This window comes from Bacillus sp. ISO11, assembly GCF_003458115.1.
GTDB classification, from domain to species: Bacteria; Bacillota; Bacilli; order Bacillales; family Bacillaceae_G; genus Bacillus_A; species Bacillus_A cereus.
In genome coordinates this window covers 173,015-229,656 of sequence record NZ_QXCO01000005.1, presented here as the reverse complement: position 1 = coordinate 229,656, position 56,642 = coordinate 173,015, and the positions used below count along the sequence as shown (strand labels likewise).

Below are 56,642 nucleotides of genomic sequence, written 5' to 3'. Positions count from 1 at the left end.
AAAATTATGTATTACCAGCGCTTGAGTTAGAGGGAATTGAACGTTTAACATTCAATGATTTGACGAAAGAGCAGCGAGAATTTATAGAAGAGTATTTTGATGAGCAAATTTTTCCAGTGTTAACTCCTGTAGCTATTGATGCATATCGCCCATTTCCAATGCTATTAAACAAAAGTTTGAATTTGGCTACTCTTTTATATGATGAGAAGCAAGCGGAAGAAGAAAACAGGACGAAGTTAGGAATTGTGCAAGTTCCTTCATTACTTGAGCGCTTCATAATTTTACCTAGCGAAGGGCAAAAGCATAAATTTATTTTATTAGAAGACGTAATTAGTAGCTTTACTCATAAATTATTTACGGGATATACAGTATCATCTGTTACTCGTTTCCGTATTACACGCAATGCAGATTTAACGATTCATGAAGAAGGTGCGAGAGATTTATTAAAGGTAATTGAAAAAGAATTAAAAAAGCGTAAGTGGGGGGCTGCTGTTCGTTTAGAAGTTGGGAAAGAACACATTGATGAAAGAGTACTAGCGTTATTATATGAGGTTCTGGAAGTAAAAGATGAAGATGTATATATAATGGATGGTCCATTAGATTTAACATGTTTGTTTTCTTTATATAAAAAACTAGCTCCTTTATATGAACATCTTGTATATCCGGCTCTTATTCCGCAACCACCTCAAGATTTAGGTGATGAAGAAGATGTATTTGAAAAAGCAATTGAGCATGATATTTTATTACATCATCCTTTTGAATCATTTCAGCCGGTAGTTGATTTTGTCCGTGATGCGGCGGACGATCCGAATGTACTTGCGATTAAACAAACGTTATATCGTGTAAGTGGTGATTCACCGATTATTCAGGCGTTAAAGATAGCGGCTGAAAAGGGAAAACAAGTGACGGTATTAGTTGAATTAAAGGCAAGATTTGATGAAGAAAACAATGTTCATTGGGCTAAAGAATTGGAACAGGCAGGCTGTCATGTTATTTACGGTGTAAGTCACTTGAAAACACATAGTAAAATTACGTTAGTTGTAAGAAGAAAAAACGGAAAAATCGAAAGGTTCGTACATCTCGGAACTGGAAACTATAATGATGCAACAGCGAAGTTATATACTGATTTTGGATATATTACATCAAGAAAAGACTTTGGGGTTGATGCAACCAATTTCTTTAATTATTTAAGTGGTTATACAACAAAGCCACATTTTCATCATTTATCAGTTGCTCCATTTGATATAAGAGAGCAATTTATAGATTTAATAGATGAAGAAATCCGTTATCATAGGCAATATGGAAATGGATATATTATCGCTAAGATGAATTCATTAACAGATAAACCATTAATTAAAAAAATGTACGAAGCATCACAAGCTGGAGTAAAGGTAGAGCTCATTGTTCGAGGGACATGTTGTTTAAGACCTGGCATTCCAAATGTAAGTGAAAATATTCGTGTAGTTAGTGTTGTTGGAAGATATTTAGAACATAGCCGTATTTATTATTTCCATCATAATGGGGAGGAGAAAATATATTTATCTTCAGCTGATTTGATGACGCGAAATATGGAGAAGCGAGTGGAAATATCTTTCCCAATATTAGATATTGAAATGAAGGCACGAATTAAGGCGATTTTACAGCTTACATTAGCTGATAATGTGAAAACACGTGAACAAAATAAAGATGGTGATTACTATTATGTTATTAATAGTAGTACAGAAGAAATTGATAGCCAAGTGAAGTTGTTTAAGATGGCATATCAAAATACAGACGCTGAATAATGAAAAAAGTAAAAACCTCTTATGTTAATAAGAGGTTTTTACTTTTTTCTACTCATATGCTCCAAAAATGGAAGGATGAGTAGAAACAATAGTTTTATTATAAGAGTGTAATGAGATGGCTCGTTGAGAGAATAATATTTGAAAGAATCGTTATTTTAACTTAGTAATAGTATGGTTGCTGACATGGTCCACCGTAACAAGGATAAGGTGCTGGCGGCGGGAAAGGTGGTGGATAAGGTGGATAAAATGGTCGAGGGCCGAAAGCTAATGCTCCGCCGAGCAATCCACCAGCAATTCCAGCTAGAAAGGGAACGCCAAAAAACGGGAAGAAGCGTGAGTCGCCTACTGGACCAATAGGTGCTGAACGGACTGGAATTGGTTGATAATATGGATACATGAACATACCTCCTTTATTGGACTCACTTTTATCATATGGCAAACAAAACGTGGATGAGCGCGTACAAGAAAGGATATGTAAGAAAATAGGCGAATTATTACGAATGTTGGAGTGTGAAAATTGTGATTTCAGGTTTTGACATAAAGCGAAATGGGACACGTGTTCTTCCCAGGCCTCGATTGACATAGAGAGTTAAATCCTGAATTGTATAGAAGCCTTCAATATAGTCTTTGGCGAGTGAAGGTGTAATAATAGCTCCTAAAAAAGGAATTTGTACTTGTCCGCCGTGACTATGACCAGAAAGTTGCAAGTTGATTGGATATTTAGAAACTTTGGGCGCGATATCTGGTTCGTGAACAAGAACAATGTTATAAGTACTTTGCCGTGCATGCTCTAATGTTTTCTCTATTTTTGGTTTGCCTAATAGTATATCATCGAGACCGAAAATAGAAATTTCACTATTATCCATTAAACGAATTCTTTTTTCACTATTGAGCAATAGCTCAAATCCTGATTCACGCATGATGTGCTCATAGTATTCAGTTCCATATCCACCGTGATCATGGTTACCATAAATAGCGAATTTACCAAAGGGGGCTTGTATATTTTTTAAAATGGATGCAACGAAAGGAGTGTCAGTATACGTTTGATAATTATCAATGAGATCTCCGGTAAAAAGGACAATATCTGGATTTACAGCATTAATTTTAGAAACAACTTTAGATAAATGTTGAAGCGAGAAATAGTATCCGAGATGTAAATCGCTGAATTGAAGAATTTTCATACCATGAAAACTTTTTGGGATGAGTTGTGATTTTAATGTGTGCTGTGTAAAAGAAATGAAATGGGGCTCTATATATTTAGCATAGTAGTATCCGATGCTACTGGTTATAAATGAATAGAGACAAGTACGCATACCAATTTTTAAAAAATTTCTTCTTGTAATGTGCTTCATAAAAATATGAGTATACCTCAATGTTTTCATTCCATTTATAGGCTACTCAAATCTCCTTTCAGTTTATTTAAAATATACTTTACATAATAAAAAGTAGTATAGATTACGAAAAAAAATGAATAAAAAGAAAGTTCTTTACGCTAAAATATCAGAAAAGTTTAAAAATATAAAGATTTCTATTAAATAAAGTGATAAAATGAATGTGTATTCATTTTTTGGAGGGGATGTATGTGAAAGAAAAGGTAGTTATTATAACAGGTGGATCGAGTGGAATGGGAAAAGGAATGGCGACTCGTTTTGCAAAAGAAGGGGCACGAGTTGTTATTACAGGACGTACAAAGGAAAAACTAGAGGAAACAAAGTTGGAAATTGAACAATTTCCAGGGCAAGTATTACCTGTACAAATGGATGTAAGAAATACGGATGACATTCAGAAAATGATTGAACAGATTGATGAGAAGTTTGGTAGAATTGATGTTTTAATAAATAATGCAGCTGGAAACTTTATTTGTCCAGCAGAAGATTTATCTGTGAATGGCTGGAATTCAGTCATTAATATTGTATTAAACGGTACGTTTTACTGTAGTCATGCTGTCGGAAAATATTGGATTGAAAAAGGTATAAAAGGGAATATCATTAACATGGTAGCAACATATGCATGGGATGCTGGTCCAGGAGTTATTCATTCGGCTGCAGCGAAGGCAGGAGTATTAGCGATGACGAAGACGCTCGCTGTTGAGTGGGGACGTAAATATGGAATACGAGTTAACGCTATCGCGCCAGGACCAATTGAACGTACGGGCGGTGCTGATAAATTATGGATTTCAGAAGAAATGGCTAAACGTACGATACAAAGTGTTCCGCTTGGAAGGCTGGGTACGCCAGAAGAAATCGCTGGTCTAGCTTATTATTTATGTTCAGATGAAGCTGCGTACATAAATGGAACTTGCATGACAATGGATGGAGGACAACATTTACATCAATATCCATTTTAAAAGGGATAAAAAAATGAATATTTGATTCATTTTTTTATGGCTAAATGTGACGGAATTGTGACATATGAAAGAAAAGTGTTTACAAGAGGTCATATATACGTTATATTTAAGACCTCTTTTTTCTTCATAGTAGAATTGCTAATTCCCCTTAGCATTTTACCCCTCTAATCCCTTCAGGAAAACTGAAGGGATTTTTTATTATTTTTCCGTAAATATCATGTTATAATTTTTGAAAAGTAAAGGGAGGGAAGCACGTTGATAGATGCATTAGATGTAATGAGTAACTTGGATAAAGTCCTTCCTTATTATCAAGCTATTTTTAGTGCTGATGAGCATACTGTAATTGGATACGAAGTAGTAGGACGTATTCAAACAGAAGAGGGCATACAAAGTTTAGCTTCTTTCTTTCACGATGATTCGATTCCAAGTGAATTTCAACTGGAAGCGGATAATATTATAGTAGAAAAAGCTTTAAATCGTTATTTAGAAAGCGATCAAAAATTATTATTATTTATACATCGGAATGCTAATGTATTAATGAATGATGATGATGAAAGCTTGCTTCAACTTTTATTGAGGTATGAAGAACAAGGTTTAAATTTAAAACAAATTGTTTTAGAGATTACAGAGCATGAATGTAAAGAAGATATAGAGCAATTTAATCATTTGCTTATGTATTATCGTACATATGGTATTCAAATTTCGATTAATAAAGTCGGAACGGGCACAAGTAATTTAGAGCGTATTAGCGTGTTAGCACCTGATATTTTAAAAGTAGATTTAACGAACTTAAGGCAAACAGCACTTTTACAATCTTATCAAGATATTTTATATTCTTTATCATTACTTGCTAGAAGAATTGGTGCAACTTTGTTATATGAAGAAATAGATGCTTTTTATCAACTGCAATATGCTTGGAAGAACGGCGGAAGATATTATCAAGGTAATTATTTGAAAGAATGTTTACCTGATTTTATTGAAACGAATGTTTTGAAAGAGCGACTAGGTAATGAATGTCATCAGTTTATTCAGCATGAAAAGAAGAAGTTACAAAAAATTTATAATTTAACAGAGATGTTACGCGATCGCATTGGCGATGTTTTATCAAAACAAAAAAAGAATGAAGATATAAATGATTGGTTATTACAATTTAGTCAAAGTGTATCACAGTGTAGTTTTCGTATATTTATTTGTAATGAAGATGGTTTCCAACAATCAGGAAATGTTATGAAAAAAGATGGAGAATGGATTGTGATGCCGGATTATTATATGAAGAACTGGAGTTGGCGCCCGTATTTTCTCGAGAATATCATGAAAATGCGTTTTGAGAATAAGGCGAGGCTTTCAGATTTATATGCAGATATTGAAACGGGAGAAATGGTACGAACATTTTCTTTCCCGATTGATGATGACAACTTTTTATTTATAGATTTATCTTATGAATATTTATATGAAGAAGATGTTTTATTTTAATGCACGAAGAGATTCGTGCATTTTTTGTTTGTTTTTATCATAAATTGGTAATAGTGAAAATGGTGATGAAAATGCTGTCTATCGTTGTAAAGATTTTACGAACGAAATCTGTCCTGTCTTTGCATAATCATTGTTACAATGAATACTACAAAGACAAGTTCTTTTAAAAGGAAGGTGAAAAAATGAGGAAATATGGAATATGGCTTGTTCTATTTGTATGTGTTGCCTTTCTAGTTGGTTATAGTGTTACGACTGTTTTAGGAAAAGAGGAAGTGGAAGTCGATCGGAAAGAAGTATTTACAACGATACAAAAAGGCTATGAAACCCAGTTTTCAATTCGTGGGAAGCATTTGCCGATGAATAAGATGATAGAGACGTTATCACCGTATTTTACAGATAATTTCCTTCAAGTATTTACAGATGAAAATAGCAGAAGTGATAAACAAAGTGGTGAATATTTACTTCCGGCAAAAGAAGCACCGTTTTCTTTTAATTCAGAAACGAAAATGTCGTATGATGAAGAACATAAAAATTTATATGTATATGAGCGGACAAAAAGTGGACAGTATCAAATTGTAACATTGAAAAGGGATCAAGATAAATGGAAGCTAGCAGGATATCATGAAAGTCAGGAACTTTTAACTGAAATAAAAAGGTTGCAACAATTATAAAGTGAAACTTTTAATCAGTGGGAGGGATTACTCTTCCATCTAACTTCTTTGCTGTAGCTAAATTTGGGGTAGGAGTTTTACTACCCACAAATAGCGGGATAAGAATAGGAATAGGTATTTACCTATTCCTATTCTATATTGAGTAGTTGTTGTAACTTTTCAATTTGAAACCCTGCAACTACTTCGCCATCAATTACGACTGTTGGAGTTGAATAAGAATCATAGTCGTATAAAAGACGATTGCGAGCAGCAGCGTCTTTTTTTACGTCAAATTCTTCATATGCAACGTTATTATGCTTCAAAAATTCTTTCACAATAACACAGGGCGGACAATCGGGTTGTGTATAAACCTCAATTTTTTTCATTGTTATTCCTCCTTTTTTCTGTTTTTTATTATATTCTTCCAGTATAAAAACCGCAATAAAGAAGGGGAAATATGTTCTTTCTGTTTTTTCCTTCGCATTTCGACAAATTTTTAGTTGAGTTTCTGGCCAATAACCTTTATCCTAGAGTGTGGAACATTTTTTCTGTTATGACGGATAGAATGAGTATAGCTGTAAAACCTATTGGTAGGAAGATCAGAGAAAGGAGAGATTTCATGTCTCTACTCCAAGGAATTTTAACTCGACTTGTTAGTCTACAAGAACAAGCTGAAAGCGGTGAAGTAGCACAACGCTATTTTGAAGTGAACGGTGAGCGCAAATGTAGCGTGAAATTTTTCGATAAAAGTGAAATGTATGAGTTAGAAGTGTATCAACAAGGTGAAAAACCTCAAGTGTATCAATTCGATAATATCGACATGGTTGCAATTGAGATTTACGATATCATTTCTTGATACATATAAAAAAGGTACTGCCATGTGGCAGTACCTTTTTTAGTTCTATTACTTTCTAGTGGAATGTATAGAAGTTTTTTATTTTTCCTACAATGGTATTAAAATGAAATTTTAATCCGTGCAAGTTTGCTTATCCATGTGGAAAATGAGTCCCGTCAACCGGGTGAATATGTGAAGCTAAACTTCTCACAATCGCTGGGTTCTGCAAATAGCGGGAGAAATATAACTAGGAGGTTATCGTATGGAACGTTTACCAGTTGTGATTTGTCCTAATTGTCAAAGTTCTGCTGAGATTATTCATGTATTAACGGCTCAATCTAATCAAAATGTAATTTATACGTGCCAAGTTTGTCACTTTGTAATTCGAAATATTGAAACGAATAAAGGATAGGAAGTTATAATTTTAGTTTTTGTCCCATACAATGAGAATACGAAAAGTCTGTCTAATTGAAAGGACGTGACTCTGTGGACGGTGCACATAAATTTTACAATGTTTCAGAGAGACATTTAAATTTTGATATGGTCTTTAACCGTATTTGTAGTTTCATTGAAAAGGATCCGCGAAATTTATATCGATTATCCATTGGGACAGACTCACAAGCGCATCAAAAGGATACGAGGTTTATTACAGCAATCCATATTCATCGTGTTGGAAAAGGTGCCTGGGGCTGTTTACACCATAGATCAGTAAAAGATAAGCCGGCAACCTTACGTGAGAAAATATATTTAGAAACGCAGTTTAGTCAAGAAATCGCATGTCTATTTACGCCTACTCATATACAAACAATATGGGAGTTATTGCATCCTTATGCTCAAGATGGGGCTGGATTCATAATGGAAATTCATTTAGACATTGGGAATGATGGTTTAACAAAAGAATTTATTTTAGATATGACAGAAAAAATTCGAGCGATGGGATTAACTGCAAAAATTAAGCCAGATGCTTATGCGGCGTTTAGCTATGCAAATCGATATACGAAATGATTTTTTTTGTATGTATACGATTGCTACATATCTTTTAATAAAAACTGAATATTACATCTATTAAATAGGTTGAATTTTTTATATAATAAGAGTAACGATGCGAGTGTAAGGAGAGGGGTATATGCAAAGGGAAGTTGTTTTAACGAAGGAAGAAGAAAGTTTACTACTAGATATTTTATTTCAGCAAAATTACGCAAGTGAAATTTTAGCTGTGGAACTTACAGATATTGAAAATGGTTTGAAACAGACAGATGTGATGCAATATAAAAAAATCACAAGGTTATTTTACAGATTAAAAAATAAAGGGTATTAAGCGCTACCGGAATGGTAGTCTTTTTTTTGTGCTGTATGCTAAAATAGCTGTGTGATTGTATTTTTATTGAAATAAATTTAGGACAAAATAATAATATGAAAACGCTGTCATAAAATGTGAATAGAGTTGTGAACATAAGCAGGAAAAAGGGAAAATGGGGGATGTAATATGATTAGTATTCCGAAAGACGAATTTCAACAAATTCTTGTGAAGGATTTAATGATTTCATCGGAAAAAGTAGCTCATGTCCAAATTGGAAATAGTTTAGAACATGCTTTACTCGTTCTTGTGAAATCTGGATATTCGGCGATACCTGTCTTAGATCCAATGTATAAACTACATGGTTTGATTAGTACTGCCATGATATTAGATGGTATGTTAGGATTAGAACGTATTGAGTTTGAAAGACTCGATGATATGAAAGTAGAGCAGGTGATGAAAGAAGATATACCTGTTCTTAAATTAGACGATTCATTTGCAAAAGCTTTAGAAATGACAATTGATCATCCTTTTATTTGCGCTGTTAATGAAGAAGGCTATTTTGAGGGGATTTTAACACGTCGGGCTATTTTAAAATTGTTGAATAAGAAAGTAAGGCAACATAATCGATAACGTAAGAAAAGTGACTTCATAGAAACGAAGAAGTCACTTTTTTTTTCGTGCATATCACTTGTGTATGTATTATATTTAAAAAGACATAAAACATAAGGAAAGTTTGCGCTGGACAATTGTATTTTCTGAATGAAAGCATTCGGGTAAATTAAGGATGAAAAGCTTATTGAAATAAGGTGTATGGAAGCTAAGGAAAGAGGGAGAAAGTTGCAAATTGATGATTTTCAAATGATGGTTGTGTTAGCTCAGGAATCAAATATGAGAAAAGCGGCGGAACGTTTATTTGTTTCCCAACCTGCGCTGAGTCAACGATTACAATCTATGGAGAAACAATGGGGAATGAAGTTTTTTATTCGCTCACAAAAAGGATTGACAATTACACCTGAAGGGGAAAAAGTTGCAAATTATGCTAAAGAAATGTTGCAAAGGGAAGAAGATATAAAAAGTGAGCTAGCTGTTTTCAGAACGGAAACTCATGGAACGTTAAAAATAGCTGTTGCATCAGTTATTGGTCAATATTGGCTCCCTCCTGTTTTGAAAAAGTTTGTGCATAAATATCCTTCTGTCAAGATATCGCTGTTTACTGGATGGAGTAGTGAAGTGCAAAAGCAGTTTTATGAAGGAGACGTTCATGTTGCTATACTGAGGGGAACACAAGAATATAAAGGTCAGAAGCAACAATTATTTGAAGATGAACTGTATTTAGTTGATAAAGAAATAAAAGATATTTCGATGTTAAAAGAAACAAATAGGCCGTTCATTCAATTTAAAAGTGATTCGACTTATTATGGACAAATACAAAATTGGTGGTATGGTTTATTTTCTAATCCGCCTAAGCGAACGATTGTAGTTGACCAAATTGAAACATGTAAACAACTTGTTTTAAATGGTATAGGTTATGCCCTTTTACCTTCTACTGTTTTAAAGGAAGTACAGGAAAATATGTATAAAACACCTGTTCAACTGACGAGAGAAACATGGTTGTTAACAAGTGACTCGGCAAGGCAGTTGAAGCAAGTACAAGCATTTTTAGAAATTATAGAAGAAATTCAAAGGGAAAAATAAGATTATTATCTTGCTACTCGCTCTTTCGTTTGGTAGAGTAACATTATAAATGGATTTAGGAGGCAACAAGAATGAAAATGATGGACGCTAACGAAATTATTTCGTTTATTCAAAAAAGTGAAAAGAAAACTCCTGTAAAGGTATACATAAAAGGGGATTTAAAAGAAGTAACATTCCCTGAAACAGTACAAGCATTTGTGAATAAAAAGTCAGGTGTATTATTCGGAGAATGGTCTGAAATTAAGACAATTCTTGATGAGAATAATAAGCACATCGTTGACTACGTTGTAGAAAACGATCGTCGTAATTCTGCAATCCCGATGCTTGATTTAAAAGGTATTAAAGCTCGCATCGAGCCAGGTGCTATTATTCGTGACCATGTTGAAATTGGTGACAACGCTGTAATTATGATGAATGCAACAATTAACATTGGTGCTGTAATTGGTGAAGGTTCTATGATCGACATGAACGCAGTACTTGGTGGACGTGCAACAGTCGGTAAAAACTGTCACGTAGGTGCAGGTGCTGTACTTGCAGGTGTTATTGAGCCACCTTCTGCAAAACCAGTTATCGTTGAAGATGATGTAGTAATCGGTGCAAACGTGGTTGTTTTAGAGGGTGTTACAGTAGGGAAAGGTGCAGTCGTAGCAGCAGGAGCTGTTGTAACAGAAGATGTGCCTCCATACACAGTTGTTGCAGGTACTCCAGCACGTGTAATTAAAGAAATTGATGAGAAGACAAAAGCAAAAACAGAAATTAAACAAGAGCTTCGTCAATTAAACCCAGAGAAATAAAAAGTAAAAAAAGCGTAAGAGCGTAAATGGGCTCTTACGCTTTTTATAGATAGAGGTGCAAAAATGACAGTAAGCAAATTTATCCAAATTCGTAGAGATTTACATAGAATTCCAGAAATCGGATTTAAGGAATGGAAAACACAACAGTATATTTTAGATTATATAGGAACACTTTCTCATGAATTTGTGGAAGTGAAGACATGGAAAACGGGTGTAATCGTTAAAGTAAATGGAAAAAACCCTGAAAAAATAATAGGTTATCGTGCAGATATAGACGGTTTACCAATTACAGAGGAAACTGGATACGAGTTTGCTTCTATTCATGAAGGAATGATGCATGCATGTGGCCATGATGTACATACAACAATCGGTTTAGGCCTTCTAACGAAAGCTGTGAGCGAAAGAATAGATGATGACCTTGTATTTCTATTCCAGCCAGCAGAAGAAGGACCAGGCGGTGCTCTTCCTATGTTAGAAAGTGAAGAGTTAAAAGAATGGAAACCAAATATAATTCTTGGTCTTCATATTGCACCAGAATACGCTGTGGGGACAATTGCAACGAAAGAAGGACTGTTATTTGCCAATACTTCAGAATTATATATTGATTTAAAAGGGAAAGGTGGCCATGCTGCCTATCCGCATACTGCAAATGACATGATTGTTGCAGCGAGTCACCTTGTTACACAGCTTCAATCCGTTATTAGTCGCAATGTAAATCCTCTTGATAGTGCAGTAATTACAATCGGGAAAATTACAGGTGGTACGGTTCAAAATATTATTGCAGAAAAATCTCGTTTAGAAGGAACGATTCGAACATTATCAGTGGAATCAATGAAGCGTGTGAAAAGCAGAATTGAGTCAATTGTTGCAGGTATCGAAGCTTCTTTCCAGTGTGAGGCGATTATAGATTACGGAGCAATGTATCATCAAGTATATAACCATGAAGAGTTAACGAGAGAGTTTATGGAATTTGTACATAAACAAACTGATATGAATGTTATTACATGTACTGAGGCAATGACGGGTGAAGATTTTGGTTATATGCTTCGAGAAATCCCTGGATTTATGTTTTGGCTTGGAGTAAATTCAGAATATGGTTTACATCATGCAAAATTAAAACCAGACGAAGAAGTGATTGAAAAGGCAATCACATTTTTAAGCCAATATGTAAAGTGGAAAGGGAATAGAAAATAAAACTTCCGCTCTCTTGAAGGTTCCAAAAAACTTTTTGTTCTGAGGTGTAAGTAACGCTCGTATAGATTGATTTTAGACATTTACATACAAATGGAAGAATTAAAGTTAATTGTACTGTTTTAATAATGAGCAGGGGGTTTAGCCACTGCTCATTATTAATTATTTGACTAACTTATATATGTTTACTTTTAGTATGAAAAGTGTGTAAAATCAATGTGAAACATAGAAAAAAGGGTGGGGAATTACGTGCAAATTAGCAGTGCGATTTTATGTTTCGTCTTATATGCGTATGTTATTATTGCGGCGGTTTATTTTGGGATAAGTTTTTATGCCTATCGTCTAGTAGATAATAATGAATATGACGAAACATACAAATGGGTGAAGAGATATTTATCACCTGTACTAGAAATTATGAATGGGTTTGTGCTCTTTTTATTTATTGGATTAATTGCTTTCTCAACGAGTTTAGTAGGGAATAAAACTACGTTATTTGTATTGGGTATCATTATTTTTATGTTGTTAGGAATAAGGATTGGTAATACGGTCTTTTGGAATGAAAGAAAAGTAGATGGTTGGACGGGAATGTTAATTCCGTGCATGTTAGCTGCAATCGTGACAAATATAGAGCATGAATATTATCAATTACATTTTTGGCTTATTATCGTTTTAACAATTCTTTCTGTTTTGTATATAAGCACAGTAGTACTAACATATATTGCACATGAAAAAGGAGATGTTAAAGGCACTCGTTTCTTTAGAGGACGGGCATTATTTTGGAGTGTGCCGACGATGGCAGTTATCGCGCTTATTGCGATATTAGTAAATGGATATCAATTTTCTAATTGGCAACTATTTTTAGAAAATTGGTGGATCTTTATCTTTTCGTTTATTGCTTTTTTAGGTGCAACGCATTATTTATTCCATCAACATCATTACATATGGGCGTTGTTATTTGCATTCACACAGCTTCTATTTGCCTTTTTTGGTCAAGAAACATTATTATTCGTTTTTGAAACATTTAGTTCTTTTGGAAATATATTTGTATTTGCTATGCTACTTGTTGGTATCGCTTTTTACTTGCAACAATATTTTTATATACAAAAACAAAAATAAGAGCTAATCATAGTTTTTGTGACGCATATAAAGTGTGTTACACTGAAAATAAATAGTACTTGAAGTTATTGGAGGAATTCTTGTGGGTGAGAAAGAAAAAGAATTTGCTGTCATTGGACTTGGTCGCTTTGGTGGAAGTATTTGCCGAGAACTAGCTCAATTAGGTATGGAAGTAATGGCAATCGATTCAGATGAGGATAAAATTAATGAATTTGCAAATATAGCTTCGCATGCTGTAATTGCAGATTCAACAGATGAGATGGTATTAAAAAGCCTTGGTATTCGAAATTTTGATCACGTAGTCGTTGCTATTGGAGATAATTTAAATTCAAGTATTTTAACGACTTTGATTTTGAAAGAGTTGGGTGTAAAAAATATTACTGTAAAAGCTCAAAATGATTATCATGAAAAAGTGTTAAGTAAAATAGGTGCAGATCATATTGTGCATCCAGAACGTGATATGGGAAAAAGGATTGCTAATAATATTGCATCAAGCAATGTGCTAGACTACCTTGAGCTTTCAGATGAGCATAGTATTGTAGAGATTATTGCGAATAAAAAAATTGATGGGCACTCTTTAATTGAATTAGATATTCGTGCGAAGTTTGGATTGAATATTGTAGCAATTAAACGAGGCAAAGAAGTTATCGTATCCCCTCGAGCTACGGAGAATATTCAAGCAGGAGATATATTAATTGTCATTGGTCATGACGATGAAGTGGATCGATTTAAACACTTTTTAAGATAAGAGAAAAGAAAAGGACAATGCCTTCATGGCATTGTCCTTTTTCTTATATTTCCATAATGATTGGTAAAATCATTGGACGACGTTTCGTTTTCTCATATAGGAATGGGGCTAATGTGTCTGTAATTTCATTTTTAATTTCAGACCATTGTGTTGTTTTACGCTCCATTACTTTTTCTAAATGAGTTGTAATTAATGTTTGTGCATCATTGATTAAATCGCTGCTTTCACGCATGTAAACGAAACCGCGTGAGATGATATCAGGTCCTGCTGCAACTTTAAATTCATTCATATCAATGCTTACAACTACAATTACAAGTCCTTCTTCAGAAAGGATACGACGATCGCGTAATACGATATTGCCAATATCTCCAATACCGTTTCCATCAATGTAGACCGAACCAGATGGGATTTTTCCAGCTACGCTAGCTTCATCCGAACGTAAAGCAAGAACATCGCCATTATCCATAATGAAGCAATTTTCTTCAGGGATGCCACAATCATTTGCTATGTTCATGTGCATACGCTGCATACGATATTCACCATGAATTGGCATGAAGTACTTCGGTTTAATTAGACGTAACATTAACTTTTGTTCTTCTTGTCCACCGTGTCCACTTGTATGGATATTTGAAAGTTTCCCGTGAATTACATCAGCGCCAGCGCGGTACAACATGTTAATTGTACGACTTACGCTAATTGTATTTCCTGGAATTGGTGAAGAAGAGAAAACAACTGTATCTCCAGGAATAATTTGAATTTGGCGGTGTGTACCATTTGCAATACGTGAAAGTGCTGCCATCGGTTCACCTTGACTACCTGTACATAAAATAACAACTTTATTAGCTGGTAAGCGGTTTAGTTGAGATGCATCTATGAATGTATCTTTCGGGCAACGGATATAACCAAGGTTTTGTCCAATTTCAATCGCTGCTTCCATACTTCGACCAAACACAGCTACTTTACGGTTGTTTTCAACAGCAGCTTCAACAACTTGTTGTAAGCGGTGGATATTTGATGCAAAGGTTGCGAATATAATCCGTCCTTCTACTTTACGGAAAATGTCTTGAATGCTATCACCAACGCGACGCTCAGACATAGTAAAGTTTGGAACTTCACTGTTCGTACTATCAGATAATAGACATAGTACGCCATCTTTACCGATTTCAGCCATTTTTGTTAAATCAGCTGGTTCACCAACTGGTGTGAAGTCAAATTTGAAGTCACCTGTATGAACAACTTGACCTTGAGGTGTTTTCACAACAACGCCGTACGAATCTGGAATACTGTGAGTTGTACGGAAGAAGGATACAGACGTTTTTTTGAATTTAATAACGTCATCTTCTTGAATCTCGTAAAGTTTTGCTTTACGAAGTAAGCCGTGTTCTTCTAATTTGTTTTTGATGAGTGCAATTGCTAATTTTCCGCCGTAAATCGGAATGTTCACTTGACGTAATAGGTAAGGGATTCCGCCGATATGATCTTCGTGACCATGTGTAATGAATAACCCTTTAATTTTATCTTCGTTTCGCACAAAATAAGTGTAGTCTGGTATTACATAATCGATCCCGAGAAGTTCGTCCTCTGGAAATTTAATTCCAGCATCAATTATAATAATTTCATCTTGAAATTGAACAGCGTATGTATTTTTACCGATTTCACCAAGCCCACCGAGAGCAAATACAGCAACTTGGTCGTTTTTTAGAAATTTCATATCGCTATACGATTTCCGCTAATGTTAAATCAGCGTTTTCTTTTTCATATTCAAGATGAGCGCCAGTAACAGACTGAACAAACTCGATATTATATGCGAACTTATTTAACTTTGTACGAACATCCTTTTCAGACGTAGCCTCTAAATATAAAACTTTTGTATTTTCACGTACTGGAACCTCAGTTAATTTTTCTTGATAAAATACTTTAAAAATCATTTGGAAAACCTCTCCTTGTCTATGTTTTGCATTATCTGTTACTTATTATAAAGCAAACAGTCACGATTTTCATGTTTTTTCGAATGAGAATGAAGAAAAAGCCCGAAATGGGCACAATTTAAGCGATTGTCTTTTTACGGACTAGACCGTTTAAATAACGCTTGAGCTTTTTCTTCAGCTTCTTCAGCATGATTACTCCTTCCTTTCCTTATTTTAAACATGCCTATTACTAGTGAAAACTCTATCTCTGATATAAGAGATAGGACAAAAGTGAATGGTGAATCTTGTCCTTTCCCATACAGTGAAAGTTATTCTATAGTAACGATCAGTAGCCGTTAGTTATAGGTATAGTATGAGGAAGAATGGAAAAGAAAATTCATCCGAACAAGTATCTACATGTTTTACTAATATATATATGCAAAGTTTACAAATAAGGTCAGAAAGGGAACGCTTTCTTCACAGATGTTTAATATGTTATACTTTTTTTTAGAATTTGAAAAGTGATATTCAAAATAGGAATATAGAGTCCCAGAAAGGATTTTGACAAATGAATGATAAAATTGTCTTTTTTGATATTGATGGAACATTATTAGATCATGATAAAAAAATTCCGCAATCTACACGAGATGCAGTAAAACAGTTACAAGAAAAAGGTGTACATGTAGCAATTGCGACAGGGCGCGCGCCATTTATGTTCGAAGATATTCGCAGGGAACTTAATATACATAATTATGTTAGTTTTAATGGACAATATGTTGTCTTTGAAGATGAGGTAATATTTAATAATCCGTTACATCCAGATGCTTTACATAGGTTTACTCAGTTTGCAAAACAAGAAGGATATCCACTTGTATATCTTGACCATCAAGATATGAGAGCATCAGTGGAATATCATGATTATGTGAAAGAAGGCTTTGGAAGCTTAAACTTTGAGCATCCAGCATATGAGCCTAATTTTTATGAGGAACGTAATATTTATCAAACACTACTTTTTTGTGAAGTAAATGAAGAGGAAAAGTTTATTAATCATTATCCAGATTTTCATTTTATTCGTTGGCATGCATATTCAATGGATATCATTCCGAATGGTGGTTCTAAGGCAAAGGGAATTGAGAAATACATTGAAAAGTTAGGTTTTAATCGTGATCAAGTGTATGCATTTGGAGATGGCTTAAATGATTTAGAAATGATCGAAGCCGTTGGCACAGGTATTGTGATGGGAAATGGCCATGAAGACTTGAAAAAACTTGCAAATCATGTGACAAAGGATGTTAATGAAGACGGTATATATCATGGACTAAAGTGGGCTGGATTGCTATAAGTGAATATGGAACCCATTTCATAATAAAAAGGCGGAAGATTAACTTCCGCCTTTTTATTATTATCGCTCTAGAGGTTTGGAATCATCAGGAGCGGCAAAAGGATTTTCTTTATTGATATGGTCATAGAACATAACGCCATTTAAATGATCAATCTCGTGTTGGAATACGATTGCTGGTAAACCTTTTAAACGTAATTTTACTTCTTCTCCGTTAATAGAAGTTGCTTTTACTGTAATTCTTGTATAACGAGGAACATAACCAGGTACTTCGCGGTCTACAGACAGACAGCCTTCACCACCCTGTAAATATGTACGTTCAACAGAATGGCTAATGATTTTTGGATTGAATAATGCATGGCTATATAATGTACCATCCGCATCGGTTACATGAACTGCAATCATTTTTTTTGAAACACCGATTTGCGGAGCCGCTAATCCGATTCCAGGGCGTAAACTATATTTTTCAGCCATTTCAGGATCTTGGCTATTTATTACGAATTCAATCATTTCTTTTAAGGTAGTTGTATCTTCTTCGCTTGCCGGTAATGACACCTCTTTTGCAACGTTGCGCAAAATAGGATCTCCTTCGCGAATAACATCTTTCATTGTAAGCATATGTAATCTCTCCTTTCCTCTTTAGTCTACCAAAGGAGATGGAAAAAGTCATCGGCAAGAAAGGGAAGGCATTTTGGAAATTGTTCTATTATAGAGTAGTTATGTATGTGATAAAAAGAAAAAGACAGCAAAGCCGTCTTTTTCTTTCCATAGTTGTTTCGTTTTACATTAGCGAATGCAAGCAGCACCAACGATAATTAAAAGAATAAACAACACAACGATTAAGGCGAAGCCGCGTCCAGACCCGCCACAAGAACCGCCATAACCGTAGGAAGGATATGAACAAGTTGGATAGCAATATGAGTATCCGTACATGAGATGACCTCCTTTATCATTTCCCGCTAATACTGCGGTTACTATAATGTATGGAAGAGAGGGTAGAAATGTATAGGTATTTACCTAAAAAAGGAAGAGTAGTTTGTATATTTTTGTTACGAAGAGAGAAAAACTAAAGAGAATTAAATCGTTTACATATTATTCTAAGAGAAAAAATAAGTGAAAAAGGGAATAATATAACAGTAGGTCAATGCTTACTAATACAGATGTAAAAAATAAAAACACGTTTGTGTAGTAGAAACCTGCATATTATTTATAAAAAAACGTATTCAAAGTAATTGACATCGTAATTAGAATAGTTGTAAACTAAAAAACGTGATCAAGATTGTATTAATATGTTTCTGAAAAAACATTAGTACAGATTGTTAGGTACACAAAATTATTCTCAACCGACATACAAACATGTTGGTTTACATCGTTGCGCTTTTTAAACTGGAAAATAGCCAGTGAAAGCGTTTCAGAATATGGTTCAAGAGAGGAAGAGGTGAACGGAATGGGTACTAAAACAAAAAAGACCCTATTTAATGTTGATGAGCAAATGAAAGCTATCGCAGCTCAATTTGAAACATTACAAATTTTAAATGAAAACGGTGAAGTTGTGAATGAAGCAGCTATGCCTGAATTATCTGATGATCAATTAAAAGAATTAATGCGTCGTATGGTGTATACTCGCGTATTAGATCAACGTTCTATTTCTTTAAACCGTCAAGGACGTTTAGGTTTCTACGCACCTACAGCTGGACAAGAAGCTTCTCAATTAGCAAGTCATTTCGCACTTGAAGCAGAAGACTTCATCTTACCAGGATACCGTGATGTACCACAATTAGTATGGCACGGATTACCATTATACCAAGCATTCTTATTCTCTCGTGGACACTTCATGGGTAACCAAATGCCTGAGAATGTAAATGCATTAGCTCCACAGATTATTATCGGTGCGCAAATCATCCAAACTGCTGGTGTTGCGTTAGGTATGAAACTACGTGGTAAAAAATCTGTTGCAATTACTTACACTGGTGACGGTGGTGCTTCACAAGGTGACTTCTACGAAGGTATGAACTTTGCAGGTGCATTCAAAGCTCCAGCAATCTTCGTTGTTCAAAACAACCGTTATGCAATCTCTACTCCAGTAGAAAAGCAATCTGCAGCTAAAACTGTAGCACAAAAAGCAGTAGCAGCAGGTATTTACGGAATTCAAGTAGACGGTATGGATCCATTAGCTGTATACGCAGCAACTGCTTTTGCTCGTGAGCGCGCAGTAAATGGCGAAGGCCCTACTTTAATCGAGACTTTAACATTCCGTTACGGTCCACATACAATGGCTGGTGATGACCCAACTCGTTACCGTACAAAAGATATCGAAAACGAATGGGAACAAAAAGACCCAATCGTACGCTTCCGTAAGTTCTTAGAAGCTAAAGGCCTATGGTCTCAAGAAGTTGAAGAGACAGTAATCGAAGAAGCAAAAGAAGATATCAAACAAGCAATTGCTAAGGCTGACCAAGCTCCAAAACAAAAAGTAACTGATTTAATGGAAATCATGTACGAAAAAATGCCTTACAACTTAGCTGAACAATATGAAATCTACAAAGAAAAGGAGTCGAAGTAAGCCATGGCTCAAATGACAATGATTCAAGCAATCACTGATGCTTTACGCGTTGAAATGAAAAATGACCCTAACGTACTTGTATTTGGTGAAGACGTTGGTGTAAACGGCGGTGTATTCCGTGCTACTGAAGGTTTACAAGCTGAATTTGGTGAAGATCGTGTAATGGATACTCCGCTTGCAGAGTCTGGTATTGGTGGACTTGCAGTTGGTCTTGCACTTGAAGGATTCCGTCCAGTTCCAGAAATCCAATTCTTCGGTTTCGTTTATGAAGTAATGGATTCAATTTCTGGTCAATTAGCTCGTATGCGTTACCGTTCTGGTGGACGTTGGACTGCTCCAGTAACAGTTCGTTCTCCATTCGGTGGTGGTGTTCATACTCCTGAACTACATGCTGATAGCTTAGAAGGATTAGTGGCTCAACAACCTGGTCTAAAAGTTGTTATTCCATCTACTCCATACGATGCTAAAGGTCTTTTAATCTCTGCGATTCGTGACAACGATCCAGTTATCTACTTAGAGCATATGAAATTGTACCGTTCATTCCGTCAAGAGGTACCAGAAGGTGATTACACAATTGATTTAGGTAAAGCTGATATCAAACGTGAAGGTACAGATGTATCTGTTATCGCTTACGGTGCTATGGTTCACGCTGCATTAAAAGCTGCTGAAGAACTTGAAAAAGAAGGTATCTCTTTAGAGGTTGTTGACTTACGTACAGTTCAACCATTAGATATCGAAACAATCATCGCTTCTGTTGAAAAAACAGGTCGCGTAGTTGTAGTTCAAGAAGCTCAAAAACAAGCTGGTATTGCAGCTAACGTTGTAGCGGAAATTAACGACCGTGCAATCTTAAACTTAGAAGCTCCAGTTGTACGTGTTGCAGCTGCTGATACAGTATTCCCATTCTCTCAAGCAGAGAGCGTATGGTTACCAAACCACAAAGATATTGTTGAAGCTGTAAACAAAGTAATGAACTTCTAATTTTTAGCTTTTCATGTGCAAAAGAAATCAGCACATGCTGGTTTCTTTTGTACATATTCCATAATAATGAAATGAATCAGGGGGCTGAATTCCGTGGCATTTGAATTTAAACTACCAGATATCGGTGAAGGTATCCACGAAGGTGAAATCGTAAAATGGTTTATTAAACCAGGCGATGAAGTAAACGAAGACGATGTACTTCTTGAAGTACAAAATGATAAAGCAGTAGTAGAAATCCCTTCTCCTGTTAAAGGTAAAGTACTTGAAGTACTTGTAGAAGAAGGAACAGTTGCAATCGTAGGAGATACATTAATTAAATTTGATGCTCCTGGATACGAAAACCTTAAATTTAAAGGTGACGATCATGATGAAGCTCCAAAAGCTGAAGAAGCAGCAGTAGAAGCTCCAGCAGCGGAAGCTACTCCAGCAGCAACTGCAGAAGTAGTAAATGAGCGCGTAATTGCTATGCCATCTGTTCGTAAATACGCTCGTGAAAAAGGTGTAGACATTCATAAAGTAGCTGGTACTGGTAAGAATGGCCGTATCGTAAAAGCTGACATCGATGCATTTGCAAATGGTGGACAAACTGTAGCAGCAACTGAGGCTCCAGCAGCAGTAGAAGCTACTCCAGCAGCAGCGAAAGAAGAAGCACCAAAAGCACAACCAATCCCAGCTGGTGAATATCCAGAAACTCGTGAGAAAATGAGTGGTATCCGTAAAGCGATTGCGAAAGCAATGGTTAACTCTAAACACACAGCTCCTCACGTAACATTAATGGACGAAGTAGATGTAACAGAACTTGTTGCTCACCGTAAGAAGTTCAAAGCAGTAGCAGCTGACAAAGGTATTAAATTAACTTACCTTCCGTACGTTGTTAAAGCTTTAACATCTGCATTACGTGAATACCCAATGTTAAACACTTCTTTAGACGATGCATCTCAAGAAGTAGTTCATAAACATTACTTCAACATCGGTATCGCAGCTGATACAGACAAAGGTCTATTAGTACCAGTTGTTAAAGATACAGATCGTAAGTCTATCTTCACAATCTCTAACGAGATCAATGATCTTGCTGGTAAAGCACGTGAAGGTCGTCTAGCTCCAGCTGAAATGAAAGGTGCTTCTTGCACAATTACAAACATTGGTTCTGCAGGTGGACAATGGTTCACTCCAGTTATCAACCACCCAGAAGTAGCAATCCTTGGTATCGGCCGTATCGCTGAAAAACCAGTTGTGAAAAACGGTGAGATCGTTGCAGCTCCAGTATTAGCATTATCTCTAAGCTTTGACCATCGTTTAATTGACGGTGCAACTGCTCAAAAAGCGTTAAACCAAATTAAACGTCTATTGAATGACCCACAATTATTAGTAATGGAGGCGTAATAACAATGGTAGTAGGAGATTTCCCAATTGAATTAGATACAGTCGTTGTTGGTGCAGGTCCTGGTGGATACGTTGCGGCAATTCGTGCAGCACAATTAGGTCAAAAGGTAGCAATCATTGAAAAAGCTAACCTTGGTGGCGTATGCTTAAACGTTGGATGTATTCCTTCAAAAGCGTTAATCAATGCAGGTCATCGTTATGAGAATGCAATGCATTCTGATGACATGGGTATTACTGCAGAAAACGTAAAAGTTGACTTTACAAAAGTTCAAGAATGGAAAAACGGCGTAGTTAAGAAATTAACTGGCGGTGTTGAAGGCCTTCTTAAAGGTAACAAAGTTGAAATCATTCGCGGTGAAGCTTACTTCGTAGATGCTAATACATTACGCGTTATGACTGAAGATGCAGCTCAAACTTATACGTTTAAAAATGCTGTTCTTGCAACTGGTTCTACACCAATCGAAATTCCAGGATTCAAATACTCTAAACGTGTTATCAACTCTACAGGTGCTTTAAGCTTACCTGAAATTCCTAAAAAACTTGTTGTAATCGGCGGCGGTTACATCGGTATGGAATTAGGTACTGCATATGCTAACTTCGGTACAGAAGTTACTGTAGTAGAAGCTGGCGACGAAATCTTAGCTGGTTTCGAAAAAGCTATGAGCTCTGTTGTTAAACGTGCTCTACAGAAAAAAGGTAACGTAAATATCCATACAAAAGCTATGGCTAAAGGCGTTGAAGAAACAGAAACTGGCGTAAAAGTTAGCTTTGAAGTTAAAGGTGAAATCCAAACTGTAGAAGCAGATTACGTATTAGTAACTGTAGGTCGTCGTCCAAACACTCAAGAAATCGGTCTTGAGCAAGTTGGAGTTAAAATGACTGACCGCGGCATCATCGAAATCGATGAGCAATGTCGTACAAATGTACCAAACATCTATGCAATCGGTGATATCGTTCCTGGACCACCATTAGCTCACAAAGCTTCTTACGAAGGTAAAGTAGCTGTAGAAGCAATTAGTGGCCATGCATCAGCTATCGATTACATCGGAATTCCTGCAGTATGCTTCACTGATCCAGAACTAGCATCTGTTGGTTACACTAAAAAACAAGCTGAAGAAGCTGGAATGACTGTAACTGTATCTAAGTTCCCATTCGCTGCTAACGGTCGTGCATTATCATTAAACAGCACTGACGGTTTCCTACAACTTGTAACACGTAAAGAAGATGGTCTTCTTGTAGGTGCTCAAGTTGCAGGTGCAGGTGCTTCTGATATTATTTCTGAGATTGGTTTAGCTATCGAAGCTGGAATGACAGCTGAAGATATCGCTCAAACAATCCATGCTCACCCAACATTAGGTGAAATCACAATGGAAGCAGCTGAAGTTGCTCTTGGAATGCCAATTCACATTGTAAAATAATTTAAGTAATGTAAATAGCCCTTCTCTTATTGTAAGAGAGGGGCTATTTTTATTTTCATCAAATGACTTGCAAGGTCTTTAAACGTACTTGTCGAATGAATATATAATACTTTAACAAATGATTCAGGCTTAACTTACTTCGAAGGTAATATATATCATCCTATAATATGTAATTGATTCAAACTTACCCCCATATATTAATAAAATAGAGCATGTCAAAGGAGAAGGTTCCATGAAAATATTACATGTTATATTTTATCATTTACTACTATGGAGTGGCTTTTCCACTGTATTAACATTATCGAATGGTGATAAGTTTCATTATAAAGTTATTCTTTTTTTCGTATTTCTATATTTAGCCTATGTAATAGCATATTTTGTATTGCACGTAAGAAAGCAAGCTTTATTTCTTACATGTTCGAATTGTATATTATTTTTAATCATATTATCTATTTTTTAAATTAGCGTTTATAAAAATACATTGTTCTTCCATTAAATAATTGTAACTCTCCTTCTAATTTCTTCGCTAAAAAACGGCAAAATTCATTTGCTTTCCCTTTGTCACCAAATGTTGCATTAGGTGGTAAAGAAACTTGGATGAAAGATTGTTCATTTTCTATACCAACACCAATATAAATTGAGTCATACCGGTCGTGAGTGGATTGAAGTTTTAATGTTGTTGTAGATGTATCTAAAATTTCATAAGGAAAAGCGGTATTTGTATACGTGTAATTAATTTGGGCACCAGTTTTAGAAGTAACTGTTTTATAATAATGAAAAAGTTGTTTTATATCATCTATTGAAACTGATTGTTGGTTGGATTTCGGTACAAGCGTAATAAAGGCGTGTTGCATATAAGTTCCCCCTAGCTTAGTAGAATACTATCATTCTACATCCTACTGAATTTTTTGACAATTAAAAGGAGTATTACATGTTTTGTTTAATATACTATTAATGAAACGTGATGTAGAAAGGTGGAAACCAATGTTTGAAAAATTGTATGATGAGCATGAAAGTGTGAAGGTACGATTTTTAGGGTTTATGACACATGATACACGTTATGATTTTGGTGTTATTTATACAAATATGTTTTTTGGAAAGCCGCTCATTGTTTGTATGCAAACAGGAAGGTCTACTTTACTCGGACGAGATGATGTAGAGAATATTCAATATATACAGGAGATTTTTAAATTAGGATCAGAAGAGGAAGCAAAGGAGTTAGCTCAGTTTTTTAAATTTCTAGTTCCGTCAACTTCTTTACATGCGGAATATGAAGAATAATTAATGTGAAACAGTCGTACTTATAAATATGGCTGTTTTTTTATTTTAATATCGCATACTAATTTAAATTAAAAATATTTAATGTGTTATACTAAAAACCTATTGACGTAAAAAGTATAACATATTAAAATAAAGACAGAAAGTTAAGCGGTTACAAAAAGTTTTTGGGATTATAAACTTAGGGGGAAATGAAAAATGGGAACAATCGTATGTCAAGATTGTGAAGGTACAATTGCACACTTCGAAGATGAGAAAGTAACGGTACTTTACGGGAAATGTGGATCTTGCGGATGTGATCACACAGAGCATACAAAAGCCCAATAATTGATAGGAAATGGACAGCTAAAAGTTTTTAGGACCATAAACTTAGGGGGAAATGAAAATGGGAACAATCGTATGCCAAGTATGTGAAGGAACAATCGGACATTTTGAAGATGAGAAAACGACGGTACTTTACGGAAAATGTGGAACAAATTGTGACTGTGCTAGAAAAGATAATGCGAAAGCTTAATGATAAATAAATAGATTACTATTAAAACTCAGGGGGAAATGAAAATGGGAACAATCGTATGCCAAGTATGTGAAGGAACAATTGGACATTTTGAAGATGAAAAATCAACAGTACTATACGGGAAATGTGGATCTCATTGCGAATGTGACCATAAAGAACATACAAAAGCTTAATAATAAGAAAAAGCGCCTACATGTGTAGGCGCTTTTTTAATAAATTGTAGTTGTATGACCAACTGTTGCAACGATTGCATCATCTCTAATTGGAATAAAGCTTATGGATGTCTGTGGTGTACTAGAAGAAGCATATTGGCTCATTATACGGCTATCGATACGGGTAATAGTATCGGTCAAGAAAGCTGAAATAAAAGCGTAAGGGACTCTTCGTTCATTTAATGAATAAATAATTTCTTCTTTTGTTTTTACACCCACGCCATGTCCGTAAAAAAAGAAATTTCCTAAATAGATTGTGTTTTCTCCTTGCCACTCAATCGTAGCTGGATTCACTTGTGGATTTTTAAAGTAAACGAGGTCACCTGGAACAAGATCGCCACCGTTTTTTGTTATGAGCCTTAGATCTTGATCGTAGTCCCATGTATAAAGTAAAAGATTTGCAAATAGACGATTGAAAGTTTCTTCCTCATACAATGATAGTAAAGCTTTATAAAAAATAATGATCATAGCGGTTGCGCATTCAGTTCCATATAGTTTTCCATTTTTAAAAATATCTTGTATGGCAATAGAAGATGGTATGTTTGGAAGAAGCTCGAATCCTCCAAGGGATGTTCTTTTCCAATACTGGGGGTTGCAAAAGGATTGTTGAAATGTGCGAAACTGAAATCCACTTTGAAAAAGCTCTAGTGCAGAGATAATAATATTAACTCGTAAATTGAGATCAAAGCTGAGTTCATCAGCTGTTCGGAAGGAATAAACTTCTTGATTTCCTGCCATTATTGATAAAATTTGTTGTTTCTCTGCTGCAAATGGCTCATATTCATTTGTAATATAAGGATGTACAATAGAACGGCCTATTACAATCATAATAGTATCCCCACCTATACGTTACATTCTTAAGTATCGTATGAAGAAAAGGAAAAAAGGTGAAAAAAAAGCCTATCAACTGATAGGCTTGTACTCTTTAATAACACGTAATGTTTGTAATGTCATATCTTCAGGACCTTGTACAGGCAAACCTGCTTCTAAGTTTTTCCGAATATACTCTAAGTTTTCTTGTGTAATAATTTCCCCCGGAGTAAAGATTGGAATCCCTGGCGGATAAACCATAACAAAATCAGCTATAATACGACCCGCTGCATTTTCAAATGGGATGACTTCTGTTTCCGAATAAAAAGCATCTCGAGGAGAAAGTGCTAGCACTGGAATTTCTGGAATCTCTACTTGTACTTGAACACCTTTATCTGCCCTATTTCTAAATGTTGCTGCTAAATCGTGTAAAGCTGCAATAAGTGTATTTGTATCACTTTCTGTATCTCCCAAAGTGATAAGACATAGTATGTTGTATAGATCTGAGAGTTCTACTTCAATGTTATATTGCTCTCTAAGCCATACTTCAGCTTGGTGGCCGGTAATACCTAAATCTTTTACAGATACAATTATCTTTGTAGGATCATAGTTAAAGGTAGCATCTGTACCTAACATTTCTTTTCCAGGACAGTAAAGATGCTCAATAGAATTTATAGCATCACGAACATGCTCAGCTAATTGTATTGTTTGTTCTATGAGTGCTGTTCCTTCTGTAGCAAGACGTTTTCTCGCAACATCAAGGGATGCTAACAAGATGTAAGAAGTTGATGTAGTTGTAAGCATGCTAATAATAGATTGGACATGCTTTACATTCACTAAGCCTTCTTTCACATTAAGAATAGAACTTTGAGTTAAAGAGCCTCCTAATTTGTGAACACTTGTTGCTGCCATATCCGCACCAGCTTGCATCGCTGACATAGGTAATTCATCGTGAAAATGAATATGAACACCATGAGCCTCGTCGACTAGTACAGGGATGTCATAAGAATGTGCTAATTGTACAATCTGTTCTAAGTCTGCAGCAAACCCAAAGTACGTTGGGTTAATAACAAGTAAGCCCTTTGCATCTGAGTGCTCTTCAAGTGCTTTTTTGACAGATTGAATTGTGATTCCATGAGAAATACCGAGCTTCGGATCGATTTCAGGATGCATGAAAATCGGTTTTGCACCTGAGAAAATAATAGCTGACATTACTGATTTATGCACGTTTCGTGGTACTAGGATTTTGTCACCAGGACCGCAAACGCTCATCACCATTGTCATAATAGCGCCACTTGTACCTTGAATAGAAAAGAAAGTATGATCTGCACCGAATGCAGCGGCTGCTAAATCCTGTGCTTCTTTAATCATACCTTTTGGATGATGTAAATCATCGAGTGGCGCAATATTAATTAAATCAATTGCTAATGCATTATGCCCAATAAATTCGCGAAATGTAGGATCCATGCCCTGTCCTTTTTTATGACCAGGAATATGGAATTGAATTGGATTTCGCTTACTGTGCTCAACTAAAGCGGTAAACAATGGTGTTTCGTATTGGGACAATCTATACACCCCTTCTTCTTCATAATATTTAGTGTAATTTGTTTTATATAATCCTGCTCTAAAAAAGTGTAGCCTTTTTTAGAATAAGGCTTGTTTTTCTGCCATTCAAAAAATCGTTTTTGAGATGGTAGCTTCACTTTATTTTCTATAAAACAAAAGCATTATATCACCAATAATTATAGATGTATAGAAAAAAATGTTTTTAAGGTGAGTATGTTTAATAGTTAGCCTCAACTAATGAATAGAGGAAGACAATTCCATTAAAATGAATAAATAGTGTATAATGCAGAGTGGCTATAATGAAGAATAAAATATTCTCTTTAAGATAGCATAATGAAACAAGAAGAAATGATAAATGAGGTGCGAAATGGAATATCAATATCCGTTAGATTATGATTGGTCAAATGAGGAAATGGTTACAATTGTTAAGTTTTATGAAGCGATTGAGAAAGCTTATGAAAAAGGGATTATAAGAGAAGAGTTAATGGGTTTATATCGTCGTTTTAAAGAGATTGTTCCATCGAAAGCAGAAGAAAAGAAAATTGATAAAGAATTTCAAGAAGTAAGTGGATACTCTATATATCGTGCTATTCAAAGGGCAAAAGAAGTCGAAGAACAAAAGCTCGTAAAAATGTAAAAAATATTTTGAAAAATAAAAACTGAAGTGATATAATGTGATAACAACTAAAAACGGACAATATAAATTGTCCGTTTTCTACTATCGATTACACAGTGCATATAAAGGAAGGAGTGATTGCATCGTAGATTCAATCTTAGCAAGGAATTGTTCGTTGGTCATTGCTGAAAACTCCTCTGGTGATATATGAATACCAACTAATAATTCTGCTTTTTTTACAGTAGCTAATCGTTCAATCATCTTTTGTAAGTCTTCGGTTTCAAGTGTTTTATGTAATTTCACACTTGGTTTAGTATGGTCAATGGACCAAACGAAGTCATTTGGAATATTTGTTTTTAAATCATTTAAATGTTCTAAGAAGGCATGAGCCGTCTCAACTTTTTGTGGACACTCATAGATTAAACCAAAGTATATGAAGGCATGAGTACCCCATAAGCCGATTTGGAAATGCGGTAGCATTTTATATCCTCGTTTATTTGTTGAAAAAGCAACCCAAGTATCGTTTGGTGGATTGACTTTGCGGCGTGCGTGTTTTGCAACATGATAAAAAAAGTTCTCATCAGTTTGTTTGGATAAGTATTCTGCAAATTGTTCCCCTAAAGCTTCTAGCTTAGGATGAATGTTCGTTTTAATTGCACTCATTCGTTCTTCGAGACCATCAACTGTAAAGACATCAAAATCAGTTGACTTGAATGTTTGTATTGTCATGATTGTTCCTCCAACTCCTATTTTGCTTTTATTTTAGCATAGCTTGTACTATTCATAAAAAAAACAGCACAAAAAAATTTAAATAAAAAAATATAATTTTGTTGCATAGATGATTTATCCAACATAGTATAGTATAAAACAAAAAATCAGAAAATTGAATTAATTCTAGTCCGAGGGCAGACGAATATTGGGAGGAGGCAAATAATATGAGACAGGTGATTAATGCGTTAAAGAGAACAGATGCTGAAAAGAGAATACCGGTGCTACGTTTGGAGCTAGATTATGAATTAGCAACTTTATATGATGCGATGATGGAAGATGACAAACAGAAAAAAGAAGAGTGTGTACAAAAGTTAGAAGTGTTAAGACTTGAAATGATTCGTTTAGAAGCGTAATAATAGTATATGTATAAAAAATTAGTTGGTGCGAACCTTATAAAGGGTTCGTTTTTTCTGTGAACAGTATAGATCGGAGTGTTTAAACATGCAAGAAGTATGGAAAGACATTGATGCACACGCCAAACGGTGGATTCGGGATGCAGGAGAGCATTTAATGGCATCAATGAAAAAAGCACTTATTATAGAAACAAAATCAAATGCAGCTGACTTAGTTACAAATATGGACCGAGAGATAGAACAGTTTTTAATTGGGAAAATTAAAGAAACATTCCCGAATCATAATATTTTAGGAGAAGAGGGTTATGGAGACGAGATAACGTCTTCTGACGGGGTTGTTTGGTTAATTGATCCAATTGACGGCACGATGAACTTTGTTCATCAAAAAAGAAATTTTGCGATTTCAATTGGGATTTATGAGAACGGTATCGGAAAGATTGGACTTATATATGATCCAGTGCATGATGAACTATATCATGCAGTCAAGGGATATGGAGCTTTTTGTAATGATATATCAATTCCTACACTGAAAAAAGGAACTGTAGAGCAAGGTATTGTAGCTTTAAATGCGATATGGCTTACAGATAATCCATTGCTTAATATGGAAAGTATGATGGCACTTGTTAAGAAAGCAAGAGGCACAAGATCATATGGCTGTGCAGCGTTAGAGATGGTATACGTTGCAACAGGAAGAATAGATGCATATGTAACGCCGAGATTATCACCATGGGATTTTGGCGGAGGAAAGATAATTGTAGAAGAAGTTGGAGGTAAGGTGACGACATTCTCTGGAGCGCCACTTTCTATCATAGAGAAGAGCAGTGTGTTAGTTGCAAAACCAGGAGTGTATGAAGAAGTGTTATCGTTTATATGAGAGTAACAAAAAAAGTAAGAGGCTGTGTATAAGCTTCTTACTTTTTAGCGTTATTGTGATTTGCGCATTTTTCTTTTTGTTACAAAACCGTATCCAACTGTAACAAATGTGCCGATAATGCAAATAATAATACCGATTGGACTATTTTCAGCAATCATAATGCCGATACCGATTAAGAAAATAACACCGATAATTGCAGTTAATAAAAAGCGATATTGAATGTGTTCCATTTCTTCACCCTCCAATCTCATTTTACTTTCACAAAAGTAAGAATACAACTATATTTTCATTCTTGCTTTTATTTTAATTGCTATTGTATCCCCTTCGCTCTTATAATAGAGAAGGATTAAAAAGACATTAGGAGTTGGACATGTTGAAAAAACGACAAGATTTACGTAATATAGCAATTATTGCCCACGTTGACCATGGTAAAACAACACTTGTTGACCAGTTATTACGTCAAGCGGGGACTTTCCGTGCGAACGAACACGTTGAAGAACGCGCAATGGATTCAAATGATCTAGAAAGAGAACGCGGTATTACAATTTTAGCGAAAAATACAGCGATTCACTATGAAGATAAAAGAATTAACATTTTAGATACACCTGGTCACGCTGACTTCGGTGGAGAAGTAGAACGTATCATGAAAATGGTTGATGGTGTTTTACTTGTTGTTGATGCATATGAAGGTTGTATGCCACAAACACGATTTGTTTTAAAGAAAGCTCTTGAGCAAAACTTAACTCCAATCGTAGTTGTAAACAAAATTGATCGTGACTTCGCTCGTCCAGATGAAGTAGTTGATGAAGTAATCGACTTATTCATTGAGCTTGGTGCAAACGAAGATCAATTAGAGTTCCCAGTTGTATTTGCATCAGCAATGAACGGAACAGCAAGCTTAGATTCAAACCCAGCAAATCAAGAAGAGAATATGAAATCATTATTCGATACAATTATCGAACATATTCCAGCACCAATTGATAACAGCGAAGAGCCACTTCAATTCCAAGTAGCACTTCTTGATTACAACGACTACGTTGGACGTATTGGAGTTGGTCGCGTATTCCGCGGTACAATGAAGGTTGGACAACAAGTTGCTTTAATGAAAGTAGACGGAAGCGTGAAGCAATTCCGCGTAACGAAATTATTCGGTTACATGGGATTAAAACGTCAAGAAATTGAAGAAGCAAAAGCAGGGGACTTAGTAGCCGTTTCTGGTATGGAAGACATTAACGTAGGTGAAACAGTATGTCCAGTTGAACATCAAGATGCATTACCATTATTACGTATTGATGAGCCAACACTACAAATGACGTTCCTTGTAAATAACAGCCCATTTGCAGGTCGTGAAGGTAAATACATTACATCTCGTAAAATTGAAGAGCGTCTTCGTTCACAATTAGAAACAGATGTAAGTTTACGTGTAGATAATACAGATTCTCCTGATGCGTGGATCGTATCTGGACGTGGGGAACTACATTTATCTATCTTAATTGAAAACATGCGTCGTGAAGGTTATGAATTACAAGTATCTAAGCCAGAAGTAATCATTAAAGAAGTTGATGGCGTAAGATGTGAGCCTGTAGAGCGTGTACAAATCGATGTACCTGAAGAATACACTGGTTCTATTATGGAATCTATGGGTGCACGTAAAGGTGAAATGTTAGATATGGTGAATAACGGAAACGGTCAAGTTCGCCTTACTTTCATGGTTCCAGCACGTGGTTTAATTGGTTACACAACAGAATTCTTAACATTAACTCGTGGTTACGGTATTTTAAACCATACATTCGATTGCTACCAACCAGTACACGCTGGACAAGTTGGTGGACGTCGTCAAGGTGTTCTAGTTTCACTTGAAACAGGAAAAGCATCACAATACGGTATTATGCAAGTTGAAGACCGTGGTGTAATCTTCGTTGAACCAGGTACAGAAGTATATGCTGGTATGATTGTAGGAGAACACACTCGTGAGAACGACTTAACAGTTAACGTTGTGAAAATGAAACAACAAACTAACATTCGTTCTGCGACGAAAGATCAAACTTCAACAATGAAGAAACCACGCCTAATGACTTTAGAAGAATCATTAGAGTACTTAAACGATGACGAGTTCTGTGAAGTAACTCCAGAATCAATTCGTCTACGTAAAAAGATTCTTGATAAGAGTGAGCGCGAAAGAGCTGCTAAGAAAAAGAAATCTGTTGAAGCGTAAAAATAAAAAAACAACGCCCTTTATAAAGGGCGTTGTTTTTTTATTTTGTTTATTTTTTTAGAATATTTACTCATTTTTGTGGACAGTATTTTTTTTGCGAGTTACTCTTGTATTAAGTGTATAAAGAAAATTGTATTTTACTGCTAGGGGGGAAGAGTGTGTTAGAAAGGATGTCTTTTTTTGCAAAATTGTGTAAGGTAGATGAAAATCCAGAGTTAGGAATGTGGTTACTTTATGGGACGATTATTATATTAAGTGCTCTCGTTTATAATTTAGGATTTGCTAGAAAGTTGTCTGTACTAAAAAATATTGTGATATACATATCATTAGCAATTGGATGCACAGTATTAACCTTTTTTGCTGTGTTTTTACCTGTTGGAGAAGGACTTGTTGTAGCGGCAATTGTACTTGGAATTTATAGATTGCGTTTGCGTCAAGCGAAACAACAAAAAGCAGGATAAGGAAGGGGAGTTTTCATGCGTTCGGTACAAGATGCACTATATAATTGGTTAACAATTAAAACAGTTGCGGAAGCACGCCCAGATGATAGTGCTGCAAAAGAAACATATTTGTTATTTCAAAATATGATATATGAAGAACATAAATTAAGAAATGTAGAAGTCGAAAAGAACGAGGAAATGTATTTAATTACATATGAAATGAATGGAGAACGGAAATCTGCAAGGTTTCCGTTAGAAGCCATTGATTGTTTTTTGGATCAGATGAATCGTGAACCAGAAAAATATAAATAAGTCCTTATCTATATGAGTAAGGACTTATTTACATTTTACCAATCATCTTCGATTTTTTTATCACGATATAATCGGAAATTACCACTTGCATGACGTTCCATTGTACGCTCTGCAATTCGTTCCGAACATTCCATGCACATATATGTATGAATAGGGCGATTACGCAGTTTTTTTGCCATAGGATTTTCATCATCTAACATATCTTTTTTATCACAAATCATACATTTGACTCTCATTTCGTCACCTCAATACGAATTCTATCAGTATAAGTATATCATGGAAGTATAATGTTTTTGAATAATAGTGGGAAAAAATAATATTTTCGCAATTCAAAAAATAAGTTATGATAAGGATATACCAAGTATGTTTGGAGGTGAAAATATGGCGAATGTAGTAGAGCCTACCTTAACAGAGGATTTAGTACAAACGTTGCGTAAAGAGTGTATTGTTATGATAGCAACGACAGATTTCGAAAAGCAAGTTCCTAACGTAAGTGCTATTTCTTGGGTGTATGCAGTGAGTAAAACTAGTATTCGATTTGCAGTAGATCAACGTTCACGTATTGTGGAAAATATACGGCATAATACAGGTGTGGTATTGACTATAATGGCGAATGAATCCGTATTTTCTATAAGTGGTGCAGGTGAAATTTTGACAGATAGAATGGAAGGTATTTCTCTAAAATTAACTGTAATAGAAGTAAATGTGCAAGAAGTGCGTGATGTTATGTTTTATGGAGCGAAACTTGCAATTGAACCAACATATGAAAAAACATATGATCTTCGGGCAGCGAAAAAGCTGGATAATGAAGTGTTAGTAGGGATAAGAGAATTATAAAGATGCTAAATAGGAAATTCGTTTATTCACTTTTGTAATCGGTTATTGTGATTTAACGTTAATAATTATAATAAAAAGTAATATATTGAATAGAAATGAATAAAGAATAAATAAAAGGTTTAATGACTATGATTTTCGATTCTACCTCGTTTACACGGTACATATAATTATAACAATGGTTCGTCCATATTGTATGGATGAAACCCTTGTTCTACAAATTTAAAAGTGGAGTCAGGGGGTAACAGGTTGGATAAAATTTATGTGTTAGATACGAATGTACTTTTGCAGGATCCTTTATCTATTTTTTCATTTGAAACCAATGAAGTAGTGATTCCAGCAGTTGTATTAGAAGAGGTTGATTCGAAAAAACGTTATATGGATGAAGTAGGACGAAACGCTCGTTATGTATCTAAGTTAATAGATAAATTTCGTGAAATAGGAAAGCTGCATGAAAGTATCCCGCTAGAAAACGGCGGAACATTTCGTATTGAATTGAACCATCGTTCATTTGTTCAACTACAAGATATTTTTGTAGAAAAAACAAATGATAATCGAATTTTAGCTGTAGCAAAAAATCTATCTTTAGAAGAACAGGAAAAAGAGGACGGGAAGTCTGTTATTTTGGTAAGTAAAGATGTACTCGTAAGGGTAAAAGCTGATGCAATTGGTTTGAAGGCTGAAGATTATTTAAGTGATCGCGTAATTGAAGTAGAAAATATATATTCTGGCTTTTTAGAAGGATATATATCAAAAGAACAATTGGATTATTTTTATGAGAAAGGTGAATTGCCTCTATCTGAAATTGCGAATCATCCTTTTTACCCAAATCAGTTTGTAGTGATGAAAGATGCATTAGGGGGCTCTAGTTCTGCTCTTGGCATTGTGGATCACTTAGGTAAGAAGGTAAAGAAACTTATTTTTCACAATGAACAAGTGTGGGGGATACGACCACGAAATGTGCAGCAAATTATGGGATTAGAATTGTTGCTTCGTGAAGATATTCCGCTTGTAACGTTAACGGGGAAAGCCGGCACAGGAAAAACGTTACTTGCGTTAGCTTCGGGACTTATGCAAACAGAAGACTTAGGGTTATATAAAAAATTACTTGTGGCAAGACCAATTGTTCCAGTCGGAAAAGATATCGGTTATTTACCAGGAGAAAAAGAAGAAAAGTTAAGACCATGGATGCAGCCAATTTTTGATAACCTAGAGTATTTATTTAATACGAAAAAGCCAGGAGAGTTAGATGCTATTTTAGCTGGAATGGGTTCGATTGAAGTAGAAGCCCTTACTTATATACGCGGGAGAAGTATTCCAGATCAGTTCATTATCATTGACGAAGCACAAAATTTAACAAAGCATGAAGTGAAAACGATATTAACTAGGGTAGGGGAAAAGAGTAAGATTGTATTGATGGGAGATCCTCAGCAAATTGATCACCCATATTTAGATGAATATAATAATGGCTTAACATATGTTGTAGAGAAGTTTAAAGAACAGCGCATTAGTGGTCATGTGAAGTTTGTTAAAGGGGAGCGATCTAATTTAGCTCAACTAGCAGCAGATTTATTGTAAAAAGGAGTGAGCTTAAGCTCACTCCTTTTCTTTAAATAATTGTAAATTTACGGATGTTACGGATTGGATTTTGTTGATTAGATCCATCATTGAAATAGAGATGAACAGGCCCGTCTTCTTTTAATGGTTTTCCTTCTTTTGAAAAGCCTAGTATAGCATTTTTGACAGTTTCTAATGGAAGTGTCATTGTATGATCTACCGTTTCAATTTTAACTTGCGTAGCGTCCTCTAAAATTTCAGCGTTAGCAAGGAATGGATGAAATGGTATACCAAATGTTCCAGTAATCAGCTGTTCTTTTTTATATTTCTTCACACTTTGTTGTATTGGAGGAAAAGCGGCACCATCACGGATTTCGCGATCCCAATGTTCTGAAGTGTTTTTTAAATAAGTTTCTAGTTCAGACGTGTTTTCTCTAGTTTCATCAAAGTAAGTTGTCAAATCTACTTTTCGATCATCAAAGATCCAAACAGTTGGATCAATAGTGATTGGAAAACGTACTTTTCCGTTAATAAATAAAATTTCGCTCATTGTTGTTCCCCCATTTGTGTTATACTCCCACTTTTCAGTATAATAGTATTAGACACTGTTGTCACAAAAAATGTTTCTATTGCAATTTATTAAAACTATCGCTAATATTAATAGATAGGATAGAGGAGAGTAGGACGGAAACGGAGGGAATCAATTTGGCGTCTGAGACAGTAGCAAATCATCAGGAAAAGGCACTAGCCCTTCTACAAGCGGATGCAGAGAAGATTTTAAGACTTATTAAGGTGCAAATGGACCATCTTACAATGCCGCAATGTCCATTATATGAAGAAGTGTTAGACACACAAATGTTTGGACTATCCCGCGAGGTCGATTTTGCGGTTCGCCTTGGTCTTATTGCAGAAGAACAAGGGAAAGCAATGTTAGGTGAGCTCGAACGTGAGTTATCTGCACTTCATGAAGCATTTACAAACAAACAACAATAACGGGTTCAAATAAGGGGGCTCAAACTAAATTAGTTTGAGCTTTTTATTTGTATAATAAAGCAGGAAGAATCAATGTACATATGGAATACAACAATAATTAAATTGAAACAGAAAGAGGAAATGAAATGAAAAAAGTATGGAAATCAATGGATTATTCATTGTTACTTCCTCTTGTTATTTTATGTGTGCTGGGGGTAATAATGGTATATAGTTCGAGTTCCATTGTTGCGATTTCGAGATTTGATAAACCAGCAAATTTCTTTTTTAAAAGACAATTAATTACTTTAGTTGTTGGGACAATGGTATTAATAATTATTGCTACTATCCCATATAAAGTTTGGAGAAAACGAATTTTTTTGTTGGGGAGTTACGGTGCTAGTGTTGCCTTATTAGCTGCAGCTGCCTTTTTCACTAAGTCAGTAAACGGTGCAAACGGGTGGATATTTGGAATACAGCCTGCAGAATTTGTTAAGATAACAGTTATTCTCGTCTTAGCTCATTTTTTTGCGAAAAGACAAGAAACGAATACACCTGTTTTCAAAGGGTCAGGTCCAGTACTTATTGGTGTTGGAATAATCATGTTTTTAATATTAAAGCAAAATGATTTAGGTACTGATTTGTTAATTGCAGGAACAGTAGGAATTATGTTTCTTTGTTCGGGAGTACAGGTTAACTTATGGATTAAACGAATTGCTTTAACTTCTATAGTATGGATTCCGGCACTATATCTTCTTGGTAATTATGCATTAAATCCATATCAAAAGGCACGTTTTTCTGTTTTCCTTGATCCGTTTAATGATCCTCAAAAGGATGGGTTTCAATTAGTGAATTCATTTATTGGAATCGCTTCTGGAGGGCTTAATGGTAGAGGATTAGGGAATAGTGTACAAAAATATGGTTATTTACCAGAACCGCAAACGGATTTTATAATGGCAATTATATCTGAAGAACTTGGTTTTATAGGTGTAGCTATCATTTTAATCTGTTTATTACTTATTATTATTCGGTCATTTAGAGTTGCGCAAAAGTGTACAGATCCATTTGGAAGTTTAATAGCTATCGGAATTGCAAGCTTGTTTGGAGTTCAAACGTTTATCAATGTCGGTGGTATGTCTGGAGTAATACCACTTACAGGAGTACCATTACCGTTTGTTAGTTACGGCGGAAGTTCTTTATTAGCTAATCTACTTGCAATGGGAATACTACTCAATATTGCTAGTCACGTGAAACGACAAGAGAAACAACAGAATGGTCTAATGAAAGAAAGAGAACAAAATGGACCACATCTTGTAGTTGTAAAATAAAAACACATTGTGCTTTAGAGCATGATGTGTTTTTTATTTTTAAGTAGTTTTAAATATGATGTACTAATTTCTCTTTCAGTTAAAAAGATATATCACATTAACTTAAATGTGATATACAATTAAGTTGTTAGAAAAGGAAGAGGTATGCTATACTATTTTTGTGAAACAAATTGCACAGAAAACTTATCATTTGTTAGAAAATAAGGTATGATGGATAAAAATAAAGTGAAGCTTTCTAAGTATAATATAATGTGGAAAGTGAAGAACTTCACGCTTTTTAAGGCGTGTATATATTTTATCTCTAGAGTGGTAGGAAAGTAGAGGGGGAAAATCATGACAAAGCTGCAACGTATTCAAAAAGTATTGGTAGCTAACCGTGGAGAGATTGCAATTCGTGTGTTTCGAGCTTGTTCGGAACTTGGATTAAAAACAGTTGCAATCTATTCTAAAGAGGATAGTGGTTCTTATCATCGCTATAAAGCCGATGAGTCCTATTTAGTTGGGGAAGGAAAAAAACCAATTGATGCTTATCTAGATATTGAAGGCATTATTGAGATTGCAAAAAGTAATCATGTAGATGCAATCCACCCTGGATATGGTTTCTTGTCAGAAAATATTCAATTCGCTAAACGTTGTGAAGAAGAAGGAATTATCTTTATCGGTCCGAAAAGTAAGCATTTAGATATGTTTGGAGATAAAGTGAAAGCAAGAACACAAGCGCAGCTAGCACAAATTCCAGTTATACCTGGTAGTGATGGTCCAGTAAATTCATTAGAAGAAGTCGAAAAATTTGCTGAAAAGTATGATTACCCGATTATTATTAAAGCATCCCTTGGGGGTGGCGGTCGTGGTATGCGTATTGTGCGTACTAGTGAGGAATTAGGAGAATCATATAATCGAGCGAAATCAGAAGCGAAAGCAGCTTTTGGTAATGATGAAGTTTACGTCGAAAAATTCGTTGAAAAACCTAAACATATAGAAGTACAAATTTTAGCAGATGAAGAAGGCAATGTTGTTCATTTATACGAGCGTGACTGTTCTGTACAACGTCGTCATCAAAAAGTTGTAGAAATTGCACCGAGTGTATCACTTTCAGATGATCTGCGTCAGCGTATTTGTGATGCTGCTGTGAAGTTAACGAAAAATGTAAACTATTTAAATGCAGGAACAGTAGAATTCCTTGTAAAAGATGATGAGTTTTACTTTATTGAAGTAAATCCACGTGTTCAAGTAGAACATACGATTACAGAAATGATTACGGGAGTAGATATTGTTCAATCACAAATTTTAATAGCGGATGGACATTCATTACATAGCAAAATGGTAGGTGTTCCGAAGCAAGAGGAAGTAGTTGTACATGGATTTGCAATTCAATCTCGTGTAACAACTGAAGATCCGCTAAATAATTTTATGCCGGATACAGGAAAAATTATGGCGTATCGATCAGGTGGTGGTTTTGGTGTGCGTCTTGATACAGGGAATAGCTTCCAAGGTGCAGTTATTACACCGTACTACGATTCTTTACTTGTAAAAGTTACAACTTGGGCACTTACTTTTGAGCAAGCTGCTGCAAAAATGGAACGTAACTTAAAAGAATTCCGTATTCGTGGTATTAAAACAAATATTCCATTCCTAGAGAATGTAGTAAAGCATAAAAACTTCTTATCAGGAGAATATGATACTTCATTTATCGATGCGTCACCTGAATTGTTCTTGTTCCCGAAACGTAAAGACCGTGGAACGAAAATGTTAAATTACATTGGTACAGTAACAGTAAATGGTTTCCCAGGAGTAGGGAAAAAAGAAAAACCAATATTCCCAGATGCTCGTATTCCATGTTTAAAACATTCAGAGCCAATCCAAAATGGAACGAAACAAATTTTGGACGAGCGTGGAGCGGACGGATTAGTAAAATGGGTACAGGATCAAAAACGTGTACTTTTAACGGATACAACATTCCGTGATGCACACCAGTCATTACTTGCAACTCGTATTCGTACAAAAGATTTACATCAAATTGCGGAGCCAACAGCGAGAATGTTACCGAACCTATTCTCAGCGGAAATGTGGGGCGGTGCAACGTTTGATGTTGCGTATCGTTTCTTAAAAGAAGATCCATGGGAACGATTACTAGATCTTCGTGAAAAAATGCCGAACGTGTTATTCCAAATGTTACTTCGTTCTTCAAACGCAGTTGGATACAAAAACTATCCAGATAATTTAATTCAAAAATTTGTGGAATGTTCTGCTCAAGCAGGCATTGATGTATTCCGTATTTTTGATAGTTTAAACTGGGTGGAAGGCATGAGAGTTGCAATTGACGCTGTACGAGACACTGGTAAAATTGCAGAAGCAACAATGTGCTACACAGGGGATATTCATGATCCACTGCGTAGTAAATATGATTTAAATTATTATAAAAATTTAGCAAAAGAGTTAGAAGCATCAGGAGCTCACATTTTAGGTATTAAAGATATGGCGGGCTTACTAAAACCAAATGCAGCATATGATTTAGTTTCTGCATTAAAAGAGACAGTGTCGATTCCAATTCATCTGCACACGCACGATACGAGTGGAAATGGTATATTAACGTATACGAAGGCAATTGAAGCAGGTGTTGATATCGTCGATGTAGCAGTGAGTTCTATGGCTGGTCAAACGTCACAACCAAGTGCGAACACGCTATACTATGCGTTAGGCGGAAACGAAAGACAACCAGATGTTAATATAGATTCTTTAGAAAAACTATCTCACTATTGGGAAGATGTACGCAAATACTATGCACCGTTTGAAAGTGGTATGAATGCGCCTCATACAGAGGTATATATGCATGAAATGCCGGGTGGGCAGTATAGTAATCTTCAGCAACAAGCGAAGGCGGTTGGTTTAGGAGATCGCTTCGATGAAGTGAAAGTAATGTACCGCCGTGTGAATGACATGTTTGGAGATATTGTAAAAGTAACACCATCATCAAAAGTTGTTGGTGATATGGCATTATTTATGGTTCAAAACCATCTGACAGAACAAGATGTTTTAGAGCGTGGACATGCGATGGACTTCCCAGGATCTGTTGTTGAAATGTTCTCTGGTGATTTAGGTCAACCGTACGGTGGTTTCCCGAAAGAATTACAAAAGATTATTTTAAAAGGGAAAGAGCCATTAACAGTAAGACCAGGTGAATTACTAGAGCCAGTAGATTTCGAAGCGTTAAAAGAAGAATTATTCCATAAACTTGGACGCGAAGTAACGATTTTTGATGTAGTGGCATATGCTTTATATCCAAAAGTATTTATGGATTATGAAAAAGTTGCTGAGCTTTATGGAAATGTATCTGTACTTGATACACCGACGTTCTTCTATGGTATGAGACTAGGTGAAGAAATTGATGTAGAAATTGAACAGGGTAAAACATTGATGGTTAAACTAGTATCAATTGGAGAACCTCAGCCGGATGGAAACCGCGTTCTTTACTTGGAATTTAACGGTCAACCACGTGAAATTATCGTGAAAGACGAGAGTGTAAAAGCAACAGTTGCACAACGTGTGAAAGGAAACCGTGAGAATCCAAATCATATTAGTGCAACGATGCCAGGAACGGTAATTAAAGTAGTTGTAAAAGAAGGCGACGAAGTGAAAAAAGGCGATTCTATGGCAATTACAGAAGCGATGAAAATGGAAACGACAGTTCAAGCGCCGTTCAATGGTAAAGTAAAGAAAGTATATGTTAACGATGGTGATGCGATTCAAACGGGTGATTTACTTATTGAATTAGATCACTAAAATAAGAAAAGAGCTGTGTAAATACAGCTCTTTTTTATTGCAAAAAATCCCTTGCCGAATTGGCAAGGGATTTTAGTTTTAAATTATTTTGTTTGTTTAGAAGTTGATTCGGCTTCTTTGGCATTCACTTTACTTCTTGTTCCTAACATAACTAAATAGCATAGTACGGCAAACAAGCAAGAAATGAATAGAGAATGTAACAATGCCATCGCTAAACTAGCGTTTGTAAATACAACTAAAACTCCTACTACAGCTTGAAGTGTAACAAGGATAAATGAAATGATCCATCCCCAATATACTACAGGTTGCTGCTTGTAATGGCGAATAGCGAGAATCATGGCGTATAGTATCCAAGCGAAAATTAACATCGCTGCAACCCTATGGCCCATTTGAACCCATTCATGTAGTTGAGTTGGCATAGGTCTGTTTTTGCTACATAAAGGAAAGTCTGGACAGGCTAAGCTAGCTCGTTCGTGACGTACTAAAGCACCTGTGTAGACGACGATATAACTGTAAATTGTTACACCATAAATATGAAATTTCATTTTTTTGTCCATAATAAGTGAACGTGCATCAAATTTTTGGTCAATTTCAAAGATAAGACACGTTAATAAAATGACAGAAGCAAATGAAATTAAGGAAATACCGAAATGGATAGCAAGTACAGCTGGCATTTGTCCCCAAACAACTGCTGCTGCTCCCATTAATGCTTGTGCAACTAAAAATACGAAGGATAAAATTGCTAACGTTTTTGTTTCACGCACATGTTTATAATATTTCCAGGACAAAATACAAAGTAGAGTGACAAGAATTCCAGCTGATCCTGATGTTAATCGGTGGCTAAGTTCAATAATAGTTTCCATTGATAAATTAGATGGAACAAATTCACCGTTACAAAGTGGCCATGATTTACCACAACCTTGACCAGAACCTGTTTTTGTAACTAAAGCGCCTCCTAATAAAACTATTAATAAATCAAGGCTTGTAATGACTGCTAACCATTTAATAAAGCGTTGCAATCTCTTTCACCATCTTTCTGCTATGAAGTTATTGCGAAATATTTTCATTCCATTATGTATAGAATAAAACGCGCTAGTTCCTATGATATATAAAAAATAATAAAATAGCAAAGAAATGGAGGGGGAAGGAAAGGGAGAGAAAATAGGTGTAAAAACAGGGTTCGCAAGGAAAATTTTGGGTGAAAAATAGGCTATTTTGAAAAGAAATGGGGAGAATACGTGTTAAATAGGACAAAATAGTTTATTATAGAAGGTAACATCATGTTATGATAAGGACAAGTCAGAATGAAGTTTTTTATATTCGACACAAAAAGTTCATGTTTTCTTCACAAAATGTTCGGGAAATATGATTTAATATATTGGAGTATGGGCGTAGATTAGTAGTAGAATGGGTTAACAATGTTTCTACTGTAATAATATTGCTATATAGAAGCGAATTATTTCATTTGAAATAGGCGCAAAAAGAAAGATGAAAGTTTTAAGAGGGGGTTAGAGTGATGAACCATGCAACAAGTGAGCTGCATGATGAGTCCGCTGTTACAAGTGTACCGGAAACAACTCGGTTACAAGATTTAAAAGCACTCGTTAAAATGGGGATTGTAAACTCAAATACACTTACTGTATTTACAGGATTTTGGTTGGCATTACACTTTAATGGATTAAGTGTAATGGATAATCTGGATAAGTTATTCTTTACAATCGTTGGTTCAGGATTAATTATGGCAGGGGTATGTTGTTTAAACAACTACATTGATCGAGACATCGATCCATTAATGGAAAGAACAAAGACCCGTCCAACGGTTACTGGAAAGTATAAACCAGGATTTGCACTTACATTTGGACTAGTCATATTACTTCTTGGTTTTGTATTTTTATTATTAACAACACCAATGGCAGTCTTAATGGGATTTATTGGTGCTTTCACATATGTTGTTCTATATAGTTTATGGACAAAGAGAAAGTATACACTAAATACTGTTGTAGGTAGTATATCTGGTGCAGTTCCTCCTTTAATTGGATGGGCAGCAATCGATCCATCTTTAGGCCATCCAATTGCTTGGATGTTATTTTTAATTATGTTTATTTGGCAAATCCCACATTTCCTTGCATTAGCAATGAAACGTGTTGATGAATATCGAAATGCAGGAATTCCAATGCTTCCTGTAGTTCATGGATTTGAAATTACGAAACGCCAAATTATGATTTGGACAGCATGTTTATTACCACTACCATTTTATATGAGTGGACTAGGGATAACATTTATGGTAATTGCAACACTGCTTAACATCGGATGGATCGTTTTAGGATTTTATGGCTTCCGTAAGAAAGATGACATCAAATGGTCCGTGCAAATGTTTGTTTATTCCCTAAATTATTTAACAATCTTATTTGTATCAATGATTGTAGTTACATTCTTCTAAGACAACGACATAATTGGATTTCTTTACGTTGAGATTTACTTTACTTAACTATAAAGTACAATCTAATTCACAAGGAAAGTGGGGGTTGTTTGTATGAAGAAACAGTGGCGACTGCTTTCGTTCGTTTCACTGCTGGCTTTACTGTTAGGGGGATGCGGTAAAGCCTTTCAATCTACTTTAATTCCGCAAGGAGAAGTAGCAAAAATGCAATATGATTTACTTCTACTGGCGAGTGCAATCATGGTAGGAGTAGTACTAGTAGTTACTATTATTTTCTTATATGTAATTGTGCGTTTCCGACAAAAGAAAGGTCAGGAAGATTATATTCCAGAGCAAGTTGAAGGGAATCACAAGCTAGAAATTATATGGACAGTTATTCCGATTATTCTTTTACTAATCTTAGCTGTTCCAACAGTTACATATACATTCAAACTTGCTGATGTAAGTGCGATGGAGAAAAAGAATATTGATAAAGATACTATCGTTGTTGATGTAACAGCGAATCTTTATTGGTGGGAATTTTCTTATAAATCAGAAAAGATAGTAACTTCGCAAGATTTGGTCATCCCCACAGGTAAGAAAGTGTATTTAAATTTGAAGGGTGCCGATATTAAACACTCATTTTGGGTTCCATCTTTAGCAGGGAAAATGGATACAAATACAGACAATGTGAACAAAATGTGGTTAAAGGCAGATAAATCGGGCACTTATAATGGTTTTTGTACAGAATTTTGCGGCCCATCACATTCTTTAATGCAATTTAAAGTGAAAGCTTTAGATGAAAGCGAGTACAAAAAATGGCTTGCTGATATGAAGAAGATTGATGGGAAGAAAGAAGTAGCTTCAACAAAGGCGCAAGAGGGCCAAGAAATATTTAATAAAAGCTGTATTGGTTGTCACGCAGTTGGATCTAATGATAGTAGACCACCTTCCGCTCGTATCGCACCAAACTTAGCAAACTTTGCGGATCGCGATATGGTTGCCGGTATTGCCGAAAACAATGAAGAAAACTTAAAAAAATGGCTGAAAGATCCTGAAAATATGAAGCCAGGAAACAAAATGACTGGCAAATATGGCAACTTAACGGATGATCAAATTGATGCATTAAATGCATACTTACAAACGTTAAAAGTTGAAAAGTAAAGAGGGACTATTCGCGAAGGGGAGGTTGAAAACGTGAGTTCTGTAGCAAAAAAACAGGGGATGGGTGCTGTCATATGGGATTATTTAACGACAGTAGACCATAAAAAGATTGCCATTCTCTATTTAATTGCAGGTGGATTGTTTTTTGTAATAGGCGGAATAGAAGCTCTATTTATTCGCCTTCAATTAGCGATTCCTAACAACGCTTTTCTTGTTGGGGATGCTTATAATCAAGTATTAACGATGCACGGTACAACAATGATTTTCCTCGCAGCTATGCCACTCGTGTTTGCATTTATGAACGCCGCTGTACCACTTCAAATTGGTGCACGTGATGTAGCGTTCCCGTTTTTGAATTCACTCGGATTTTGGTTATTTTTCTTTGGTGGAGTATTTTTAAATTTAAGTTGGTTTTTAGGTGGAGCACCTGATGCAGGATGGACATCTTATGCATCTTTAGCTTTAGCCTCTAAAGGTCATGGTGTTGATTTCTATGTACTCGGCTTGCAAATCTCAGGTATTGGTACACTAATTGGAGGAATTAACTTCCTTGTAACCATTATTAATATGCGCGCTCCAGGAATGACGTATATGCGTATGCCGATGTTTACATGGACAACATTTGTAACATCTTCGCTTATATTATTCGCTTTTCCGCCGTTAACTGTAGGATTAGGACTTTTAATGTTAGATCGTTTATTTGGAACAAGTTTCTTTAATCCGGCATTGGGCGGGAATACAATTATATGGGAGCATTTATTCTGGATTTTCGGTCATCCAGAAGTATACATTCTTATACTCCCAGCTTTCGGAATATTCTCAGAAATCTTCGCAACATTTTCGAAAAAACGATTGTTTGGTTATTCATCGATGGTGTTTGCGACTGTATTAATTGGATTTTTAGGATTTATGGTATGGGCGCACCATATGTTTACTGTTGGACTTGGTCCAGTTGCTAATGCTATTTTCTCAGTTGCAACAATGGCGATTGCGGTTCCGACTGGTATCAAAATATTCAACTGGCTCTTTACAATGTGGGGCGGAAGTATTCGTTTTACGACACCAATGATGTGGGCAGTAGCTTTCATTCCATCATTCGTAATGGGTGGAGTTACAGGGGTTATGCTAGCATCTGCACCAGCTGATTATCAATTTCATGATAACTATTTCGTAGTAGCACATTTTCATTATGTAATCGTTGGCGGTGTTGTATTTGGTTTACTTGCAGGAGCTCATTATTATTGGCCACTGATGTTTAATAAAGTATTAAATGAAACATTAGGAAAGATAACGTTTTGGCTATTCTTTATCGGCTTCCATTTAACTTTCTTTATTCAGCATTTCCTTGGCTTGATTGGTATGCCACGCCGTTACTACACATATCTTGAAGGGCAAGGGTTGGAAATGGGGAATATGATTAGTTCCATCGGAGCGGTATTTATGGCTCTTGGAACGATTGTTCTTCTATTCAATGTAATTAAAACGACAGTATCAAAAGAAAAAGCTGGTCGTGATCCGTGGGATGCACGTACATTAGAATGGACAATGCCAGCACCGACACCAGAATATAACTTTAAACAATTACCATTTGTTCGCGGATTAGATCCGTTTTGGATTGAAAAACGTGAAGGTAATAAAGAAATGACAGCAGCGGAACCAGTTGGTGATATTCATATGCCAAATCCTTCGTTTTCACCATTTGTCATTTCTTTCGGATTGTTTATAGCGGCATTTGGTGCGATGTATATGCAGGGCGGAAAAGATAAGTTCTGGTTATTAGTAGCAATTATTGGTTTAATCATTACATTTGGCACAATGTTCCTACGTTCAGTAATTGATGATCATGGGTATCATATTCATAAAGAAGATTTAGAGGATAAGGGGGGCAAGGCATAATGCATGTAGATGAAAAATTAACGAATGAAACATTTCCAGCAGAGCCTGAAAAAGCAACCCTTGAAGGGAAAAATAAGTTTGTCGGTTTTTGGTTATTTCTTGGAGGCGAAACAGTGTTGTTCGCTTCCTTATTCGGAACATATTTAGCGTTAAAGAATTCTACAAATGGTGGACCAACATCTCAAGAGATGTTCCAAATGCCACTCGTTTTCATTATGACGATGCTTTTATTAACGAGTAGCTTAACGAGTGTATATGCGATGTATCACATGAAAAACTTTAACTTTAAGAAAATGCAGCTTTGGTTACTAGTAACAGTATTGCTAGGTTTAGGGTTTTTAGGATTTGAGATATATGAGTTTTATCATTATACACATGAATTTAAGCATACTATGAGAAGTAGTGCCTTTGGCTCTGCGTTTTATGCTCTTGTTGGTACACATGGACTCCACGTATTGTTTGGGTTATGTTGGATTTTAACATTAATCTTTAGAAATGCGAAGAGAGGTCTAAATTTATACAATGCACCGAAGTTTTATGTTGCATCGATTTATTGGCACTTTATTGACGTAGTTTGGGTGTTTATTTTCACTGTAGTATATTTAATGGGAATGGTGGGATAAACAATGGCGATAAAGCAAACGAATAATCCTAAAGTTGATCTTGTTTATCGGAAGAGAAAAAGTGCGGAGGAAATGAGGCATCAAGTTATTACGTTTGCATTAATGATTTTTTTAACATTAGTTGCATTTGTAGCAGTGGCGTATCCAAAAACTTTTAGTCCGATTTTCTCTGTACCGTTTATTTTACTATTAGCAGTGGTACAAGTAATTTTTCAATTGTATTATTTTATGCATATGAGTCATAAAGGACATGAAGCAGCAAGTTTCTTTCTTTACTCTGGTCTGCTAATAGGGTTAATTACAATTTTAGCTTTTATGACAATCGTGTGGATTTGAAAAGTGAAAAATAAGGGAGCTTGTGTTGTCACAGCTCCCTCTTCATATTATGAGATAACCTTACGAAGGCAGGTGTGAAAATGAGTAACTTGTGGATATTTGGTTTTCAGGCTTTATGGAGTCCAATCTTTTTATTATTTATGCTTTCGATTCTTATTGGGTACTTCTTAATTATTGGACCATATAGAATGCGATTTGAAAATGCGACGAAGGTAAGTAAGAAGCAAATTTTTTATTTTACGACTGGTATTGTTCTTTTGTATTTTGTAAAGGGAGGGCCTATTGATTTAATTGGCCATATTATATTTAGTGCTCATATGTTTGAAATGGCAGTCATGTATATTGCAGTTCCACCGTTACTGTTGCTTGGTATACCAATTTGGTTATATCGTTACATTACTTCTTTTAAGTTCGTTCAAATTATATTAAAGGCATTTGCTAAACCACTTATTGCGTTGTTTGTATTTAACGGCCTGTTTTCTTTTTATCATTTACCAGTTGTTTTTGATACAGTAAAACAAAGTCAAATAGCTCATCCTATTTGTCTCGCTATATTGTTTTTTACAGCAATCATGATGTGGTGGCCGATGTTAAATCCATTACCAGAATATCAAACGTTAAGTGATATAAAGAAACTTGGTTATATGTTTGCTAACGGCATATTATTAACGCCTGCATGTGCGTTAATCATTTTTGCGACAGCCCCGTTATTTGCAACGTATACGGATCCGGCTGCTTGGATGAAAGCGATGGAACTATGTGTACCAGCGGGCACTTTATCAGATTTAAATATAACGGGACCAGAATTTTTGCACTGGATGCCAGTCGTACAAGATCAGCAAACTGGTGGTATCATAATGAAAATTGTCCAGGAAATAGTGTACGGTACAATTATAGGTTATGTATTCTTTAGATGGGCACGTAGAGAACGTGAAAAGGATAAGGAGCAGTTGCAACAATTGCCGCCGTATTTACAGATTAAGTAAAAAAGTGTATGGGATTCCATGCGCTTTTTCTTTTTTAGTTACCTTAAAAAGATTGAATTTTCTAACTTTTTATGTTAAGTTAGTGTAGGCGTGTACTAAAAGTGGAGATAAAATTTACTACTAGCTTTCATGCGTAATAATTCCATATGTAGTGCAAGTTTTTTAGAGAGTTACAAATATATATTGTTATCTTTAATAAACACGAACTATTTTAAGGGGGAGTTTAAATGGGTAGTAGTGGAAGTATGGTAAAGCCGATTAGTGGTTTTTTGACAGCACTAATTCAATATCCAGTACCAGTAGTAGAATCGCGTACAGACATTGATAAACAAATTCAACAAATCATAAAAACAATTCATTCGACCAAATCAGGTTACCCTGGTTTAGAATTGATAGTATTTCCTGAATATAGTACACAAGGGCTCAATACAAAAAAATGGACTACAGAAGAATTTTTATGCACAGTGCCTGGGCCAGAAACAGACTTATTTGCTGAGGCATGTAAAGAATCTAAAGTATATGGTGTTTTTTCAATAATGGAGAAAAATCCTGATGGTGGAGAGCCGTATAATACAGCAGTTATTATTGATCCACAAGGTGAAATGATTTTGAAGTATCGTAAGCTAAATCCTTGGGTGCCAGTCGAGCCTTGGAAAGCTGGAGATTTAGGCTTACCTGTTTGTGATGGACCTGGAGGAAGTAAATTAGCTGTTTGTATTTGTCATGATGGCATGTTCCCTGAAGTAGCTCGTGAAGCGGCCTATAAAGGTGCAAATGTCTTAATTCGTATTTCTGGATATAGTACACAAGTTAGTGAACAATGGATGCTAACGAATCGTTCAAATGCATGGCAAAATTTAATGTATACATTGTCGGTAAACTTAGCGGGTTATGATGGTGTATTTTATTACTTTGGTGAAGGACAAGTATGTAATTTTGATGGGACTACTTTAGTACAGGGTCATCGAAATCCTTGGGAGATTGTTACTGCTGAAGTATATCCAGAACTAGCAGATCAGGCTAGATTAGGATGGGGATTGGAAAATAATATATATAATCTAGGTTCAAGAGGATATGTAGCAACTCCTGGTGGGGTGAAAGAAAATCCATATACGTTTGTAAAAGATTTAGCTGAAGGTAAATATAAGGTCCCTTGGGAAGATGAGATTAAAGTAAAAGATGGATCTATTTATGGATATCCAGTAAAAAAAACGATTCATTCTTAGGGAAGGGAAATGAAACAAGCGCATCATATTGATGCGCTTGTTTTTGTTAATCAATAATTTGAAATTCTTTTAACTCTTTTTCGACATTTTGTAGGAGTTGTTCGCTTTTTTGAAGTACATTCGTTGGGAAAGTCTCATCATCACCATATTCAACGCCGTGAGGATAATAATGTTTTCCTAATAAGGGGGGGAGTAGTTTTACTTCAGCGTGTCTACTGCCAATGTCACCTTCAACAGCAACTCCTTGCACTCGTAAATAATAAACATCCTTTAATATTTCAAATTTATAATCGTATGTAACTCGTTCATAATCCCACTGTCCGGCAAGTACGAAGTGGTTGTTTTCCATGATTTCAGTTAAAAGAGTTAATTCAACGACGGCTCCATTAAATTTCGTATTTGTAAATTGCATATAATACCTCCTTTTTTAATGTTACACCATTATTTTTATAATAGTATGAATAATAAGAAAGTGCAATTCATATTGAGAGAAAAGGGATAATCCAGACTTTTTTCACAAAAATATGATATAGTGAAAAGAGTACGGTACACACAAAAAGAAAGAAAAGGATTTGTGTATATCTCAATTTTATGTTTTGTTCAGGAGGTATATCGTTTGAAGAAATTATTGCGTATCGTAATGATTACATTTTTAATTTTAGCTGTTGATTTATACGGGAAATTACTCGTTTCACAATATATATTAACCCCATCTCAATCAAAGCAAGAAAATAAAATTGTGAAAAAGAAAAAGCAAATTAAGGAAGACTCCTCAGACACTGTTTTAAATATGATTGGTGAAGACTCTGAAAACCTATTAGCGAAGTGGGGAGAACCCTCTCGAATAGAGCCATCTGCATACGGATATGAATGGTGGGTATACAACCAGGATTTAACTCAGTACGTTCAATTTGGAGTTTCTGAACGTAAAGTTGTAACGGCATACGCAGCTGGTGAACAAGTTAAGGTTCCACCTTATTATATAAATGAAAAATATGAAGAAGTATATAAAAAAAGTCCGCTTTCGCATGAAATTTCATTAAAAAGAGGGAAAAATAGTTATCAATTTGAGCTATCTGATACCGAAGTCATGGAACAACCGTTAATACCTGTAGAAGATGGATGGGCGCAATTGTATTTTGATCAATTTACACATGAGCTTGTTGGTGTTCGTTATATGGATGATGAAACTTTATTACGCCAAAGACCGTATCAGCTCGTTTATTCAGGTGAATTAATAGCAGAACAACCATTGACTCCAGAAAAAATAAAACAAGTAGAAAATGGGAATATGCAACAAATTTTTGATTTAACAAATATCATTCGAAGTCGTCATAAATTACCATTATTAACATGGGATCAGGAAACAGCAGATGTTGCTGTTGGTCACAGTAAAGATATGAAAGACAATAATTATTTTTCTCATGACTCACCTACATTAGGTACACTAGGAGATCGTTTGCAGCGCGGGAAAGTAGGATTTCAACTTGCTGGTGAGAACATAGCGGCGCAACATAGTGATGGAATTGCGGCAGTGCAAGGTTGGTTAAATAGTGAGGGGCATAGAAAGAATTTATTAAATGAACAATTTACAGGATTAGGTGTTGGTGTATACGATAAATTTTATACACAAAACTTTATTCGAAAATAAAGCGAAACTGTAAGCGGTGGGGTGTTACATCACCTAATTAGTTACTTCGTATTCACTGAATTGTAGGTGGGAATCTGACCGTATGCAAATAGCAGAAAAAAAGGTGCATGAATCGTCTAAAAATAGGCGAACCATGCGCCTTTTTTTTCTTACTATATAGTAGATATACATGGAGAGGTGAGGATTATGCCAACAACAAAAGGACCGTTACATCCATCGGTTCAACAGTTTAAAGAATTTGTAAACCATCACCCTAAAATGGTTCATGAGGTTAGAAGTGGTCATAAAACATGGCAACAATTTTATGAAGAATGGTACTTACTTGGTGAAGAAGATCCAATATGGGCAACTTATAGACCGGATGGAGCGCCTGCTTTTTCTTCGGTAAAAGAAAATAAAAAAGAAAAAGATAATCGAACTGAAGAGGAAAAAACTGCTGATGTGATGGGGCAAATGCTTTCTTTTTTTAAAAAGTTGGACGTGGAACAAATGCAGAACCATTTAGCCAATGTGACGAGTGCAATTGGGAGCGTGCAACAAGTTATTCAGCAATTTCAAGGTAACCGTACGCAGCAAGAGCAAAGTACTTCAGAAAATAACCCGTTTTTCTTTCAAAAGGATTAGGGGGAAAGATGATGAGAGCAGAAATTATGGAGTTTATAAAGGCTGATGAGGATTTATCTCGTTATATTAGAGAGCAACCGTACTGGTATAGAAAATTAACACGAAATCCTGAAGAAAAAGAGGCTTTTGAGTTAGCGGCGATGCAACATTTCAAAAAAACGATACCAGATAAAGTGGAAAAGTTTCAAAATCAATTGGCCGTTGCTTCGATCATGATTGATATGTTTCAGTATATGAAGCAACAAAACGCAACCTAATTGGAAGTGAAAAATATGTCCGTCATGCAGAACTTTTGTTACAATAGAAGTTGATTATTTAAAAAGGAGTTGCAGCATGACGGAAATTTGTTTAGTACGACATGGACAAACTGATTGGAATTTTCAAGAAATTATTCAGGGGCGAGAAGATATTCCGCTTAATGAAGTTGGTAAGAAGCAAGCGAGTCAAAGTGCAGCTGCTTTACAAGAAGAAACGTGGGATATCATTATAAGTAGCCCGTTAATTAGAGCGCAAGAAACGGCTAATGAAATCGCAACGGCAGTTGGATTACAATCGATTTTATTAGATGAGCGATTTGTTGAACGGAATTTTGGAGAAGCTTCAGGGAAGCCGGTTGCGGCTGTTAGAGAGTTGATTGCTGAGGGTAAAGTAGAAGGTATGGAGCGAGATGAAGAGATTGTAGCTCGTTGCTTTGCTGCTTTAGAAGATGTTGCGACAACTCATTTTGGCAAACGTATTATTATTGTTGCTCACTCACACGCGATAAAAGCGATTTTACATGCCATTGAACCAGATGAAATTACATTTAAGACACCATTAAAAAATGCGTGTATTAGTTATGTGAAACAAAATAGTGGAAAATGGGATGTTCTTAAATATAATATAGCGGAACATATTAATGTATAAGTGTGTACGGATATAGTGTAAAAATAGTTACGTTATATCTTTCTTTTGAGTAAGTCACTTCAATTAGTAGTTCTAATCTAAATGTGGTATGATGGATACTCGGAGGTGTCTCTCATGATTGTAGCGACGCTAGAAAGCGTATTAATATTAGATAAGGCAGAGCAGCTTGCAAAAGCGATTATCTGTTCAGATATAGCAGAAGATTATCGTAAGTATTATAGAGAATTACATGAAGATATGGAACTTCAGACGCTAATTCAGCAATTTACAGCGATGAAAGAACGGTATGAGGAAGTACAGCGTTTTGGAAAATACCATCCTGACTATACTACCGTGTCGATGAAAATGAGAGAATTAAAGCGTTCTGTGGACTTACATGATAAGGTTGCAGCTTTTAAAAGAGCAGAAACTGCTTTGCAGAAGTTATTAGACGAAGTTAGTGTAGCAATCGGTTCGGAAGTGTCTTCTTCCATTAAAGTGCCAACAGGAAATCCATTCTTTGATGCTGGTGGCTGTGGTGGAGGTTGTGGTACTGGCGGAGGTTGTGGTTGTAAAAAAACGGGGTGATGTACCCCGTTTTTTAGAAGTTGGAAGAAAACGTATACAGAGTTTGTCCTGTAATGTTATAAATTTCTGATTGGTTTTCATAGAATATAAAATATATGTTTTTAAAAGGAGAAGATGGAGAAGATTATGTTCGGGCAACGACAAAGTATGATTGTTTATTTACATTCATTGAAACATGCCAAGATTTTAAGGAAATATGGTAACATACATTACATATCAAAACGATTAAAATATGCTGTAGTATATTGTGATATGGAACAAATTGAGCATATGATGCATAAGTTGAACAAACTTCCTTTTGTGAAAAAGATAGAACAGTCGTATCGCCCGTATTTAAAAACGGAATTTGAAAATTCCCGTCCTGATCGAGCAAAAGAATACGATTATAGCTAATAGAAAAAATCCCCTGCTAAATTTAGCGGGGGATTTTTCACTTGAAATAACGTGTTATTTCATCGGAGGAATGAAATTGTTCATTCGTAAAATACCAATTAAATGATTAAAAAATAGTTCTTTTTCTGGGAAAGTTGTAGATGGTTTTACAGTAAAGGTAGCCACTTTTTTCCCGAGTTGTTCTGCCATTTCTTCAAATAAAATGACACGTTTACTTTTTTTATTTTCAAATACAGGAATGCCTTCACGACATATGTATAATGGTTGGAAATCACCAGTAGTAGTTGGTTTTAATATTACAACAAGCGAACACACTTTTTTATCGTTTTTTATCGTTTCAAATTGTAACATATGTGCTATACGTTCTTGATTTGTTTTGGCAATTTCAAGTAATTCATATAAATCAGAGTAGCCTTCTCCAAGTTCTATAAAGCGTTGAATCATATCTTTTCCTCCTCTTTCTTTTACTGTACCATTTCACTTTTTAAATGAAAAGCACACAAAGAAAAAAAACCCTGCATAGCAGGGCCCTTCTTATACTAGCATGTACTAGTAAGAAGGCAAAGGGAGAGGAGAAACCGGAGGAAGAACTTATGGGGAAACGTAAGTCTTCTCCGCGGTTGGCAACAACATCGAAGGTGATGTTGTTATAATTATTTATGTCCAATCTAAATGAAGATATACATAATGAAATTAAATTTTATGTTGGGCTTTTTATTTTTCTTTTTTTTATTTTGTGATAGGATAAAAAAGATAAAGTGGAACTAATATACATATTGGGTTCATATTAGTGAATGATGAGATGAATACATAAAAATAACGAGAGGTTATTTGAGGCCGAGTTTTTCTATAGTTAGGTGAATGTGGTTTGTTAACGGTTACCGAAGTGGGAATGGCTTTCTATAATCGCTCGATAGATTGAAATAAAGGTAGTGACAACAGATGAGAGTAGTTTCAGGAAAATGTAAAGGACACCCACTTAAAGCGGTTCCTGGTAATACAACACGTCCAACGACAGATAAAGTAAAAGAATCTATTTTTAATATGATAGGTCCTTATTTTGATGGTGGTATCGCCCTTGATTTATTTGGTGGTAGTGGTGGTCTTGGAATTGAGGCTTTGAGCAGAGGGATCGATAAAGCAATTTTTGTTGATCGGGATAGTAAAGCGATAAAAGTAATTCATCAAAATTTAGAAAGTTGTAGAGTACAGGAACAAGCTGAAGTATATCGAAATGATGCTGAACGTGCAGTAAAGGCGTTAATAAAACGTGAAATGTCATTCGATCTTATATTAATAGATCCTCCATATAAAGAGCAAAAAATTGTATCTTTAATTAGTGTAATGGATCAACATGGATTGCTACATAGTGATGGATTAATTATGGCAGAGCATGGTAATGATGTAGTTTTACCTAATTCAATAGGAAGGCTTGTAAAAGTACGAGCTGAGAATTATGGGATTACTGCAATATCGATTTATAAGTATGAAGGTGAGGGGACAGAATGACAAGTATAGCTATTTCTTCAGGAAGTTTTGATCCAATTACCCTTGGGCATCTGGATATTATTAAAAGGGGAGCAAAAGTATTTGATGAGGTGTACGTAGTCGTTTTAAACAATTCATCAAAAAAACCATTCTTTTCAGTTGAAGAGCGATTAGAACTAATTCGAGAAGCGACAAAGGATATCCCGAATGTAAAGGTAGATTCGCATAGTGGGCTATTAGTAGAGTATGCAAAAATGCGTAATGCAAATGCAATATTACGTGGTTTACGAGCAGTTTCTGATTTTGAATATGAGATGCAAATTACTTCTATGAATCGAAAATTAGATGAAAATATTGAAACATTTTTTATTATGACAAACAACCAATATTCATTTTTAAGCTCGAGTATT

General features: G+C 35.4%; 67 protein-coding genes (2 of these 67 running past the window's edge). 50 read left to right on the top strand and 17 right to left on the bottom strand.

Features of this window, described 5'->3' with window-relative positions:
- A protein-coding gene (locus tag D1166_RS07700; RefSeq protein ID WP_000421677.1) for a polyphosphate kinase crosses the window boundary here: on the top strand, positions 1-1,784 show its 3' portion. Its footprint begins 325 nt before the window's first position; the window shows 1,784 of its 2,109 coding nt (coding positions 326-2,109); its start codon lies beyond the left edge, outside the window; it ends in the stop codon at positions 1,782-1,784.
- Between the two features lie 160 nt (positions 1,785-1,944).
- Here the strand turns inward: D1166_RS07700 and D1166_RS07695 are convergent, their stop codons facing one another.
- Both D1166_RS07695 and D1166_RS07690 read right to left on the bottom strand, forming a co-directional pair.
- Entirely contained in the window at positions 1,945-2,181 is a 237-nt protein-coding gene (locus D1166_RS07695) for a hypothetical protein (protein WP_000283738.1), read from the bottom strand.
- Between the two features lie 97 nt (positions 2,182-2,278).
- On the bottom strand, positions 2,279-3,136 hold the full coding sequence (locus tag D1166_RS07690; protein WP_084065586.1) for a metallophosphoesterase: 858 nt from the start codon (positions 3,134-3,136) through the stop codon (positions 2,279-2,281).
- A gap of 230 nt (positions 3,137-3,366) precedes the next feature.
- Here D1166_RS07690 and fadH point away from each other — a divergent pair, with 230 nt between their 5' ends.
- From fadH to D1166_RS07675, 3 genes are all read left to right on the top strand, one after another.
- The gene (fadH, locus tag D1166_RS07685; protein WP_000660913.1) at positions 3,367-4,131 is read left to right on the top strand and encodes a 2,4-dienoyl-CoA reductase; all 765 of its coding nucleotides are present in this window, start codon (positions 3,367-3,369) and stop codon (positions 4,129-4,131) included.
- A 255-nt stretch (positions 4,132-4,386) separates the two neighbouring features.
- A complete protein-coding gene (locus tag D1166_RS07680; RefSeq protein ID WP_000564306.1) occupies positions 4,387-5,604 on the top strand; it encodes an EAL domain-containing protein in 1,218 nt (405 codons plus the stop codon).
- Positions 5,605-5,786: 182 nt separating this feature from the next.
- Positions 5,787-6,275, top strand: coding sequence for a DUF3993 domain-containing protein (locus D1166_RS07675; protein ID WP_001233804.1), 489 nt, complete (start codon positions 5,787-5,789; stop codon positions 6,273-6,275).
- 128 nt (positions 6,276-6,403) lie between these two features.
- Here the strand turns inward: D1166_RS07675 and D1166_RS07670 are convergent, their stop codons facing one another.
- A complete protein-coding gene (locus tag D1166_RS07670; protein ID WP_000717875.1) occupies positions 6,404-6,640 on the bottom strand; it encodes a glutaredoxin family protein in 237 nt (78 codons plus the stop codon).
- Positions 6,641-6,873: 233 nt separating this feature from the next.
- Here D1166_RS07670 and D1166_RS07665 point away from each other — a divergent pair, with 233 nt between their 5' ends.
- From D1166_RS07665 to D1166_RS07625, 10 genes are all read left to right on the top strand, one after another.
- Complete coding sequence (locus tag D1166_RS07665; protein ID WP_000055151.1) at positions 6,874-7,110, top strand: YkuJ family protein; 237 nt, start codon at positions 6,874-6,876, stop codon at positions 7,108-7,110.
- A gap of 241 nt (positions 7,111-7,351) precedes the next feature.
- Positions 7,352-7,501: a hypothetical protein gene (locus D1166_RS31205; RefSeq protein ID WP_000440540.1), complete on the top strand. Its 150-nt coding sequence runs from the start codon at positions 7,352-7,354 to the stop codon at positions 7,499-7,501.
- 74 nt (positions 7,502-7,575) lie between these two features.
- Positions 7,576-8,094, top strand: coding sequence for a ribonuclease H-like YkuK family protein (locus tag D1166_RS07660; protein WP_000348489.1), 519 nt, complete (start codon positions 7,576-7,578; stop codon positions 8,092-8,094).
- A gap of 121 nt (positions 8,095-8,215) precedes the next feature.
- Positions 8,216-8,407: an antirepressor AbbA gene (gene abbA / locus D1166_RS07655; protein WP_001188692.1), complete on the top strand. Its 192-nt coding sequence runs from the start codon at positions 8,216-8,218 to the stop codon at positions 8,405-8,407.
- Between the two features lie 168 nt (positions 8,408-8,575).
- Positions 8,576-9,019 (top strand): cyclic-di-AMP-binding protein CbpB, encoded by a 444-nt coding sequence (gene cbpB / locus D1166_RS07650; RefSeq protein WP_000623579.1) that lies wholly within the window; start codon positions 8,576-8,578, stop codon positions 9,017-9,019.
- Positions 9,020-9,199: 180 nt separating this feature from the next.
- Positions 9,200-10,084 carry a LysR family transcriptional regulator gene (locus tag D1166_RS07645; RefSeq protein ID WP_001987174.1) on the top strand — a complete coding sequence of 295 codons (885 nt, stop codon included), beginning with the start codon at positions 9,200-9,202 and terminating at the stop codon, positions 10,082-10,084.
- A gap of 71 nt (positions 10,085-10,155) precedes the next feature.
- On the top strand, positions 10,156-10,878 hold the full coding sequence (gene dapD / locus D1166_RS07640; protein WP_000783241.1) for a 2,3,4,5-tetrahydropyridine-2,6-dicarboxylate N-acetyltransferase: 723 nt from the start codon (positions 10,156-10,158) through the stop codon (positions 10,876-10,878).
- 63 nt (positions 10,879-10,941) lie between these two features.
- Positions 10,942-12,072 carry an N-acetyldiaminopimelate deacetylase gene (locus tag D1166_RS07635; protein WP_000218663.1) on the top strand — a complete coding sequence of 377 codons (1,131 nt, stop codon included), beginning with the start codon at positions 10,942-10,944 and terminating at the stop codon, positions 12,070-12,072.
- 246 nt (positions 12,073-12,318) lie between these two features.
- Complete coding sequence (locus tag D1166_RS07630; protein ID WP_001167321.1) at positions 12,319-13,185, top strand: cytochrome c oxidase assembly protein; 867 nt, start codon at positions 12,319-12,321, stop codon at positions 13,183-13,185.
- Between the two features lie 82 nt (positions 13,186-13,267).
- Positions 13,268-13,933, top strand: a complete 666-nt coding sequence (locus D1166_RS07625) for a potassium channel family protein (protein ID WP_000504032.1) — start codon at positions 13,268-13,270, stop codon at positions 13,931-13,933.
- A gap of 43 nt (positions 13,934-13,976) precedes the next feature.
- On the opposite strand, the gene rnjA is transcribed toward D1166_RS07625, so the two are convergent.
- Positions 13,977-15,644, bottom strand: coding sequence for a ribonuclease J1 (rnjA, locus tag D1166_RS07620; RefSeq protein ID WP_097856053.1), 1,668 nt, complete (start codon positions 15,642-15,644; stop codon positions 13,977-13,979).
- Positions 15,645-15,648: 4 nt separating this feature from the next.
- Entirely contained in the window at positions 15,649-15,861 is a 213-nt protein-coding gene (locus D1166_RS07615) for a DNA-dependent RNA polymerase subunit epsilon (protein ID WP_000576435.1), read from the bottom strand.
- Positions 15,862-16,408: 547 nt separating this feature from the next.
- Here D1166_RS07615 and D1166_RS07605 point away from each other — a divergent pair.
- Entirely contained in the window at positions 16,409-17,182 is a 774-nt protein-coding gene (locus D1166_RS07605; protein WP_000998279.1) for a Cof-type HAD-IIB family hydrolase, read from the top strand.
- Between the two features lie 60 nt (positions 17,183-17,242).
- Here D1166_RS07605 and def read toward each other — a convergent pair whose 3' ends face one another.
- Both def and D1166_RS07595 read right to left on the bottom strand, forming a co-directional pair.
- Positions 17,243-17,797 (bottom strand): peptide deformylase, encoded by a 555-nt coding sequence (gene def / locus D1166_RS07600; protein WP_097856054.1) that lies wholly within the window; start codon positions 17,795-17,797, stop codon positions 17,243-17,245.
- 168 nt (positions 17,798-17,965) lie between these two features.
- On the bottom strand, positions 17,966-18,112 hold the full coding sequence (locus tag D1166_RS07595; RefSeq protein WP_000274562.1) for a YjcZ family sporulation protein: 147 nt from the start codon (positions 18,110-18,112) through the stop codon (positions 17,966-17,968).
- Positions 18,113-18,626: 514 nt separating this feature from the next.
- On the opposite strand from D1166_RS07595, the gene pdhA reads away from it, so the two are divergent.
- The 5 genes from pdhA to D1166_RS07570 all read left to right on the top strand — a co-directional run bounded on the left by pdhA (position 18,627) and on the right by D1166_RS07570 (position 23,984).
- Positions 18,627-19,742 (top strand): pyruvate dehydrogenase E1 component subunit alpha, encoded by a 1,116-nt coding sequence (gene pdhA / locus D1166_RS07590; RefSeq protein WP_000536895.1) that lies wholly within the window; start codon positions 18,627-18,629, stop codon positions 19,740-19,742.
- Between the two features lie 3 nt (positions 19,743-19,745).
- A complete protein-coding gene (pdhB, locus tag D1166_RS07585) occupies positions 19,746-20,723 on the top strand; it encodes a pyruvate dehydrogenase complex E1 component subunit beta (protein ID WP_000068168.1) in 978 nt (325 codons plus the stop codon).
- Positions 20,724-20,816: 93 nt separating this feature from the next.
- Positions 20,817-22,106, top strand: coding sequence for a pyruvate dehydrogenase complex dihydrolipoyllysine-residue acetyltransferase (pdhC, locus tag D1166_RS07580; protein WP_000863419.1), 1,290 nt, complete (start codon positions 20,817-20,819; stop codon positions 22,104-22,106).
- A gap of 5 nt (positions 22,107-22,111) precedes the next feature.
- Positions 22,112-23,524, top strand: a complete 1,413-nt coding sequence (gene lpdA, locus D1166_RS07575) for a dihydrolipoyl dehydrogenase (RefSeq protein ID WP_000260104.1) — start codon at positions 22,112-22,114, stop codon at positions 23,522-23,524.
- A 232-nt stretch (positions 23,525-23,756) separates the two neighbouring features.
- On the top strand, positions 23,757-23,984 hold the full coding sequence (locus D1166_RS07570; protein WP_000697469.1) for a hypothetical protein: 228 nt from the start codon (positions 23,757-23,759) through the stop codon (positions 23,982-23,984).
- A gap of 1 nt (position 23,985) precedes the next feature.
- Here D1166_RS07570 and D1166_RS07565 read toward each other — a convergent pair whose 3' ends face one another.
- The gene (locus D1166_RS07565; protein WP_001163302.1) at positions 23,986-24,378 is read right to left on the bottom strand and encodes a DUF1885 family protein; all 393 of its coding nucleotides are present in this window, start codon (positions 24,376-24,378) and stop codon (positions 23,986-23,988) included.
- 130 nt (positions 24,379-24,508) lie between these two features.
- Here D1166_RS07565 and D1166_RS07560 point away from each other — a divergent pair, with 130 nt between their 5' ends.
- The 4 genes from D1166_RS07560 (at position 24,509) to D1166_RS07545 (ending at position 25,489) form a co-directional block, all read left to right on the top strand.
- Positions 24,509-24,805 carry a DUF3055 domain-containing protein gene (locus D1166_RS07560; protein ID WP_033683945.1) on the top strand — a complete coding sequence of 99 codons (297 nt, stop codon included), beginning with the start codon at positions 24,509-24,511 and terminating at the stop codon, positions 24,803-24,805.
- Between the two features lie 195 nt (positions 24,806-25,000).
- The gene (locus D1166_RS07555; protein WP_000536778.1) at positions 25,001-25,129 is read left to right on the top strand and encodes a GapA-binding peptide SR1P; all 129 of its coding nucleotides are present in this window, start codon (positions 25,001-25,003) and stop codon (positions 25,127-25,129) included.
- A gap of 58 nt (positions 25,130-25,187) precedes the next feature.
- Entirely contained in the window at positions 25,188-25,316 is a 129-nt protein-coding gene (locus tag D1166_RS07550) for a GapA-binding peptide SR1P (RefSeq protein WP_000536803.1), read from the top strand.
- A 44-nt stretch (positions 25,317-25,360) separates the two neighbouring features.
- Positions 25,361-25,489 (top strand): GapA-binding peptide SR1P, encoded by a 129-nt coding sequence (locus D1166_RS07545; RefSeq protein WP_000536796.1) that lies wholly within the window; start codon positions 25,361-25,363, stop codon positions 25,487-25,489.
- A gap of 36 nt (positions 25,490-25,525) precedes the next feature.
- On the opposite strand, the gene D1166_RS07540 is transcribed toward D1166_RS07545, so the two are convergent.
- Together D1166_RS07540 and speA are read right to left on the bottom strand one after the other, a co-directional pair.
- Positions 25,526-26,356, bottom strand: a complete 831-nt coding sequence (locus D1166_RS07540; RefSeq protein WP_000635342.1) for a protein-glutamine gamma-glutamyltransferase — start codon at positions 26,354-26,356, stop codon at positions 25,526-25,528.
- Between the two features lie 75 nt (positions 26,357-26,431).
- Positions 26,432-27,904 carry an arginine decarboxylase gene (speA, locus tag D1166_RS07535; RefSeq protein WP_000084898.1) on the bottom strand — a complete coding sequence of 491 codons (1,473 nt, stop codon included), beginning with the start codon at positions 27,902-27,904 and terminating at the stop codon, positions 26,432-26,434.
- 367 nt (positions 27,905-28,271) lie between these two features.
- On the opposite strand from speA, the gene D1166_RS07530 reads away from it, so the two are divergent.
- The gene (locus D1166_RS07530; protein ID WP_000456552.1) at positions 28,272-28,541 is read left to right on the top strand and encodes a UPF0223 family protein; all 270 of its coding nucleotides are present in this window, start codon (positions 28,272-28,274) and stop codon (positions 28,539-28,541) included.
- 81 nt (positions 28,542-28,622) lie between these two features.
- On the opposite strand, the gene D1166_RS07525 is transcribed toward D1166_RS07530, so the two are convergent.
- A complete protein-coding gene (locus tag D1166_RS07525; RefSeq protein ID WP_000155317.1) occupies positions 28,623-29,249 on the bottom strand; it encodes a YktB family protein in 627 nt (208 codons plus the stop codon).
- A gap of 206 nt (positions 29,250-29,455) precedes the next feature.
- Between D1166_RS07525 and D1166_RS07520 the strand changes: the two genes are divergently transcribed.
- Together D1166_RS07520 and D1166_RS07515 are read left to right on the top strand one after the other, a co-directional pair.
- The gene (locus tag D1166_RS07520) at positions 29,456-29,644 is read left to right on the top strand and encodes a hypothetical protein (RefSeq protein WP_001250164.1); all 189 of its coding nucleotides are present in this window, start codon (positions 29,456-29,458) and stop codon (positions 29,642-29,644) included.
- Between the two features lie 88 nt (positions 29,645-29,732).
- A complete protein-coding gene (locus D1166_RS07515) occupies positions 29,733-30,518 on the top strand; it encodes an inositol monophosphatase family protein (RefSeq protein WP_001158705.1) in 786 nt (261 codons plus the stop codon).
- Between the two features lie 50 nt (positions 30,519-30,568).
- On the opposite strand, the gene D1166_RS07510 is transcribed toward D1166_RS07515, so the two are convergent.
- Positions 30,569-30,748, bottom strand: a complete 180-nt coding sequence (locus D1166_RS07510) for a DUF5325 family protein (RefSeq protein ID WP_000400127.1) — start codon at positions 30,746-30,748, stop codon at positions 30,569-30,571.
- A gap of 140 nt (positions 30,749-30,888) precedes the next feature.
- On the opposite strand from D1166_RS07510, the gene typA reads away from it, so the two are divergent.
- From typA to D1166_RS07495, 3 genes are all read left to right on the top strand, one after another.
- On the top strand, positions 30,889-32,733 hold the full coding sequence (typA, locus tag D1166_RS07505; protein ID WP_000914762.1) for a translational GTPase TypA: 1,845 nt from the start codon (positions 30,889-30,891) through the stop codon (positions 32,731-32,733).
- Positions 32,734-32,891: 158 nt separating this feature from the next.
- Entirely contained in the window at positions 32,892-33,194 is a 303-nt protein-coding gene (locus D1166_RS07500) for a YlaH-like family protein (RefSeq protein ID WP_000893662.1), read from the top strand.
- A gap of 15 nt (positions 33,195-33,209) precedes the next feature.
- The gene (locus D1166_RS07495) at positions 33,210-33,485 is read left to right on the top strand and encodes a hypothetical protein (protein ID WP_001258147.1); all 276 of its coding nucleotides are present in this window, start codon (positions 33,210-33,212) and stop codon (positions 33,483-33,485) included.
- A gap of 35 nt (positions 33,486-33,520) precedes the next feature.
- Here D1166_RS07495 and D1166_RS07490 read toward each other — a convergent pair whose 3' ends face one another.
- Positions 33,521-33,721, bottom strand: a complete 201-nt coding sequence (locus D1166_RS07490; RefSeq protein ID WP_002082250.1) for a YlaI family protein — start codon at positions 33,719-33,721, stop codon at positions 33,521-33,523.
- A gap of 145 nt (positions 33,722-33,866) precedes the next feature.
- On the opposite strand from D1166_RS07490, the gene D1166_RS07485 reads away from it, so the two are divergent.
- Together D1166_RS07485 and D1166_RS07480 are read left to right on the top strand one after the other, a co-directional pair.
- On the top strand, positions 33,867-34,322 hold the full coding sequence (locus D1166_RS07485; protein WP_000024597.1) for a pyridoxamine 5'-phosphate oxidase family protein: 456 nt from the start codon (positions 33,867-33,869) through the stop codon (positions 34,320-34,322).
- 246 nt (positions 34,323-34,568) lie between these two features.
- Positions 34,569-35,897: a PhoH family protein gene (locus D1166_RS07480; protein WP_000358083.1), complete on the top strand. Its 1,329-nt coding sequence runs from the start codon at positions 34,569-34,571 to the stop codon at positions 35,895-35,897.
- Between the two features lie 31 nt (positions 35,898-35,928).
- On the opposite strand, the gene D1166_RS07475 is transcribed toward D1166_RS07480, so the two are convergent.
- Complete coding sequence (locus D1166_RS07475; protein WP_001289811.1) at positions 35,929-36,426, bottom strand: molybdopterin-binding protein; 498 nt, start codon at positions 36,424-36,426, stop codon at positions 35,929-35,931.
- 155 nt (positions 36,427-36,581) lie between these two features.
- On the opposite strand from D1166_RS07475, the gene D1166_RS07470 reads away from it, so the two are divergent.
- From D1166_RS07470 to pyc, 3 genes are all read left to right on the top strand, one after another.
- A complete protein-coding gene (locus D1166_RS07470) occupies positions 36,582-36,869 on the top strand; it encodes an Fpa/YlaN family protein (RefSeq protein ID WP_000135694.1) in 288 nt (95 codons plus the stop codon).
- A 125-nt stretch (positions 36,870-36,994) separates the two neighbouring features.
- On the top strand, positions 36,995-38,173 hold the full coding sequence (locus D1166_RS07465; RefSeq protein ID WP_000758406.1) for an FtsW/RodA/SpoVE family cell cycle protein: 1,179 nt from the start codon (positions 36,995-36,997) through the stop codon (positions 38,171-38,173).
- A gap of 333 nt (positions 38,174-38,506) precedes the next feature.
- The gene (gene pyc, locus D1166_RS07455; protein ID WP_000164087.1) at positions 38,507-41,953 is read left to right on the top strand and encodes a pyruvate carboxylase; all 3,447 of its coding nucleotides are present in this window, start codon (positions 38,507-38,509) and stop codon (positions 41,951-41,953) included.
- A gap of 83 nt (positions 41,954-42,036) precedes the next feature.
- Here pyc and ctaA read toward each other — a convergent pair whose 3' ends face one another.
- Positions 42,037-42,972 (bottom strand): heme A synthase, encoded by a 936-nt coding sequence (ctaA, locus tag D1166_RS07450; RefSeq protein ID WP_001188744.1) that lies wholly within the window; start codon positions 42,970-42,972, stop codon positions 42,037-42,039.
- A gap of 497 nt (positions 42,973-43,469) precedes the next feature.
- Here ctaA and ctaB point away from each other — a divergent pair, with 497 nt between their 5' ends.
- The 7 genes from ctaB (at position 43,470) to D1166_RS07415 (ending at position 50,603) form a co-directional block, all read left to right on the top strand.
- The gene (gene ctaB / locus D1166_RS07445) at positions 43,470-44,393 is read left to right on the top strand and encodes a protoheme IX farnesyltransferase (protein WP_097856055.1); all 924 of its coding nucleotides are present in this window, start codon (positions 43,470-43,472) and stop codon (positions 44,391-44,393) included.
- Between the two features lie 93 nt (positions 44,394-44,486).
- Positions 44,487-45,536 carry a cytochrome c oxidase subunit II gene (gene coxB / locus D1166_RS07440; RefSeq protein WP_000745268.1) on the top strand — a complete coding sequence of 350 codons (1,050 nt, stop codon included), beginning with the start codon at positions 44,487-44,489 and terminating at the stop codon, positions 45,534-45,536.
- 60 nt (positions 45,537-45,596) lie between these two features.
- Positions 45,597-47,432, top strand: a complete 1,836-nt coding sequence (gene ctaD / locus D1166_RS07435; protein ID WP_153578907.1) for a cytochrome c oxidase subunit I — start codon at positions 45,597-45,599, stop codon at positions 47,430-47,432.
- Positions 47,432-48,055, top strand: coding sequence for a cytochrome c oxidase subunit III (gene ctaE, locus D1166_RS07430; protein WP_000557861.1), 624 nt, complete (start codon positions 47,432-47,434; stop codon positions 48,053-48,055). Before ctaD ends, ctaE begins: the two co-directional genes overlap by 1 nt.
- Before the next feature lie 3 nt (positions 48,056-48,058).
- A complete protein-coding gene (gene ctaF, locus D1166_RS07425) occupies positions 48,059-48,391 on the top strand; it encodes a cytochrome c oxidase subunit IVB (protein ID WP_000985706.1) in 333 nt (110 codons plus the stop codon).
- A gap of 80 nt (positions 48,392-48,471) precedes the next feature.
- Positions 48,472-49,377: a cytochrome c oxidase assembly factor CtaG gene (gene ctaG, locus D1166_RS07420; protein ID WP_000069022.1), complete on the top strand. Its 906-nt coding sequence runs from the start codon at positions 48,472-48,474 to the stop codon at positions 49,375-49,377.
- A 227-nt stretch (positions 49,378-49,604) separates the two neighbouring features.
- Positions 49,605-50,603 (top strand): formamidase, encoded by a 999-nt coding sequence (locus D1166_RS07415; protein WP_000535813.1) that lies wholly within the window; start codon positions 49,605-49,607, stop codon positions 50,601-50,603.
- 46 nt (positions 50,604-50,649) lie between these two features.
- Here the strand turns inward: D1166_RS07415 and D1166_RS07410 are convergent, their stop codons facing one another.
- Positions 50,650-51,015, bottom strand: coding sequence for a YugN family protein (locus D1166_RS07410; RefSeq protein ID WP_001160947.1), 366 nt, complete (start codon positions 51,013-51,015; stop codon positions 50,650-50,652).
- A 204-nt stretch (positions 51,016-51,219) separates the two neighbouring features.
- On the opposite strand from D1166_RS07410, the gene D1166_RS07405 reads away from it, so the two are divergent.
- The 6 genes from D1166_RS07405 to D1166_RS07380 all read left to right on the top strand — a co-directional run bounded on the left by D1166_RS07405 (position 51,220) and on the right by D1166_RS07380 (position 54,744).
- The gene (locus D1166_RS07405) at positions 51,220-52,254 is read left to right on the top strand and encodes a CAP domain-containing protein (protein ID WP_000735378.1); all 1,035 of its coding nucleotides are present in this window, start codon (positions 51,220-51,222) and stop codon (positions 52,252-52,254) included.
- A gap of 186 nt (positions 52,255-52,440) precedes the next feature.
- On the top strand, positions 52,441-52,878 hold the full coding sequence (locus D1166_RS07400) for a YlbD family protein (RefSeq protein WP_001143346.1): 438 nt from the start codon (positions 52,441-52,443) through the stop codon (positions 52,876-52,878).
- A gap of 11 nt (positions 52,879-52,889) precedes the next feature.
- Positions 52,890-53,135, top strand: coding sequence for a YlbE-like family protein (locus D1166_RS07395; RefSeq protein WP_001200990.1), 246 nt, complete (start codon positions 52,890-52,892; stop codon positions 53,133-53,135).
- Between the two features lie 76 nt (positions 53,136-53,211).
- Positions 53,212-53,784, top strand: coding sequence for a histidine phosphatase family protein (locus D1166_RS07390; protein ID WP_000134947.1), 573 nt, complete (start codon positions 53,212-53,214; stop codon positions 53,782-53,784).
- A gap of 114 nt (positions 53,785-53,898) precedes the next feature.
- A complete protein-coding gene (locus tag D1166_RS07385) occupies positions 53,899-54,351 on the top strand; it encodes a YlbF/YmcA family competence regulator (protein ID WP_000634366.1) in 453 nt (150 codons plus the stop codon).
- 126 nt (positions 54,352-54,477) lie between these two features.
- Positions 54,478-54,744 carry a YlbG family protein gene (locus D1166_RS07380; RefSeq protein ID WP_002082261.1) on the top strand — a complete coding sequence of 89 codons (267 nt, stop codon included), beginning with the start codon at positions 54,478-54,480 and terminating at the stop codon, positions 54,742-54,744.
- 54 nt (positions 54,745-54,798) lie between these two features.
- On the opposite strand, the gene D1166_RS07375 is transcribed toward D1166_RS07380, so the two are convergent.
- Entirely contained in the window at positions 54,799-55,188 is a 390-nt protein-coding gene (locus D1166_RS07375) for a DUF7147 family protein (protein ID WP_097856056.1), read from the bottom strand.
- Between the two features lie 498 nt (positions 55,189-55,686).
- Between D1166_RS07375 and rsmD the strand changes: the two genes are divergently transcribed.
- Complete coding sequence (gene rsmD, locus D1166_RS07370; RefSeq protein WP_001266979.1) at positions 55,687-56,253, top strand: 16S rRNA (guanine(966)-N(2))-methyltransferase RsmD; 567 nt, start codon at positions 55,687-55,689, stop codon at positions 56,251-56,253.
- Positions 56,250-56,642 carry the 5' portion of a pantetheine-phosphate adenylyltransferase gene (gene coaD, locus D1166_RS07365; RefSeq protein WP_000200601.1) on the top strand. The gene runs 99 nt beyond the window's last position, so 393 of the gene's 492 nt are visible here — the first part of the coding sequence; the start codon lies at positions 56,250-56,252; the stop codon falls past the right edge of the window. The genes rsmD and coaD overlap by 4 nt, the downstream gene beginning before the upstream one ends.

Coding starts and splice junctions, on each gene's coding strand:
- coxB (WP_000745268.1), top strand. CDS start 44,487: ATGAAGAAACAGTGGCGACTGCTTTCGTTCGTTTCACTGCTGGCTTTA.
- typA (WP_000914762.1), top strand. CDS start 30,889: ATGTTGAAAAAACGACAAGATTTACGTAATATAGCAATTATTGCCCAC.
- D1166_RS07395 (WP_001200990.1), top strand. CDS start 52,890: ATGAGAGCAGAAATTATGGAGTTTATAAAGGCTGATGAGGATTTATCT.
- D1166_RS07490 (WP_002082250.1), bottom strand. CDS start 33,721: ATGAGAGTCAAATGTATGATTTGTGATAAAAAAGATATGTTAGATGAT.
- D1166_RS07465 (WP_000758406.1), top strand. CDS start 36,995: ATGAAAAAAGTATGGAAATCAATGGATTATTCATTGTTACTTCCTCTT.
- D1166_RS07495 (WP_001258147.1), top strand. CDS start 33,210: ATGCGTTCGGTACAAGATGCACTATATAATTGGTTAACAATTAAAACA.
- D1166_RS07400 (WP_001143346.1), top strand. CDS start 52,441: ATGCCAACAACAAAAGGACCGTTACATCCATCGGTTCAACAGTTTAAA.
- rsmD (WP_001266979.1), top strand. CDS start 55,687: ATGAGAGTAGTTTCAGGAAAATGTAAAGGACACCCACTTAAAGCGGTT.
- D1166_RS07645 (WP_001987174.1), top strand. CDS start 9,200: ATGGAAGCTAAGGAAAGAGGGAGAAAGTTGCAAATTGATGATTTTCAA.
- D1166_RS07560 (WP_033683945.1), top strand. CDS start 24,509: ATGTTTGAAAAATTGTATGATGAGCATGAAAGTGTGAAGGTACGATTT.
- cbpB (WP_000623579.1), top strand. CDS start 8,576: ATGATTAGTATTCCGAAAGACGAATTTCAACAAATTCTTGTGAAGGAT.
- D1166_RS07550 (WP_000536803.1), top strand. CDS start 25,188: ATGGGAACAATCGTATGCCAAGTATGTGAAGGAACAATCGGACATTTT.
- D1166_RS07475 (WP_001289811.1), bottom strand. CDS start 36,426: ATGAGCGAAATTTTATTTATTAACGGAAAAGTACGTTTTCCAATCACT.
- D1166_RS07635 (WP_000218663.1), top strand. CDS start 10,942: ATGACAGTAAGCAAATTTATCCAAATTCGTAGAGATTTACATAGAATT.
- D1166_RS07520 (WP_001250164.1), top strand. CDS start 29,456: ATGAGACAGGTGATTAATGCGTTAAAGAGAACAGATGCTGAAAAGAGA.
- ctaB (WP_097856055.1), top strand. CDS start 43,470: ATGAACCATGCAACAAGTGAGCTGCATGATGAGTCCGCTGTTACAAGT.
- D1166_RS07485 (WP_000024597.1), top strand. CDS start 33,867: ATGGCGAATGTAGTAGAGCCTACCTTAACAGAGGATTTAGTACAAACG.
- D1166_RS07515 (WP_001158705.1), top strand. CDS start 29,733: ATGCAAGAAGTATGGAAAGACATTGATGCACACGCCAAACGGTGGATT.
- def (WP_097856054.1), bottom strand. CDS start 17,797: ATGCTTACAATGAAAGATGTTATTCGCGAAGGAGATCCTATTTTGCGC.
- D1166_RS07675 (WP_001233804.1), top strand. CDS start 5,787: ATGAGGAAATATGGAATATGGCTTGTTCTATTTGTATGTGTTGCCTTT.
- ctaG (WP_000069022.1), top strand. CDS start 48,472: ATGAGTAACTTGTGGATATTTGGTTTTCAGGCTTTATGGAGTCCAATC.
- D1166_RS07530 (WP_000456552.1), top strand. CDS start 28,272: ATGGAATATCAATATCCGTTAGATTATGATTGGTCAAATGAGGAAATG.
- dapD (WP_000783241.1), top strand. CDS start 10,156: ATGAAAATGATGGACGCTAACGAAATTATTTCGTTTATTCAAAAAAGT.
- D1166_RS07595 (WP_000274562.1), bottom strand. CDS start 18,112: ATGTACGGATACTCATATTGCTATCCAACTTGTTCATATCCTTCCTAC.
- pyc (WP_000164087.1), top strand. CDS start 38,507: ATGACAAAGCTGCAACGTATTCAAAAAGTATTGGTAGCTAACCGTGGA.
- D1166_RS07525 (WP_000155317.1), bottom strand. CDS start 29,249: ATGACAATACAAACATTCAAGTCAACTGATTTTGATGTCTTTACAGTT.
- D1166_RS07410 (WP_001160947.1), bottom strand. CDS start 51,015: ATGCAATTTACAAATACGAAATTTAATGGAGCCGTCGTTGAATTAACT.
- D1166_RS07375 (WP_097856056.1), bottom strand. CDS start 55,188: ATGATTCAACGCTTTATAGAACTTGGAGAAGGCTACTCTGATTTATAT.
- D1166_RS07565 (WP_001163302.1), bottom strand. CDS start 24,378: ATGCAACACGCCTTTATTACGCTTGTACCGAAATCCAACCAACAATCA.
- pdhA (WP_000536895.1), top strand. CDS start 18,627: ATGGGTACTAAAACAAAAAAGACCCTATTTAATGTTGATGAGCAAATG.
- abbA (WP_001188692.1), top strand. CDS start 8,216: ATGCAAAGGGAAGTTGTTTTAACGAAGGAAGAAGAAAGTTTACTACTA.
- ctaF (WP_000985706.1), top strand. CDS start 48,059: ATGGCGATAAAGCAAACGAATAATCCTAAAGTTGATCTTGTTTATCGG.
- ctaD (WP_153578907.1), top strand. CDS start 45,597: ATGGGTGCTGTCATATGGGATTATTTAACGACAGTAGACCATAAAAAG.
- D1166_RS07380 (WP_002082261.1), top strand. CDS start 54,478: ATGTTCGGGCAACGACAAAGTATGATTGTTTATTTACATTCATTGAAA.
- lpdA (WP_000260104.1), top strand. CDS start 22,112: ATGGTAGTAGGAGATTTCCCAATTGAATTAGATACAGTCGTTGTTGGT.
- rnjA (WP_097856053.1), bottom strand. CDS start 15,644: ATGAAATTTCTAAAAAACGACCAAGTTGCTGTATTTGCTCTCGGTGGG.
- ctaE (WP_000557861.1), top strand. CDS start 47,432: ATGCATGTAGATGAAAAATTAACGAATGAAACATTTCCAGCAGAGCCT.
- D1166_RS07570 (WP_000697469.1), top strand. CDS start 23,757: ATGAAAATATTACATGTTATATTTTATCATTTACTACTATGGAGTGGC.
- D1166_RS07670 (WP_000717875.1), bottom strand. CDS start 6,640: ATGAAAAAAATTGAGGTTTATACACAACCCGATTGTCCGCCCTGTGTT.
- D1166_RS07605 (WP_000998279.1), top strand. CDS start 16,409: ATGAATGATAAAATTGTCTTTTTTGATATTGATGGAACATTATTAGAT.
- D1166_RS07415 (WP_000535813.1), top strand. CDS start 49,605: ATGGGTAGTAGTGGAAGTATGGTAAAGCCGATTAGTGGTTTTTTGACA.
- D1166_RS07615 (WP_000576435.1), bottom strand. CDS start 15,861: ATGATTTTTAAAGTATTTTATCAAGAAAAATTAACTGAGGTTCCAGTA.
- D1166_RS07695 (WP_000283738.1), bottom strand. CDS start 2,181: ATGTATCCATATTATCAACCAATTCCAGTCCGTTCAGCACCTATTGGT.
- D1166_RS07385 (WP_000634366.1), top strand. CDS start 53,899: ATGATTGTAGCGACGCTAGAAAGCGTATTAATATTAGATAAGGCAGAG.
- D1166_RS31205 (WP_000440540.1), top strand. CDS start 7,352: ATGGAACGTTTACCAGTTGTGATTTGTCCTAATTGTCAAAGTTCTGCT.
- D1166_RS07690 (WP_084065586.1), bottom strand. CDS start 3,136: ATGAAGCACATTACAAGAAGAAATTTTTTAAAAATTGGTATGCGTACT.
- D1166_RS07510 (WP_000400127.1), bottom strand. CDS start 30,748: ATGGAACACATTCAATATCGCTTTTTATTAACTGCAATTATCGGTGTT.
- D1166_RS07545 (WP_000536796.1), top strand. CDS start 25,361: ATGGGAACAATCGTATGCCAAGTATGTGAAGGAACAATTGGACATTTT.
- D1166_RS07540 (WP_000635342.1), bottom strand. CDS start 26,356: ATGATTGTAATAGGCCGTTCTATTGTACATCCTTATATTACAAATGAA.
- D1166_RS07555 (WP_000536778.1), top strand. CDS start 25,001: ATGGGAACAATCGTATGTCAAGATTGTGAAGGTACAATTGCACACTTC.
- pdhB (WP_000068168.1), top strand. CDS start 19,746: ATGGCTCAAATGACAATGATTCAAGCAATCACTGATGCTTTACGCGTT.
- D1166_RS07390 (WP_000134947.1), top strand. CDS start 53,212: ATGACGGAAATTTGTTTAGTACGACATGGACAAACTGATTGGAATTTT.
- D1166_RS07665 (WP_000055151.1), top strand. CDS start 6,874: ATGTCTCTACTCCAAGGAATTTTAACTCGACTTGTTAGTCTACAAGAA.